Raw genomic sequence first — 57,671 nt, 5'->3', positions numbered from 1 at the left:
TCACGCTGCCTCGTTGCGCTAACCCCACCCGCTACCGGAGTGAGCTATGAACGGAACAGATTATGTGGTCATGGCGCTGTATGCGCTGATGATTGTGGCGATCACGCTTTGGGCCATGCGCAAAGTGGGCAGCACCAAGGACTTTTTTGCCGCCGGCGGTAAAATGCCCTGGTGGCTTTCCGGCATTTCACATCATATGTCGGGTTATAGCGCGGCGGTGTTCGTGGCTTACGCCGCGGTGGCCTACAGCTATGGCATCACCATTTATTTCTGGTGGGCGCTGCCCATTTCCATTGCGGTGTTTATCGGCTCGTTTATTTTCGCCCCGCGCTGGGCGCGGCTGCGCATCCATATGCATATCGAATCGCCGATGGAATATCTCGCCACGCGCTACAATGTGCCGACGCAACAGCTGCTGGCCTGGAGCGGCGTGCTGCTGAAAACCTTTGATGTCGGCGCCAAGTGGGCGGCCATCGCCATTATCATTAATGTCTTCACCGGGCTCGCGCCGGTATACGGCATCGCGATATCCGGCGCATTATGCCTGTTTTATACCGTGATGGGCGGGTTATGGGCCGATGCCTGCAACGACTTCGGCCAGTTTATCGTGCAGTTTATCGCGGCCATCGTGATGGTGGTGGCGGTGGCGGCCCATCTGGGCGGCGCGCACGAACTGCTCACCGTCTGGAACCAATTGCCGCCGGCCCATACCGATATTATCCGCGAGCCCTACACGCTCGGCTTTATGCTGGCCTATTTTGTCATCTATACCCTCAGCTACAACGGCGGCACCTGGAACCTGGCGCAGCGGTTTATCGCCTCGCCGCGCGGGCGGGACGCGCACAAGGCCGCCCTGCTGTCCTCGGTGTTGTACCTGGTATGGCCGCTGGTGCTGTTTTATCCCATGTGGGCGGCGCCGGTACTGTTCCCCCATATCGCCGATCCGACGCAATCCTACTCCATCATGGCGATGCAGCTCTTACCCAACGGCCTGATAGGTCTGGTGCTGGTGGCGATGTTTACCCATACCCTGTCGATGACCTCATCGGACTCCAACGCCATTACCGCCGTGGTCACGCGCGATATCCTGCCGGTTTTGTTTCCGCGCCGGTTCGGCAACGGCCAATCTTCCCTGGTGGTGGCGCGGGTAACCGTGGTGCTGTTTATCCTGACCACCCTGCTTATCGCGGTTAACGCCAGCCGGTTCGGCGGCGTGCTGACCCTGCTTATCGTCTGGTTCGGCGGCCTGGTCGGCCCCATCTCGATCCCCATGCTGCTCGGCCTGCTGCCCTGGTTCAGAAAATGCGGCCCGACGGCGGCCATCGCCTCATGGGCGGCCGGGGTGGCGGCATTTTTCGCGGTAAAATTCGTCGTGCCGGGCATGAGCACCACGCAAATCGTCGCCATCCCGGTCTTCACCTCGTTGATTGTCTATACGCTGGCGGGGATGTTGCGGCGTAGTCCGGTCAGCCCGCAGGTGGACATTCTGCTGGCCGCGTTAAACCAGGATCAGGGCACGGCGCAGGCTGCCGAACCCATCCACAACCTGCGTAAACCCGAATCCGGCCAAAACTAAGGAGCTTGGTATGTCATTGCCGCTACTGAACCGTCGGTGCGAGAATTTATCCGTCCAGGTGTTTGCCGATCGCCGGCAAATGGGACGCCACGCCGGCGAGGCCGCCGCCGCCTGCCTGCGTAACCGCCTGAACGCCCAGGATAACGTCAGGATTATTTTTGCCGCCGCCCCTTCGCAAAATGAGTTCCTGGCCACCCTGGCGGCGGCCGGGGATATAGACTGGTCGCGGGTGACGGCGTTTCATATGGATGAATATATCGGCCTGCCCGCCGATTCACCGCAGCGCTTTAGCCACTATCTTAAGCGGCATCTGTTCGATATCGTCCGCCCCGGGCAAGTCCATCTGATCCCGACGGGCGACGCAGGCCGCGTGTGCCGCGAATATGCCGCGCTGATTAGCCGCGCGCCGGTGGATATGGTTTGCCTGGGGGTGGGAGAAAACGGCCATCTGGCGTTTAACGATCCGCCGGTGGCGGATTTTCACGATCCCGCCGTCATGAAAGTGGTGGCGCTGGACCCGGTCTGCCGCCAGCAGCAGGTCAACGACGGCTGCTTCGGCGAGATAAACGCGGTTCCCACCCACGCGCTGACCCTGACCATTCCCACCCTGATGGCGGCATCGCGCCTGTTTTGCATGGTGCCGGGCAGCAGCAAACGCGCGGCGGTGCGCGCCATGCTGGCGTTGCCGGTAACCACCGCCTGCCCCGCCACCGTTCTGCGTACCCACCCCGCCTGTTCTCTGTTTACCGACGTAGACGCGTATGGAGAGCTAACGCATGGATAAGGTTTGTATCCGCGGCAGGGATTACCGGGAGTTAACCAGCATCGAGATCCACGCCGCCGGCGGGCTGATCCGTGAAATACGGCCGCTGCCGCAGGATGATAGCCTGCCCATCCTGGCGCCCGGTTTGGTGGATTTGCAGGTCAACGGTTATGCGGGGGTTGATTTTAACCGTTGCCCGATTGATGAACAGGCGGTACTGGAGGTCACCCGGGAATTATGGCGACAGGGCGTCACCACCTTCCTGCCCACGGTCATCACCAACGGCGATGAGCAGATCGCCGGGATGGCGGCGGCGATTGCCAATGCCCGCCGGCGCTTTGCCCCGGTCGGGCAAAGCGTGGCCGGAATCCATCTGGAGGGGCCGTTTCTTTCTCCCGAGGACGGACCACGCGGCGCGCATGACAAACGTTTTGTCAAAGCACCGGACTGGACGCTGTTTCAACGCTTCCAGCGCGCGGCGCAGGGCGATATACGCCTGCTGACCCTGTCGCCCGAATGGCCGCAGGCCCCGGCATTTATCCGCCGCTGCGCGCAAGCCGGGGTGGTGGTCGCCTTAGGTCATACCGCCGCCGACGCGTTACAGATAGACGCGGCGGTCGAGGCTGGCGCCACGCTGTCCACCCATTTGGGCAACGGGGCGCATTTGCTGCTGCCGCGCCACCCCAACTATATCTGGGAGCAACTGGCGCAGGACCGGCTGTGGTGCGCCATGATTGGCGACGGCGAACATTTGCCGGCGTCGGTCATGAAGGTTTTTATGCGCGTCAAAGGTGAACGCGGCATCCTGGTGAGCGACGCCACCAGCCTGGCCGGCATGCCGCCCGGACGCTACCGGCTGCATATCGGCGGCGAGGTGATCCTGAGCGACACGGGGCGCCTGGCGATGGCCGATAACCCGCGGTTGCTGGCGGGATCGGCGCGCTCATTACTGTACGGGGTGAATAATCTGCTCCGCCTGGGCCTGGCCACGCGCCGCGAGGCGTGGGAGATGGCGTCGGTACGTCCCTCGGCGCTGCTTAACCTGCCGACGCGGCATGGTCTGGCGGTTGGCGCCCCGCTGGACGCAGTGGCGCTTGACGAAGACCGGCGCGGCGGATTGTCCGTGCTGGCCGTTTATCAGCGGGGAGAATGCGTCTGGCGGGATGAATAGGTTTTTCCGGGCATCAATGGTTATGCCATAATGCCCGCTGATATTCAGCCGGAGGTTAGGGTAAGCCAGCCTATGAAAGAGCCAGGAAAAGGACCCGCGCTGCTGCGCCAGTACAATGAAAAGCATGTCCTGTCTTTCTTGCGGCAACAGCGCGTCAGTTCGCGCCTGGATATTGCCCGCGCGCTGTCGTTAAGCAAAAATACCATTTCGCTGATCGTGGATGATTTTATCGCCCGGGGCTACGTTGCCGAACTGGGCGTGGCCCAATCCAACACCATCGGCCGCCCCAAAATCCATATTGCGCTGCTGCCGGATAAAATGAAGGCGGCGGGCATTATGGTCGAGCGCCAGCAATTGCACTGGGCGGTCTATGACTATTTTTCCGAGGTCATCGAGCAGCAAACGCTGGCTATCGATACCGTCGCCCCCGGCCCGGTATTGGCGGAAATCACGCGCGTCGTCCAATGGATGCACCGGCGTTATCCCGAACTTATCGGCATCGGCGTGGGCTTTCCCGGTATTATCGATCCGCTTGCCGGCGTGATGCACGTATCGTCGCATCTGGGCTGGCAACAGGTCGACCTCCTGGCGACCCTGGGCGAAACCGTGCCGATACCGGTCGGCGTGATGAATATCGTCAAGGCGGCGGCGCTGGTATCGCGCCAGCAAGGCACCCGGCAGCCGGGAGCCGAACCCGGTTTTTACCTGCGGATCGCCGAGGGCATCGGCGGCGCGCTGCTGACCGAACAGGGCGTTTATTATGGCGGCAGCTGGACCGCGGGCGAAGTCGGGCACCTGAACGTCGCCGCCGACGGGCCGCTTTGCACCTGCGGACAACGCGGCTGCCTGGAATCGTTAATCGCACTCAGGGCCATCAATGCGCAGCTGGATCAGCTGCAGCCGGGGCTGCAGTGGGCCAATCGCGCGGCGGCGCCGCAGATAGTGGAACAGGTTATCGGCCGGGCGGGCGAATTGCTCGGCAAGGCGCTCAGCCAGATCATCCATCTGGTCAACCCGCGCACCCTGCTTATCGACTGCGCCTATAATGCCTCGTCGCTGTTTACCGAACAGGTATTGGCCACGGCGCGCCGTACCACCCTCTCTTTTGCCTACGGCCATACGCAAATCCGCTTTCTCTCCCATAGCTATGACCCGGCCCAGGGACTGGCGCTGGCCATGATCCAACGCTTCGAGCGCATTAATTTGTAGCGGCGGTACGCGCCGCCGCAAAGCAACACCGGATTAACCGCCGGTGCGGCAAGGCAACGGGTTTAATGTTCATTGTTAATTGGTATAGCTTCAGTTATTTAAGATGCGGCAGTCAATATAATGGGGATGTATCAATTTTGTGATAGACCGGTACTTTAATAATCCCCAAAAATAATTAGCATATACTATTTATCAAATAAATAGCTGATGCGTTTTTACCGCTACGAAAAGGTAGAATTTTCGATGAGAGGAATATCCTCGTCCCTTGGTTTTATTTCCGGTGTCGTTAAACATCGGGATATCGAAGAATATAATAAAACCATCGCCGGACGGTCATTACTTGCCAAGGGGCCATTATTTGAAAATACGATGCCGTGGAAAATACACAATCCACGAAGAGAGCTGCCAGCCCTTATCCCTATCCGTAAAAACGGCAGGCCGGCCACAGCCAGAGCGGAAAACGATTCTCAAGTCAATCGCCCCCCCGTCAAAAGGCATAGGATTGAAGGCAATACCTTCTCTGGCGGACTGGTGGCGATTAACAATCGCCAACCGCCAGATTCAGGCGCTCCGCCTCGCTATTGTCCTGCCGATAGCGCTCTGCCCGCAGGGCGTACCCTCCCTATAAATCCGCTGCAAACAAAAAACCAGGAGGATATCTGGCAGGTTAAGCAGGGATTAAGGACGATGAAAGAAAAATTAGCCAAGGAGATTTTACGCAATAACCAATCACGCAGACTGATTCAGCTAGCAGATGAGGCGCAGGCACACAGACAAGAACATCACCTGCACGCCAGTGAGATTACGTCAGCACATTCCGCCACGCCACATCAATGCCAGATATGCGCGCTTTTGGCTACCTACCATCAATTACTGACCGTAATGGAAACCGCAAAGGCGCAATCGGGCGTGCTTAACCTAGATCAGGACGGCCAACGCCAAAATAGCGACACCGTTCTTTTAACACTCGCATCCGTACTGCATCACCTCATCAGAGAAGACAGCGATAAACTGCTCGACGTTATCCGTTCCCTTGCCGGGGTTCGCATTGCGGGCCTACCTGACTCGCAGGAAACGGCAAACAAAACTGCAACCCGCCCCAGTCCGGATGTTGCAGCGCATCTCTATGAGGTCCTCACCATTAGCCCGTCATATCTGGAAAAAACATGGCAGATAAAAGACCATATCATTAAGCTGCTCGAAGAATTAAATAAGACGCTGGCGCAAAATACCGGTCTTCGCCGGCTAATGGGGAAGTCCCCGTTGACCGCCCACGCTGATGGCCACGTGCATACATTCACTCTCCAGGATGCCGATATGCAACATCCCGACAAATGCAATATTTGCGTGTTCTGGACGCATTACAATAATTTTTTCCAAGGATTGAAGCGCAATCCACAGCCTTGCACTTCCGCGAAAGAATATCATGCCCGCTATCGCGATTTAAACTCTGGGGTTTTTAAATTAACCCATACCCTGTTATCAATGCTGAAAAAGGATAATGATACCCTGCTCGACAGTCTGGCGCATCATGCGATAACCGCCGACAACCCAGGTGACCCGCCCATGAAAAACATTTCATGGGCGGACATTACAGCAGCCTTAACTATCGACCCGAAAGTGGTGATGGCCGGAAGCGACATGCCGCGCATTAACCCTGCTTTAGGCAAAATGCTGAATATAGAATCACAGATAAACCGTATAAAATCCGAATTCGCCGATATGCTGTCGCTCGATTTCCGGCTGCGCCAGCAGTTGGCGCAACATTCAGGTCCTGGAACACCCGCCATGCATTTTCATGCCAACGCATCAGAGACAATAGACTACAACACCGCTCATCAATGCTATTTTTGCCGGCTTTGCACGCTTTACAACCGTGAACTGTACCCTCCATCCCGGCCGGACACGCGGTTACATGCGCATAGCAGCGGAAATCCCCCCACCGGTCTCGACAATCATTGGCGGATTTTCAGCTTAACGCACTTACTGCTGACGCATCTGAAAAACGATACCCAGACCCTGCAAGACAGCCTGCCTTATTATCGAGATATAAAGGCTTAACGTCCTTATGCCCTGCGCCAGCAAACACGCGCGCTTTTGACGTCACCTCAGCGCACCAGTCCCAGGCGTTCGGCGAAATCATCGGCCGGCATCGGTTTGCCGAACAGAAAACCCTGCGCTTCCAGGCAGCCTTTTTTCTTCAGGCGTTCGCATTGTTCAAGCGTTTCCACGCCCTCGGCGATCACCTCCAGCTTAAAGCTGCTGCCCAGGTACAGGATAGCGCGGACGATGGCGGCGTCGGGGGGAGAATCCACCATGGCGCGCACAAAGGTTTGGTCCACCTTCAGGCGGGTCACCGGGTAATGTTTCAGCATGCTCAGAGAAGCATAGCCGGTGCCGTAGTCGTCAAAAGCGATGCCGACGCCGTACGCGCGCAGTTCCCTTAGCGGCTTCAGCATATGTTCATCGTGGCGCAGGATGATATTTTCCGTAATTTCCAATTCCAGCGCCTGCGGGGGTAAGCCGGTTTCCTGCAGGATGGCGCGTACCTGTTGCGCCAGCGTGCCGGTCCTGAACTGGGCGCTGAACAGATTCACGCCCATGCGAAACTCGGTTACGCCCCGATCGCGCCAGGTCGCCGCCTGGCGACAGGCGGTCCTGATCACCCATTCCCCGACGCGCTCGGCCCAGGGACCGGACTCCAGCGCCGGAATAAATACCGCCGGACCCAGCAACCCCTTCTCCGGATGGCGCCAGCGCAGCAGGGCTTCCGCGCCGACGATGGCGTTATCGGCCAGCCTCACCTGCGGCTGGTAAAACAGTTCGAATTCATCCCGATCGTATGCCCTGCCCAGTTCCCCCTGGTAAGAGCGCTTGGCCTGTGATAATTCACGCAGTTCCCGGGTAAAAAAACGGCGGCAGTGGCGGCCGTCGGCCTTGGCCTGGTAAAGCGCCAAATCGGCGCTGGTCAGCAGTTCCTGGATGGTCAGACCGTGGACGGGATACAGCACAATGCCGACGCTGGCGCCGATATTGACCGGCTGGCCGTCGATGGTGACAATCTTGTTGATTTCATCAATGATATGATCGGCGATTTCCGCCGCCCTCTTGGCATCGGACAGTCCGGGAAGCAACAGGGCGAATTCGTCGCCGCCCATACGCGCGACCACGTCGCCCGAGCGCACGCAGTTTTGCAGCTTGAAACCCACGTCCACCAGCACCGCGTCCCCGCCCGCATGGCCCAGGTTATCGTTAACGTCCTTAAAGCCGTCCAGGTCCACCAGCATGATGATGGCGGCGTCCTCGTCCCTAAGGGTTTGCTCAAGACATAAGCCCAGCAGGGTACGGTTGGCCAGCCCGGTAAGGTGATCCATATGCGCCAGTTGGAACAAGCGCTCTTCGTTGCGGCGCCGTTCGGTGATATCGCGCAGGATGGCGCCAAAGGTGATGCGATCGTGGTCCACCCACGAAGACGCGGACAGTTCCACCGGGATCCAGACGCCGTCGGCGGAGCGCACTTTCAGTTCCAGGGTGCTGCCGCGCTGTGTGCCGTCGCCGGCGCCGGCCAGGCGCTGCAGACGGCCGACCAGGCCGTCCGGCACCAGCACGCTGACGTTGCATCCGATAATCTGTTCGCTGCTATACCCCAACAGTTTGCCCGCCGCCGCGTTCCAAAAGGTGATGATGCCTTTATCGTCGGCGCAGACAATGGCGTCGGGGGACGTATGGGCAATATTTTCGAAACGAAACTGGCTGGCGTTGCGCGCGCGTTCCAGACGCCGCATTTCCAGCCGGTCCAGGACCAGCGCGGCCAGGTCGTGCATATTTTGCCTATCGCCCGCGCTCAGCCCCGGCCGGGGCACGCGGTCGATAATACACAGCGTGCCGAGGGCGACCCCATCCTGATTGCGTAACGGAATACCGGCGTAAAAACGGATAAAAGGCTCCCCGGTCACCAGGGGATTATCCCGGAACTGCGGATCCTTATGGGTATCCGGAATCACCATGATATCGTGCCGGCGAATGACGTGCGCGCAAAACGAGATATCGCGCGGCGTTTCGCAGGAGGCGATGCCGATACTGGCGGCAAACAGCTGGCGTTCGGCTTCGATCAGCGAAATGAGCACAATAGGCACTTTAAAAATATTGGCGGTAAGGTGTACTAACCGGTTAAAGCCTATTTCCGATAATGTGGAATGGATGCCATATTCTTCCAGCACGGCAAGACGCTTTTCCTCTTCCCTATCCGACGGCGAATCATTCATGTGTGCCTCTGCGAATCACGTCAAAAATAATAATTAAAAAAATAAATTATTTCATGCATCAGGGTTATATCGGCATGATGAAGGCAACGCTTGAGTCATTGTCGCGTAAGCGTTGTGACGGCACGCTCCGATTCGTCAGATACCACACCATTTCGCGCCTGTTTTTCTTGTTAAGTATAGACAGCGCCGGCGGAATGCGGCGCAAATGACTCAATGCCGCGGTATTAGACGGCTTCACGAAAAACACCCCGAAATGAAGAAAATCATGCCAGCCCGCTAGGAACCGCCAATATGTCATGCTAGGTTTAATTTGCTATCTAATGATAAGAAATTTTGTTGTTTACTCTCAATCATTCACAACGCGGCCGGAGGACCATGGCAAAAAAAGATCCCTACGCCCCGCGCGAATGGCTGCCGCATGAGAAGCCCGCGCTTCCCGGTTCGCCCTCGACCCCGCTGCACCCCGTGCCAAAACGCATTGCGTACGGCATCGTCGGCGTGCTGGTTTCAATTACCGGCGGGCTGGGCAATGCGTTGGTGACGGCCAACCTGAGCAACCTGCAAGGCACTTTTGGCGCTTACTCCAACGAGATTGCCTGGCTGCCGGCGGTTTATCTGATGACCAATGTGTCGATAAACCTGCTCTTGGTGAAATTTCGCCAGCAGTATGGCCTGCGGGTATTTACCGAAGCCTTTTTGGTGCTGTATGTCTTAGTGGCGTTTTTTCACCTGTTTGTGAACGATCTTAATTCCGCCATCATGGTGCGCGCCGCGCACGGCATGGTGGGCGCGGCGCTGAGCTCGCTGTCGATTTACTACCAAATTCAGGCTTTTCCGGCCAGGCACCGCCTGAAGGGCCTGACCATCGGCATCGGGGCGTCGCAGGTGGCGATTCCGCTGGCGCGGCTGTTCTCCTCGGAACTGCTGGCCCTTAATGAATGGCGTGGCCTTTATCTGTTCGAGCTGGGGCTGGCCCTGCTGTCGCTCGGCGGCGTGCTGTTGCTTAAGCTGCCGCCCAGCGATCGCATCAAGGTGTTTGAGAAAAAAGACTTTCTGACGTTTATACTGCTGGCGCCCGGCATGGGGCTTATCTGCGCGGTGCTTTCCCTTGGCCGCATCGACTGGTGGTTATCCGCGCCCTGGATTGGCGTTTCGCTGGCGCTGGCCGTAGCGCTGATTACCGGCGCCATCCTGGTGGAACGCAACCGCCGCAATCCGTTGCTGAATATCCGCTGGCTCAGCAGCGGCAGTATCGTGCGCCTTGGGCTTATCATGTTGCTGATCCGTATCGTGCTGGCCGAGCAAAACACCGGCGCCATCGGCTACCTGCAGCAAATCGGCCTGCTCAACGATCAGATGCGCGGTTTGTCCCTGGCGATCCTGGCGGGTATTGTGGCCGGCATCGTCATCAGCGCCCTGACGATTAATCCCAAAAATCTCAGCCGCCCTATTATTATCGCTCTCGTATTGATGACCTTCGCCTCGCTGATGGACGCGCAGTCCAACAGCCTGACGCGACCGGATAATCTGTATATCAGCCAGTTTTTACTCGGTTTCAGCAGCGCCTTTTTCCTGGCCCCGGCGCTGCTGGCCGGCATCGGCGGCGTGGTGGCCGAGCCGCGCAACCTGGTGAGCTTTTCAGTGCTGTTCGGCATGAGCCAGAACCTGGGCGGGCTGCTGGGATCAGCGCTGCTCGGCACATTCCAGGTCATACGCGAAAAGTTTCATTCCAGCCAGATAGCAGAGCAGCTAAGCCTGCAAAATCCCCTGGTGGCCGAGCGGGTCGGCAGCTATAGCGCCGCCTATGGCGGCGTGCTTAACGACAGCGATTTGTTAAGCGCGCAGGGACTGGCGCAATTACAGGCCGTCGCCACCCGGGAAGCCAATACGCTGGCCTATAACGATGTGTATATGCTGACCGCGGCCATTGCGCTGGCAACGCTGGTCTGGATTTTATGGCGACTGTTCCGGCTGCGGATGCAGGCCCGGCGCCAGGTTAACCATTAATGGAGCAACAATGAGTCAGCAACCCGACGGCCCGGCCACGGCGCCGGAAAAGGAAAAAAGCAGCTATGCCCGTATCCTGACCACCCTGGTGGCGGTGGCGATCGCCATTGTCGGCGTGCTGGTCATCCTCTACGCCTGGCAGTTGCCGCCGTTTACCCGCCAGGTGCAGACCACGGACAATGCGTATGTTCGCGGCCAGGTTACCGTCATCAGCCCGCAGCTCAGCGGCTATATCACCCAGGTCGCGGTACAGGATTTTGCCTGGGTGCGCAAAGGCGATCTCCTGATGACCATTGACGAGCGCATTTACCGGCAACGGGTGCATCAGGCCATGGCGCAGCGGGATATGAAACGGGCCGCGCTGGCCAATAATATTCAGCAACGGCGCAGCAGCGAGGCGGCGATTGCGCGCAACCAGGCGGCGGTGGTCAACGCCCAGGCGCAGGCGGAAAAAGCGCGCCTGGATTTAAAGCGCGTCGAGGACCTGATGTCCGACGGCTCGTTATCCGTGCGCGAGCGCGACGCCTCGCGCGCCAGCTACAGCCAGGCCAGGGCGGATATCGCCCAGGCCACGGCGGCGCTGGAGATGTCCCGGCAGGATTTGCAGACGGTCATCGTCAACCGCGCGTCGCTGGAGGCCGATGTCGCCAGCTCGCAGGCGGCGCTGGAACTGGCGCAGATTGATTTGGCCAATACCCGCATTGTCGCGCCGCGCGATGGGCAATTGGGCCAGATCTCGGTCAGGCAGGGCGCGTATGTCAGCGCCGGCACCCACCTGACGTCGCTGGTGCCCGAGCAGATGTGGGTGATCGCCAATATGAAGGAAACGCAAATGGCCGCCATCCGGCTGGGACAACCGGTCAGTATCCGGGTGGATGCGCTGGACTACGCCAGCCTTAGCGGCGAGGTGGAAAATATTTCGCCCGCCGCCGGGTCGGAATTCAGCGCCATTACGGCGGATAACGCCACCGGCAACTTTGTCAAAATCGCCCAGCGCATCCCGGTGCGGATAAAAATCCACGATGATGGCCCTCTTTACCGGCGGTTGCGTCCAGGCATGTCGGTGGAAGTCAGCATCAATACCCTGAATGCCGAAAACCAGCAAGGCGAGGTACGCTGATGCCGGCGAAGCCCCTCCTGCTGCGTTTATCCGCGCCCGGCCTGCTCCTGCTGCTGTGCGCCTGCCACCCTGGGCGCGAGCCGGCGGCGCAGTCCAGCCTGCTTATCCCGGCGCAGTGGCGCGAAAAGGTGGGCCCGGCGGCGCCGGTGGAGGCGCGCTGGTGGCGGGAATTTAACGATCCGGTATTGAGCCGGCTGGTTGAACAGGCTCTGCGCAATAATACCGATATCCTCACCGCCCGCGCCCGGGTTGACGAATATCGCGCCCGGCTGCGCGCGGCCAACGGCGATCGCCTGCCGTCGCTGGACGCCGGCGTCGACGGCACCCGCGCCCGGGTGCTGTCGTCGGCCACCGGCCTGCCGGTCTATAGCACGGTTTACCAGGGCACGCTGCAGGCGGGTTATGACGTGGATCTCTGGGGACGGCGGTCCGCTACCGCCGCCGCCGCGCGCGCAAGCCTGGAAGCGCAGCAGGCGGCCGCGGCGGCGGCCATGCTGACGGTGGCATCGTCCGTCGCCTCGGGATACCTGACGCTGTACGCGCTGGACCGGCAACTGGCGTTAACCCGCGCCACCCTGGAATCACGGCGCAATTCGCTGAAACTGGCGCGCAGGCAGTTTGAAACCGGCTATTCATCGCGGCTGGAATACGTGCAGGCGCAGGCGGAATACCAGGCCGCCAGCGCCCAGATACCGCAGCTGTCGCATCAGATAACGGAACAGGAAAACGCGCTGAGCATTCTCTTGGGCGCTAATCCCGGCGCCATCCCGCGCGGCGACGATGCCGGCCGGCTGCGCCCCCTGCCCTTGCCCACCCTGCTGCCCTCGGAGCTGATGCGACGGCGTCCCGATATCATCCAGGCCGAACGGCAGCTGATTGCCGCCGACGCGACGCTAAGCTCCGCCCGCGCCGCTTTGCTGCCCTCGCTTAATCTGACCGCCTCCGGCACCCTGCAGGACAATGCCCTGGAAAAGCTTATCGATAATCCTTTCCGGCTGTGGAGCATCGGCGGCAGCGTACTGGCGCCGCTGCTCAACCGCGAGGCCCTGAACGCCCAGGTGGATATCAGCGCCGCCACCCGCAACCAGGCCCTCTACAATTACGAAAAAGTGGTGCGATCGGCGTTCAGCGAAGTGAACAATAGTCTGGACGCCATCACGCGGCTAGAGGAACAGCTGACGGAAACCCGGCGGCAGGAGGACGTGGTAAGCGAGGCGTTGCGCATCGCCCATAATCGCTACCGCAACGGCTACGCGTCTTACCTGGAAGAACTGGATGCCCAGCGTACCCTGTTCGCTACCCAGGTCAGCGTAATACAGTTGCGCAACAACGTGCTGCTGGCGCAAATTGATCTTTACCGTTCCCTTGGGGGCGGCTGGCGGGTGGACGGCGATAACCTGGAGCCGCGCTAGGGCAGAAGTGAATGCGGTTCGCCGCCTGAGGAAAGACTCGCGGCGCGCGCGGCGTTGGCCCATCGCTTTGGGCCAACGCCTAACTGATTAATCAGAAATAATAAATCAGCGCCACCGCCAGCACATCGTCGGTATTGATACCGCTGTTTTTGGTGAAGTCGTTATTTTTCAGTAAATTGACTTTGTAGATAACGTCCGTGGACATGCGTTTATTGAAGAAATAAGCGCCGCCGACGGCCAGGTATTTCAGCGTATCCTGATTACCATAGCCTTCGATATCCTTACTGCGGGTTTGCAAATAACTGACGATCGGCGCCAGGCCGTTGGTGAATTGATATTGCGCCAACAGTTCCACCACCTGGGCCCGGTTGGCAAAACCATACACGCTGTGGCTGCTGCTGCCGAACGGCGTCGCGTTATAGGTTTCGGTATAGGTGGCCGCCAGGTAGATCTGGTGGGCGTCATATTTCAGGGCACCGCGATAGGCGTCGGCTTTATCGCCATGGCCGTAGGCCAGGTTATTTTGTCCCTCGGTTCGATCGGACGTGGCAAACGTAGCGCCGGCGCTGATACCCGCGCCAAAGTCATAAATCAGCGCCGCGCCGTAGCCTTCGCCGTTCTGGCGCAGGGCATCGCGGCCGTTATTGGTTTCGGTGGCGCTGCCGTTCTTGCCCTGGTACTGGGCGGTGAGCTTCAGGCCGTCGATCAGGACGTTATTGCGATAGGTCAGCAGGTTGCTGGTACGTTTAAACATAAAATTGTCAATGCCGTAAGCGTCGCCGCCAAATTCGGGGATCACATCGGTCCAGGCGCCCAGATCGTACAGCACCCCGAAGTTACGCCCGTAATCCACCGACCCGTACTGCTGGGTGCGCAGGCCGGCGAACCCGAGGCGGGTGACGCTGGTGCTGGTGCTGCTTTCCGCCTGGTTGGCGTTGACCTGGTATTCCCACTGGCCGTAACCCGTCAGGGACGAATTAATCTCGGTCTGGCCGCGAAAGCCAAAACGGAAATAGGTTTGATCGCCATCGATGCCCGGATTATCGCTAAACATATGCAGCGTATCGACCTTGCCATACAGATCGAGCTTGTTGCCGTCTTTATTGACAATCTCGGCCGCGTTGCCGTTGCCGGCAATAAAAACCAACGGTAAAACCCACCACAGAACAGAAGATTTCATTTTATTCCAACCCTCAATTAATTAATTTAAAATAAAATTCAAATAGTGAATTGCTGTGTTACGTCCATATTTATCCCTTGGCCGGTGCGGCCAATTATTGTTTATGGCTTTTCTTTTTCAGCGCTTAAACGGCATGCTCCTGCGGTACGGCTTTTTCCGGCGCGCCTTTATGGCGGTTAAGGTAGCCGATGTTGTTATTGCCCCACAGCGATTCGTATTTCATGCCGGTCAGCGTCTCCACGGTGGCCCGTGCCTCCGGCGTGATCTGCTGCGGCAGCGGATGATTGGCCGCGCGCATTTTTTGCGTTTCCAGCTGCAGGATGCGGTGGGTTTTCAGGTTCAGCTTAAAGCGCAGGGAAATAATGAAACCCGCGGTCAGCACCAGCACCGTGCCGATGCACAGGATGGCCAGGATGGCGTGGCTTACCTGCGGCAACTGCACTTTCTGCCCGGAAACGAACCCCGACAGCTGCAGGAACACCCCCACCAGCATTACCGCCCCGGCCTGGGACGCCTTGCGCGTCAGCGTCATGATGCCGGCGAAGATGCCCTCGCGCCGCTGGGCGGTGATCGCCTCGTCCACATCGGCGATATAGGTGTAGATATTCCAGGGCACATAGTTGATGCCGCCCCGGCCAAGGCCGGCCACGGCCGATACCAGCAGCAGCAGCGAGAACGTGTCGCTCAGGCCGGCGTAGTACAGCACGCCGTAGGAGAGCGCGCTCAGGCCGAACAGGGTGACCACCAGCCGGTAGGACGGCGCCGGTCCGAAGCGGATGCACAGCGGGATCATGCCGATCACCGCCACGAACTGCAGGATCGCCATCACCCCCATCAGGTTGGAGGCCACGGTGGCGCTTTGCATCAGCACGAACACCACATAATAGGTAAACACCGCGTTGAACACGTCCTGGGCGATGTAGCCGCCGAGGTACAGGCCCAGATGCTGGCGAAAGATGCGCACGCGCAGCGTGGAGGACAGTTCGATATGCAGGCGCCGCAGGCTTTGTCCCAGGGTCAGCTGCTGTTTTTCACGCTCAAGCTTTAATACCGCCTCCGATTTCAGCGCCGCCGGCCGCTCCCAGGTAAACAGGTAGACCAGGGTCAGCACCAGCGCGCAGATCACCGCGAACACCACGCTGGCGTAGAAAAAGGAAATGGCGTTGTCCTTGCCGAAATGCGACAGCAGGATGCCGGGCAAAAAGGCGGCCAGGATGGCGGACAGCTGCGCCAGGGCGATGCGCGCGCCGGAGAACTTGGATTTTTGTTTAAAATCGTCGGTCATTTCCGGCACCAGGGTTTCGTAGGGCACCAGGATCATGGTGTAGACCACGTCGAACAGCAGATAGGTCAGCAGGTAATAACCGTAGCCCATGCCGCCGACCCACATCAGGCAGTAGCTGAACACGCAGGGAATGCCGAGCAGGATAAAAAACTTACGGCGGCCGAAGCGCTTGCCCAGCCAGGTGCCGCCGAAGTTATCGGTCAGGTAGCCCATCAGCGGGCTGACCACGGCGTCCAGCACCCGGGCGCAGGCAAAGATAAAGGTGGCCTCGATGGGCGAGAGGCCGCAAAACGTGGTGTAGAAATAAAGCAGCCAGGCGGCGGTCAGGGCGGTGGTGCCCGCGCCCAGGAAATCGCCGGAGCCATAAGCCAGGTATTGCGGTAAACCTATGGAACGTATTTTCATTGCTGTGATGTCCAGGATTGTATCTGGTTAGACAAAGGTTGAAGAACACTTGAATCTGCCGGTTATAACGCGGTTCAAGATAGAACCAACCAACAATGAAAACCTTTCTGCGGTTGCCAGAACGTTGCGTCCAGTGGCAGAAAAACGAAGAGAATAACGATCGAGGTCAAAAATATAAAAAAATAGTTTATTTTTAATAAAACATCATTTTAATTAATTAACGGCAATTAAAATAATGTCTTTCGCGCCCCAGGGGCGCCACCCGCGCCCGGCCATCGGCTCCCCGCGCCGCCCATAGCAAAACGCCGCAAGCCGTTGTCGGCTTGCGGCGTGAGTTGCGCAGGTAAAAGAGGGCGCCCCTGGCCAACGGACGCCGCCGAAGACAGCGGGCGCCGGCGCCGGGCGTTATCAGGCGCCGACGGCGGCAGCCGGTTCCAGCGTGGCCTCAGCCTGGCTGGCGGTATCCGTATAGTCCGGCATCTTGTCGTTATACATATCCAGCAGCTTAAGGGTGACGCCGTTGGTCCAGCCAAAACCGTCCTGCAGCGGATACTCGCCGCCCCCGCCTCCGCCGAGGCCGCTGCCTTCCACCACGTATTTCTCCACCAGCTTATGCTGATTGTTGAACAGCCGCTGCACGTTGCCCAGGAAACGGGTGGCAATATCTTCCGCCAGCTCGTCCAGACCATAATTGCGCAACCCCTCCACCGCGACCCATTGCAGCGGCGCCCAGCCGTTCGGCGCGTCCCATTGCTGGCCGGAAACATTGGTGGTGGTAATCAGCCCGCCCTGTTTGAGCAGCTGATCGCGTATCGTCTGGGCGGTGCGGGTGGCGCGCTCCAGCGGCGCTACTTTGTTATACAAGGGGAAAACCATGGCGGCGGTCAGCTGATCGCGCAGCTTATCCTGGCGCCAGTCGAAGTCGGCGTAATACCCGCCCTCCTCGTTCCACAGGTGCAGGTTAATCGCCTGCTTACGGCGCTCCGCCCGCTGGCTGTAATAGCTGGCGGCATCATGGTTGCCGCTCAGCAGGCTGGCCTTGGCGAGCGTCTGCTCCAGATGGAAGAGCAGCGCGTTCAGATCCACCGGCAGGATGGACGTCGTGCGGATAGACGACAGCGCCAGCGGATCATCGAACCAGCGCGAGCTGAAATCCCACCCCGATGCCGCCCCAGCCCGCAGGTCCCGGTATACTTCCCCCGCCGGGCGATCCGTGGCCTCGCTGGCGGTCACGATATCGTCCATATAGGACTCGGTGCGCGGCGTATCCAGATCGTCCCAATAACGATTTAGCAGCGCGCCGTCTTTCATGCGCACCACCCGTTCGGCGGCGGCGCCGTTCTCCAGCGCGTCGCCTCCCTCCATCCAGTACTGGTATTCTTTTTTCAGCTGCGGCAAATAGTTTTGATAGATGCCGTCCCCTTCCCTGCTCGCCAGCAAATCCACCATCAGGGCAAAAAACGGCGGCTGCGAGCGGCTCAGGTAATAACTGCGGTTACCGTTGGGAATGCGCCCATAGGTATCGATTTCATGGGAGAAATTATCGGTCATATCCACCACCAGCTCCCACTTATCGCATTCGGCCAGGCCGAGCATGGTAAAATAACTGTCCCAATAATAGACTTCGCGAAAGCGTCCGCCCGGCACGACGTAGTCCTTCGGCAGCGGCAGCAGCGAATCATAGGGCCTCACGGTGGAGGTATTGCGGGTCAGCACCGGCCACAGGGTGGTGATATGCTCGCGCAGGGTTTGCCCGTTGGGCGGCACATATTTCACCCGGTCGGTGGGGAATATAAAATTTTTCTCGACAAACGTCCGCAATTTGAAGTTCTTGCGCCGCTTTTTCGCCTGATAATCGGATAATATGGCCGCCGGGGTACGGCGCGGCACCGCATCGGCAAAGGTCTTCTGATCGGAAAATAATTTTGCCGTCTGCACATCGATGTACAACTGCCCCAGTAAGGCATCCGGTCCCTGGCGTACGTTGATATTATATTTATTTTTTTTTGCCAGCGCCGTTGAAAAAACCCGGCCTGACGCGGTACCCAGCGACATGCCCATGGTTAGAAATCTTCTCCAGGCCCACCTGAAAGAGCGTGTAAACATAGGTTAACTCTCCATTTTTATACGCCATCCGGCTAAACTGGCCACGGTCAGCCTTAGCATAACCCGTAGCTGATTTATAACTATAGCCACTCACGCCATAAGCTGGGGCCGGGGAGGCAAATTAGCCGGTGAAATTAGCTGGTTAGCCCGTTTCACGGCCATATTCGGAATTATCGTAACGCCCAGGCGTCCACCGCCGCGTAAACCGGCCGCCGCGCGCGCGCGGGAACACCCCCTCCCCGCCAATAACAGGATAATTACATTCGCTCCCGGCATTTAGCATTAATAACAAAGCCAATATATTTCCAGGTAAAAAATATTTCATTATTCCTGATGCTTTTTTTTAACTCATCATTAATGTGAAGTGAAGCATTTATTAATACTTGTCGTCCACGACCACAGGTGAAAATATTAACTTACCCTCCGCTATAACAAAGGTTATTTATTATGGCTAATAGAATGTTCCTTAATCAAACCTCTTATTTCGGTAAAGGCGCCATCACCCATATCATTGACGAAGCGCGCACCCGCGGCTACCACAAAGCCCTGGTGGTTACCGACAAAGATCTCATCCGCTTTGAAGTGGCCACCCGCGTAACCGATCTCCTTAAACATGCCGGACTGCCCTTCCAGATTTATGATGAGGTGGTGGCGAACCCCACCATAGAGATAGTCCATAAAGGCGTTGCCGCTTTTAAGGCCGCCGGGGCGGATTATCTGATAGCCATTGGCGGCGGGTCGCCGCAGGATACCTGCAAGGCCATCGGCATTATCATCAATAATCCCGAATTTGCCGATGTCCGCAGCCTGGAAGGCGTCGCGGCCACCAAAAAACCCTGTGTGCCGATCCTGGCGGTGCCCACCACCGCCGGCACCGCTGCCGAGGTCACCATCAATTATGTTATCACCGATCGGGAAAACCGGCGCAAATTTGTCTGTGTTGATCCGCATGATATTCCGCTGGTGGCGATTATCGACCCCGATATGATGGCCAGCATGCCCGCCAGCCTGAAAGCCGCCACCGGCATTGACGCCCTGACCCATGCCATAGAAGGCTATACCACCCTCGCGGCGTGGGAACTCACCGATATGTTCCATCTCAAGGCCATAGAAATCATTGCGCGGTCCCTGCGTGATTCCGTACAAGGCAACGCGCGTGGCGTAGAGGATATGGCGCTGGGTCAATATGTCGCCGGCATGGGATTTTCCAATGTCGGCCTTGGGCTGGTGCATGGCATGGCACATCCGCTGGGCGCGTTTTATGATACGCCGCATGGGGTGGCGAACGCGGTACTGCTGCCCACCATCATGGCCTATAACGCGGCGCACACCGGGGAAAAATTCCGCCATATCGCCGTGGCGATGGGCGTTGAAGCGGCGAAGACCATGGATATCGCCCAGGCGCGCGCCGCCGCCATCAATGCGGTCAAACAGCTGTGTCATGATGTGGGCATTCCCGCGTCGCTGCGGGATCTGGGCGTGAAAAAAGAAGATATCGCGCAACTGGCCAAAGCGGCCTTCGCGGATGTTTGCACCGGCGGCAATCCCCGCGCCGCCTCGATTGCCGATATTGAACAACTGTATCAAGCGATTTTCTAACCGCGCCTGAAACCGCCTCCCGCCAACACTTATCTCAAAGCAGACGTGTTCAAGGGCGAGCGTGCCAATGGGGTTGAATCGGGCGTGCTTTTCCGCCCGACCGAGGCCCCATGACACGGTATGCCCGCCACGCCGAACTCAACACAAACCTGTTAAGGGAGAGCGTGCCAATGGGGTCGAATCGGGCGTGGTTTCCCCGCCCGACCGAGGCCCCATGGCACGGTATGCCCGCCAACGCCGAACTCAACGCAGACGTGTTCAAGGGAGAGCGTGCCAATGGGGTCGAATCGGGCGTGGTGTTCCCGCCCGACCGAGCGCCCCATGGCGCGGTATGCCCGCCAACGCCGAACTCAATGCAGACGTGTTCAAGGGAGACCGTGCCAATGGGGTCGAATCGGGCGTGGTTTCCCCGCCCGACCGAGGCCCCATGGCACGGTATGCCCGCCAACACTCATCTCAAAGCAGCCGTGTTCAAGGGAGAGCGTGCCAATGGGGTCGAATCGGGCGTGCTTTTCCCGCCCGACCGAGCGCCCCATGGCACGGTATGCCCGCCAACACCGAACTCAATGCAGACGTGTTAAAGGGAGACCGTGCCAATGGGGTTGAATCGGGCGTGCTTTTCCCGCCCGACCGAGGCCCCATGGCGCGGTATGCCCGCCAACACTGAACTCAACGCAGACGTGTGCAAGGGAAAATACGGCAGGCTAGATCCGCTGCGCGTGATCAGAATGGATCCGGTATTCCATATCGCTCACCCGCTGCCAAACGTCGGCCGGGATATACACCGGCATATTCTCGCAGCCCATGGCGCTAAACAGGGCATCCGTCTCGGATCCGGTAAACATATCGCTGACCGGCTCTTCAGGCTGGGTGACAAACAGACGCTTTAAACGATCGACAATCATCTCGATTCTCCTGGCTGTGGACAAGAAGCCTGACCTTCCTGGGCCGGTTAACCCTGAAACGCTACCCTACCGACTGTATATGACACTTGTACTGTTATAACCATAAATCACCACCGCGTGAAAGCACTTTTTCACCTAATCTTATACCCCATAAGGCAATACCGCTCCCCCAGACGCCGCCGCTCGCGCCTCTGCGGATAAACCCGCTCGCCGCGCGCGAATGTAACACATCCCATTTGATGAAGGAGGATATAGGAAAAGTGATCAAAGCATAATAGATAATCGTCAAAAAAAACCATACTCCTATTACATCCACGCCCTTAACAATGTATTATAACGATAATTATTTTATAGTGATTTAATTACCCATCACCCTGATGTGATTCGGTATCCTTCCCCGCCAGAAATAGAGTTACTTCACCTGTAAAATAGAAGCACCATATCAATTATTAAGCAAATTTAATTATTTATATCAATATATATTGCAACAGGATTAATTATGATAAAACACCCCATTCTGCTATTAGCGGCGTTATTTTTATTGACCGGCTGCTCGTACGGAAAATATAGCTTTGATAAAGACACCCGCGCTAAAGCCGATATGCGTTTTATCGGCATCCCGGCGCTGGCCGGAGCGGTCGGCACCAGCTTTCCCATCGGCGACGGCTACAGCCTCACCGCCAGGCATGTGGCCAAAATCATGATGATGGACGTGGTGGCCTACCATGAGGTCTGTGACATCGCCCTGATCCGCGCCGGCAAGGGCCGGGTGGATTTTCGCCCGGCGGTGGCCGGTGAAAATGTACGCATGTACGGTTATTCGGCGCTGAGCACGCTGCCGGTATCATCGCGCGGCATTGCCTCCTACCAGGATCATTACGACGGCTGTCCCGCCTTCGCCTCCACCTCCGGCGTGGTCCAGGGCATGAGCGGCGGGCCGGTATACGGCGATGACGACGCGGTGGTGGGCGTGGTGATAGCCTATAATAAACGCCTGGGCGTATCGGTGTTTATCCCCTGGCAGTCCATCGACACCTGGGTGGAAGAAAAGCGCGCGACACACCGCACGGCATAATCGCCCCGGCGGGTCGCTTTGATTTGCTCGTATCCCCGCGCCGTTGTAGCATTGTCGGCGTTCTCCTTGCCGAGCCATATCATGCCCAAGCCTAAAAACCCCCGCCCCGTCACCGCGCGCTCCACCCACGGCGTAACCCTTTTTGATGTGGCTAAACTCGCCGGCGTGGCGCCAATTACCGTCTCCCGCGTGATGAACCAGCCCAATCAGGTCAAGGACGCCACCCGGCTCAAGGTACTGCGGGTGATCGAAGAAACCGGCTACGTACGCAACCAGATCGCCGGTTCGCTGGCGTCCAATCGCACGCGCCTGGTGGCGGTGGTCGTGCCCATGCTCACCAACCCGATATTCGCCGACACCTTCCAGGCCATCGCCGCCAGGCTGGCGCAGGCAAATTACCAGGTGTTGCTGGGCATTTCCGGCTATCAGGCCGCCCAGGAGCAGGAACTGCTGGAAGTGGTGCTCAGCCGCCGCCCCGACGGCATTATCCTCACCGGCACCATCCATACCGAGGTCAGCCGCAAACGCCTGCGCGCCACCGGCATCCCGGTGGTGGAAACCTGGGACATGACCGACGATCCCATTGATATGCTGGTGGGGTTTTCCCATGAGACCATAGGCCAGCGTGAAGCGCAGCACCTGCTGGCGCAGGGCTACCGCGATTTTGCCCTGATTGAGGTAGACGACCCGCGCGGCATGCGGCGCAGCAACAGTTTTATCCGCCAGCTGGCCCAGCAGGGCATCGCCCCGCTCGACCGCCAGACGTTCCACGGTTTGCCCACTCTGGAACAGGGGCGGCAAGGCCTGGTAAACCTACTGCATCTGCTGCAACGCCCGGCGGCGGCCCAGGCCGCATCCGCCGGGATACGACGGCCGCTTATCCTGGTGTGCACCTCGGATACCCTGGCGCACGGCGTCTTGACCGAGGCCGCCAGCCGGGGGATCGCCATACCCGGCCACATCGCGGTCATGGGGTTCGGCGATATGAATTTTGCCGCCCATACCTTTCCGGCGCTGTCGACGGTTAAAATCGACGGCGCGTATATCGGCCAGCGCGCGGCGGCGGCCTTGCTCGAGCGGTTAAAAGACCCCAACGGCGCACCGCCCGTGGCCATGGATGTCGGTTTTACGCTGGTGGATCGGGATAGCACCGGTCCGCTGATTGACGCGCGATAACGCGGCCCGCGCCGTCAGTCGACGATAAACAGGGTGGCGCCCCGGTCGGTATAGGACCGGTGCGCTTCCGCATTATCCGCCACCTGGTAACTGCTGCCCGGCGTCAGCGTAAAAATACGCCCGTCCGCCAGTTCGGTATGCAACTCGCCGGTGAGGCATAACAGGATATGCCCTTTGACACACCAGTGATCGGCCAGGTAACCGGCGGAATATTCCACCATACGCACGCGGATATCGCCGAAATGACAGGTACGCCAGAGGGCTTCCCCGCGCGCGCCGGCATGGCGCGTGGGGTCCACGCGCGACCAATCCGTGGTGCCGAAGGGAATCTCTTTTATCTGCATGTCGTCAAGCCCCGGGCCTGGATAAGCGTTTTCAGGCGGATTTCGCCCGCGGCCCGCCCCGGATGGGCGGGCTGTCGTTACGCTACCAGTGTTTCGATATAGCCGGCAATGGCTTTATCCCGGCAGTTGGCAAAGAAATATTCCTTGAATTTGGCCCCGGCGACGGCGCCCTTCAGCAAATCCTGATCGAGATCGGCCAGGATGGACAGCAAATCGCGATAGCTCACCGCTTTCACCGCATCCAGGATCTTTTTATTCCGCTGTTCCGGCACCACGCGCTCCTTGGGATACCCCTGGCCGCCGGCGGTTTCAAACAATTTTTCGAAAATATACTGCAGGTTCAGCTCCGCGCCCCAGCCGAATCCCTTGGCAAACGGCAGGGAGATGGCATTGCCGTCGTTAATCTGGGCAAACATATAGCCGTCGGCGGGATCAATGGCCAGGCCGCAGATCACGCCCGGGAAGGAATTGCAGGCCAGCATGGCGCCGGCGCCGGTTCCGCAGCCCGTCACGACATAATCCGCCGCGCCGGAGTTCAGCAATATCGCGGCCAGGATGCCGTTCTGAACGTAGGTCAGCGTCGCCTTATCGTCGGCGGAATACATGCCGTAGTTAAACACCTGGTGACCCAGCGGCTCGACCACCTTGGTCAGGGTGGCGGCGATAAGCTCATTTTTAGCAGCCTGGCTGTTTTCGTTAATCAGTGCGATTTTCATAAAAGCGTTATCCGTAGTCAGTGAAAAGGATGAGGCGAGAATGCCTTGATGTCCTGCGGTCTTCGCTTGGCGGCCAGCCGGGCGACCTGACCGCCTGGCGTTATGATAAAGAAACCGGCATCACTATTCAATAAAATGAAATGCCGTTTTATTTTAGATTATGGCATCCCGGCGCCGGCAAAAACCGCGTTGCCGTCACGCAAAGCGCCGGTCATCGCGCGGCGTCCGGCCCGGCACAAATTAGCTTATGAGGTAATTATAATTTAATTAATGAAAATAATTACAATACCCTCCCATTGGCAACAACCGCGACCGCCGTTTTTGGGTTCTTTATCCCCTTTAATGACAATACTTCCCCAGCGCTCACTGAATTTAAAAAATTATTTTTATATCATCCCTTTTCTATTAAATGCCATGTATCAATGAATTATCCGGGTATTGCCAAGAGAACTATCTTTGTTTATAAGTCATAAGTAACCAGGATGCTCTATTACAAGGAAAATTTATGTTTCGATATATAGATTGTGGACTATCAAATGTCTGGCTAACTAACGGTTATAAGCATAAAGATACTGGAACAAGAACATCTACCGCCATTCAGGATGGGGCGGATTTGCATCGTTTAATCGCCCTGGAGTTAATTAACCGCCGCGGTCCCCTGGTGTCGTCTGAAATGCGTTTCCTGCGTCATGAGATGAATTTATCCCGCCAGTCGCTCGGCCATGAACTGGGCGTGGAAATAGCCTTTATTACCCAGTGGGAACGCAACGATCGCCGCCTGCCCCGCGACGCCGATGTCAATCTGCGCATCCTGTATGCCACCAACCGGTTAACGGATCGCGACACGACGCTCTCGGTACATTTGCTTGCCGATGACGACTACCCGCCTTCGCCGGTGCCGATGGTATTTACCTGGGCGGATAGCGGCTGGCGGCTTAGTCACCCTGCGGCGCGGCCCTGAGGACGCGCGACCTTTCTTGCCGCCGCCGGCGCGGCGCGCAACGACGGGGAGCTACCGCCTCTGCCGGCACGGACCGGGTTTTCCGCGCCTTTAGCGTGGTTGTGATCCAGCGCACGCTTTATCCCCTGTTAACGGGCCGACATCACCTTGCTGCCGCCGCCGCGCGTGATTGTCGTCACATTTACGCACAACACTTTATGAACTCCCTCACATTTTTCCCATTTATCCTGGCGCACGGGCCGGCGGCGACATTATGCCGGTAGGTTTTATCCCGCCAGGCGTTTAGCCTCTTCACGTCGGGGCAATATCAACGCCCCGGATGCGCCAGGGCATACAGCCGGGCCGGATTCATCATCATGCGGAGGTAAAAGGGATGGGCATCGGCGCTCTCGTCAAGCCAGCGATCGGTTTTTTCCGCGCAGCGCTCCGCGGCGGCGACGGCATCATCCAGCTCGGCGCGCAGCGCGCGGCTGCAGCCGTATTGATGGATAAACCAGTGCAGCTCGATCAGTTGCCGGACGTGGCCGAACAGGCGCGAATACCAGTCCGCCCGTTCCCAGGCCGCCGCCAGGTCACGTGTCCAGGCGGCCGGCAAAGCGGCTTCCTGCAAAAGCGCCTGTGCCATATGCCGCAGATGACGGGCCAGGAACTCCGCCTGCTGCCGTTCAAGACGGCTAAGCTCCCGCTGCGCCAGGCCCGCGGCGTTATCGTCAGCCGGAAACAGCGGCTGGAAAGACTGGCTCCAGTTGGCGCCGCGGGCGTCGGAGTGGATCAGCCGCAGCGCGTCATCCATATCCTGCGGGATCTGGCTGTGGCGATGCATTATCCGCCCCAGCAGATAAGGCGCCTTGCACATCCAGTCATAGCTGGTAAAAAACAGCTGCCGCAGTTTCTGGCGCTGGAGGCTGTCCGGCGGGCGCACCCCGCGGGTCTCGAGCCAGTCGTCGAACAACGTGGCCGCGGCGACCGGCGGCGCGCCGCTTATCATGCGCGCCAGGCCATAAAGATTGCTTTCATTGACCGAGTCCAGGAGCGAGCCGTTGTTGACCCATTCCCAGCTGATACGCACGCTGACGGCTTCCAGCCGCTCGCCAACCACCGCTTGCACCCATCCCAGCCGGCCCTGGATTTCATCAATCAGCAGGCAGGGCAGCAGGGTCCAGCCGTAATCAATGCCCCACAAATCAATATCAAGCCATATTTTGCGCTGTTCAAAAGCGCCGATGGCCGGATTATTGGCAAAGCCGGGGCGATAGTCCACCGCCGTGGCCTTCAGCGAAGCGCGCACATCGGGCGGCAGCCGCGCCAGCGTTTGCTGCAACTGCCGGCGGGGCCAGCTGTCATCGGTGTAATCGCGCAGGACCAGTTTTTTATTTTGCCGCCGCAGCTGCAGGTGAAGGGATTGCAGCGGCGCGTGCCACTGCGTTTCATTAAACGCCGGCGTTTGCAGGCTGAGGATCAGTCCGTCAAACAGCGGCAGTTGCGCAAGCGACGCGCTGACCACGTCGGTATAAAAATAATACAGGAATTTTTCCCCCTGGCCGGCGTCGTCCGCCAGGGACAGTTCGGGAAATTTATGCTCGATGCGGCCGTCCTGCGGAAAGGCCTCGCCCTGCAGCCACACCGTCAGCCGCCGCGCCCGGCAATAGGCGCTCACGCGCCGCAGGTAGAGCAACGCGCCTTCCCATTCATGCTGCAAATTGGCTTTATCCGCGCCCTGGTAATGGGCCGGGGGCGGGGCCAGCAGCGCCAGGATATTTTGCTGGTGAATCACCAGGCCGGTGAAGCGGTATTTTTCCATCACCGCCGCCATTTCCAGGAAATGCGGCCAGTGCCAGATAAGCGGGGAGTTAATTTCCAGCAGACGTTGCGGCACGGTATTTTCCCTAATCAAGCGGCGCGAAGACAGCAAGGCCGGTCCAGCGGGTATAAAGCATCCGCTTTAGCCTGTCAACAGGCCGGACTTCCAGCGTTGAATCACCAGAAGACAAGACCTCATGTACTGTAATACCAGGAATACGGGAGAACGATAACATGAAAAAATATGCATTGGTCGGCACCGGCGGCCGGGCTGGGCTTTATCTGCAGGCTATCGCCGGGGAATACCGCACCCGGGGCGCGTTTGTCGCCTTTTGCGATACCAACCGCACGCGAATGGAATACGCCAACCGGTTAATCGGCGCGGCGGGCCACGACGGCGTGCCGATGTATACCGCGCTGGAGTTTGATCGCATGATAACCGAAACCCGGCCGGATACCGTCATCGTCACCTCTATCGACCGCACCCACCATCGTTATATCGTGCGCGCCATGGAATTGGGGTGCGATGTTATCAGCGAAAAACCGATGACCATCGACGAGGAAAAATGCCAGGCGATTATCGACGCCATTAACCGTACCGGCAAGAGCCTGCGCGTGACCTTTAACTACCGCTATGCCCCGCATCACAGCAAAATCCGCGAACTGCTTGCCGCCGGCGCTATCGGCGAGGTGTTTTCGGTGCATTTCGAGTGGCTGCTGAATACCCGGCACGGCGCCGATTATTTCCGCCGCTGGCACCGTGATAAACGCAACAGCGGCGGCTTGCTGGTGCATAAATCCACCCACCATTTCGACCTGGTCAACTTTTGGCTGAACAGCGAGCCGGAAACGGTGTATGCCCAGGGAGACCTGCGTTTTTACGGCAAGGATAACGCCGAAAGCCGGGGGGTGGCGCAATTTTATTCCCGCGCCTTCGGGAGCGAGGCGGCGGCCGAAGATCCCTTCGCCCTGCACATGGATCAAAGCGAACCGCTGCGCGAACTTTACCTCAACGCCGAACATGAGGACGGTTATTATCGCGACAAAAGCGTTTTCGACGACGGCATCAGTATCGAGGATGTCATGGGCGTGATGGTGCGCTATAAAAACAAGGCCATCATGACCTATTCCATGAACGCCTACCTGCCGTGGGAAGGGCTGAACGTGGTGTTCAACGGCAGCCGGGGCCGGCTGGAGATGAAACTGGTGGAAACGTCTTATGTAAACAGCGGCGGCGAAAAAGAGCTGGAAGGCGCTATTGAGAGCTGCTCTATACGGGTATTTCCGTTGTTCGCCGCGCCCTATGACGTCCCGGTGGATTTCCTGGCCGGCGGCCACGGCGGCGGCGATAAGGTTATGCTGGCGGATGTGTTCGGCGCGCCGGCGCCGGACCCGCTGAAACGCGCGGCCAGCTACCGCGACGGCGCCATGTCCATCCTGACCGGCATTGCCGCCAACCGCTCGCTGCGCACTGAACTGCCGGTACATATTCGCGATCTGGCGGTAAAACTGTAGCCCGGCCGGACCCTGCCGTTTATCGGCCGCAACGATAAAGCCTGGATGGCGTTTTTACCGTTGCGGCAATAAAACCGTCATATTCCCTCTCTATACTCCAGCGAAGATAAAGTCCCAAAGAGGATAATACTATGTACGCCCGCCTGTCCTTAGCGCAGGGGCGAACTTCCGGTCGACGGTCAGCGCCGGAAGGTTTGTCCCGCGCCCTATTTTCCCCCAAGCGCCATTGCCGTAGCATCCCCGCCGCCAGCCGCAGCGCGCCGGCCGTTTGCCTGACGTTTCGCCCGGGGGCCCGGCATGCGCAACCTCAGCGCTAACGACGGCACGCCAATCGTCATCAGCGGACTCAGCCATCAGTTTGGCGGCAAGCGCGTATTAGAGGATATCCATCTGCATGTGCCCGCGGGCACGACCCTGGCCCTGCTCGGACCCTCGGGATGCGGTAAAAGCACTCTGCTGAAATTACTGGCCGGCCTGCTGCAGCCCGCGCGCGGCGAGATCCATTTCGGCCCGCGGCTGATGGCGAGCCATAGCGTCTGTATTCTTCCCGAACAACGCGATATCGGCATGGTGTTTCAGGACTATGCCCTGTGGCCGCATATGAGCGTGGCGCAAAATGTCGCTTTCCCGCTGCGCATGCGCCGGGTGGCCCGCGCCGAACGCCGGCTGCGGGTCGACAACGCGCTGGAGCGGGTCGGCCTGGCCGCCTTCGCCGGACGCAAGCCGTCGGAGCTGTCCGGCGGCCAGCAGCAGCGGGTGGCCCTGGCCCGGGCCATCGTGGCCGAGCCCCGGGTCCTGCTGTTCGACGAACCGCTATCGAATCTCGACCGCGAACTGCGCGAAACGTTATGCGGCGAAATGGCCCGCCTGCTCCGGCAGCTCAGCATTACCGCCGTTTACGTCACCCACGATCGCGGTGAAGCGCAACAGCTTGCCCAGCATATCGCGCATATGGCGCAGGGGCGCATCGTCAATTATCACGCCACTTGAACCGGGGAAAACACATGCAGCAGACCACCCACCGTTTATTAAGCCGTATCAGCACAGGAGCTTTATCCATCATGATTGCCGCCGCCACCCTTATGGCCGCCGACGCCCGGGCGCTGACCCTCTATACCGCCGGTCCCGGCTCCCTGGCCAAAAAGCTGGCGGCCGGCTATGAGCGGCAATCGGGGACCAAGGTCGATGTTTTTCAGGCCACCACCGGTAAAGTCATGGCCCGCCTGGAGGCCGAACAGGCCAACCCGCGCGCCGATGTCCTGATTTCCGCTTCATGGGATACCGCGGAAGAACTGCAACAACGGGGATGGCTGCTGGCCTACGGCAGCCCGAACGCCGCCAGCGTGCCGGCGCAGTTTAAAACCGGCTATTATGTGGCGCAGGGCATCTCCGCCCTCGGTATCGTCTGGAACAGCGCCAGCGGTACGCCGGAGCCGCATGACTGGCAGGACCTGGCGCAGCCGGCATTCAGGGATAAGGTGACCACCCCCGATCCGGCGCTGTCCGGCGCCTCGCTGGATTTGCTGATGGGCCTGCAAAATGCCCTGGGCGAGAAAGCCTGGACATTGTTCGGACAGTTAAAGGACAACGGAATGATTATCGCCGGGCCCAATGCCCAGGCGCTGACGCCGGTACTGCAGGGCGCCAGGGCGGCGGTGTTCGGCGCGGTGGACTATGTCGCCTATAACAGCGTGCAGGAAGGCGAGTCGGTGAAAGTGATTTTCCCCTCCAGCGGCACGGTGATCGCCCCGCGTCCGATGATGATCCTGAAAACCAGCACGCAGCCCGATCAGGCCAGGGCTTTTATCGATTATGCGCTCTCCCCGGAGGGGCAACAGCTGGTGGCAGAAGCCTGGCTGATGCCCGCGCGCAGCGATATCAGCGCCAAACGCCCGCTGTTCAGCGATTTGCGGCTGCTGCCGGCGCAGGGCGCCCAGCCCGCCACGCGTGACAAGGTGCTCGACCGGTTCGCCAAACTGTTCGGCCAGCGCTAGGCTTTGCGATGCGCGCTTTTTTCCTGCCGCTGCTGACCCTGGCGGCATTACTGGTGCTGGTGGCGCTGCCGGCGCTGTTTGTGCTGCTGCAGGCCATTTTTCCCCAGCTGGCCGCCGGCTCGCTGGCGCATGCGTTTGGCGCGGTCCCGGCCCTGTGGCGGGACCCGCAGGTGCCCGCGTTGCTCGGCGGCACGCTGCAAACCGGCCTGGGCGTGGCGCTGGCCTGCGCTCTGCTGGGCATTCCCCTGGGCGCGCTGCGCGGGTTGTTTGCCGTGCCGCTGGCGCGGGTCTGGGATGTGCTGATCCTGGTGCCGTTCCTGACGCCGCCCTATATCGCCGGCTTATCCTGGATGCTGGCGTTGCAGCGGCGCGGTTACCTTGAGCAACTGACCGGCCTGCAATTAGATCGGCTCCTGTTCAGCCGCGCCGGCATGGTGCTGGTCATGACGCTGACGATTTTCCCGGTGGTCTATTTTGCGGTGTCGCGCGCCATGGCCGCGGGCGGCCACCGTCTGGCGGACGTGGCGCGGGTACACGGCGCGGGGCCGTGGCGGGCGTTTTGCCTGGTCACCCTGCCGCTGGCGCTGCCGGCCATTTTCGCCGGCCTGCTGCTGGCGTTTACCCTGGCCATCGAGGAATACGGCGTGCCCGCCGCCCTGGGCATGCGCGCCGGTGCGCCGGTGCTGACCGTCGGCATCGAGCGGCGCCTGGCGGACTGGCCCATTGATTTAACCTCGGCATCGCTGCTTTCGTTATTACTGGTGGCGCTGGCGCTGGCGGCGTACGGCATCCAGCGCACCCTGTCCGGCGGCCGTGACGTGGCCATCACCGGCGGAAAACCGGCGGCTATCGCCTCGCGGCCGCTCGGCGTATGGCGCTGGCCGGTGGTGGTGCTGTTCGGCCTGATCGCCGGCCTGGCGGTGGCGGCCCCGGTGGCCGCCATGCTGGCCACCGCGTTTTCCGCCACGGTATCCGGCGGACTGACGCCGGCCAACCTGACGCTGCGCCATTTCGGCAATCTCTTCGCGCAGCACGGCGAGGCGGCCGACGCACTGGCCACCAGCCTGGGCCTGGCGCTCGGCACCGCGCTGTTTACCGGTCTGGTGGGATTGATGGTGGCCTGGCTTATCAACAGCACCCAAGGCCGCGCCACGGCCTGTATCGACGCGCTGTCGCTGCTGCCGGCCGCGCTGCCGGGCGTGGTGGTGGGCGTCGGCCTGATCCTGGCCTGGAACCGGCGTTTCTGGCCGGTAACGCCTTATGATAGTTGGGTTATCCTGCTGCTGGCCTACAGTTGCCTGTTGTTGCCTTACCCGGTGCGCTATACGGGAGCCGCGCTGCGCCAGCTCGGATCCAGCCTGGAGCCGGCGGCCAGGGTGCACGGCGCCAGCGCCGCGCGGGCATTGCGCTATATCGTGCTGCCGCTGGTATTTCCCGCGCTGCTGGCCGCGATGCTGATGGTATTTGCCGTCGCGTCCAGGGAACTGGTGACCTCGTTGTTGCTGGCGCCGCCCGGGGTGCAAACGGTATCGGTATTTATCTGGCGCCAGTTCGAGCAAGGTTCGGTAGGCGACGGCATGGCCATGGCCAGTATCGCCATGCTGTTAAGCATGGTGGTCATGCTGACGGCGCTGGCGCTGTTACAGCGTCCGCGCCGCTAGGCCTGCGTGGGGCAACGTCCCGCCCGCCGCCGCGCGGGAACATGAAGGGGTGAACGCGGGGCTTACTTTTCCTGGCTGCTTTCCAGGCCGAAGCGTTCCGCCAGCTCACGGCGCAGGTTATCGGACTGGCGGCCGAAGATAGCCTGCACCTCCTGGCCGATAACCACGACGCCGAGCGCGCCCAGATGCTGGATCTGGCCGGTATTGACCTTGCCCAGATCCTTGACCTTAACCCGCAGCCGGGTAATACAGGCATCGACATCCACAATGTTTTCCTGCTCGCCCAAGGCGCTAATCAAAGAGGCAATATCCGGATCACGCGGGGCAACGTTATGCTGGTGCGTCAATTTTTCTTTAAAAACACGCATAAACTCTTTGATATTGATCATTCTGGTATCCTTATAAAAGATATCGACAGGCACAAGGCGGACGTGAATCCGTAACCCGCCGCACATACCCGGAAAAACCACTGCTGCACCGGCATATCCTACCGCGATGCCGGGTTGGCGCAAAGCGTGATTCATATCCCATTCCTCTTTTATCGCCACCGGCTTGGAAAAATGTGATCCCCATACGTTTTCCGCCGTCTGGCGCCGGCCGACGGGCCCTGCCGCGCCGCGCGCGTCTCGCCCGCATGCGTTATTTTCAGCCGCCGTTATTTTTTTACGCCTATACTTTTCAGAAGGTTAAACGAGCAGGTAACCTGGCTATCTTCTTTATCTATCGGCTTTCGAGGTAACGGAAATGGATAACGACCACTTACCCGACGACTATCGCAGCAGGCATTATCCGGTCAAGGAAAATATGCGCTTCCAGCTTTTCGCCTGGAGAATGCAGAATCTCGGCTTTGTGCTGCTGTTTATTTTTATTGCCGCGGCCTGCCTGGGACTGTTTTCCCAAGGCGTACTCAGCAATGCATCCGCGCAATCAGCCGGGGGCAATATGATCCTTGAATATGACCGCTTCGCCCGTAACAGCACGGAGACTCATTTTATAATCCGCATAAAAATCAATAAAGAAAACCAGCTTACCGCCGTCCTGCGCGGCGATATCCTCGATAATTACGATATCGAGTTTATCCAACCCACCCCCGATGTTTCGATTATCAACGATAACGCCCTGACATTAACCCAGCCGATCGCCAAAAAAGACGGCTGGCACAGTATTTACGTCACCCTAAAACCAAATAAAATGGGCTACTTCACCAATACCATCGCACTTTCCGATAATGAAAAAATAACGTTTAACCAATTAGTTTATCCTTAGGGAGAACATCATGGATATGGTATTAAGAGCGGCCTTTATTTACCTGATCCTGATCGTGGTCTTTCGCATATCGGGCAGACGCACGTTGCTTGAAATGAACAGTTTCGATTTTATTTTGCTGCTGATTATCAGCGAAGCCTGCCAACAGGCGATCCTGGGCGAGGATTTTTCGGTGATCGGCGCCACGATTTCCATCGTTACCCTGATAAGCCTTGATTTGGTGCTTTCCTGGCTGAAGGATAAATACCATATTGTCTGGCTGGCCGCCGACGGGCCGCCGCTGCTGCTGGTGGATGACGGCAAGGTGCTGGAGCTGCGCCTCAAGCGGACCAAGATTTCCCATGACGATCTGCTGACCAGCGCGCGCAAATCGGACGGCATCCTGGACCTGGACCAGATTCGTTATGCCATTTTGGAGCAAAACGGCAAAATCACCATTATTCCGAAAAAAGAGTCATAAATCCGTGGCCGCCGGCTAATATCCCTCTCCCGCCGCGTTTATCTCACCCCGCCGTGACTCACGGCGGCATAGCCACGTATAAATATTATTTTTATAATTTTATTATATTTAAATAAAATTAACTTTTTATCAATCAGTCATGCTAAATCATTTTCATCATAGCGTATTGACAGCCGGCGAATATATATTGTTATATAACTTCTGGCAACCGTATTCTCGTCCTCATATCGCTGCCTGTTTAATATTTTAAATTATTTCTGATGTTATTTTGTCATTTAATAACATTCGTGATCGCCGGGGGAAACGTTTTATGGATAAAAACGCAATATCGCATGCAATATTAAGAGAGTATAAAAGCAAGCCTATTAAATGGTTTGTTATTTATTCAGCGAAGTTTTCATTATGGGCCTGCTGGTTAGGCTTATGCGTTTACGGCATTGTGTCCGTGGACCGCTGGCCCATCCGGCTGCTCCTGCAATTGCTGCTGGGGATGGGATTTGCCCATGGCGTGGAATTGCAGCATCAGGCGCTGCACCATACCGGTTTCCGCTCCAGAAAAGCCAATCATGGCGCCGGATTTCTGCTGGGATTGCCGATGCTGGTCTCATATTCAGCCTATCGCGACAGTCATCTGTTTCATCACCGGGCGCTCGGCCGGGCGGATGACGAGGAATTTTTTAAACACGATCTACGCTCCCCGCCGCGGCTGTGGGATAGGATTAGCATTTTTTTTATGTTAAATCATTTTTATTCACAATTAATGAAGTTTATCCACGCCGTAAAAAGACGTCCCTTTCCGGTAAAAATCGCGACCAGTAACCCCCACATCCTGCGCAACGAATATCTTCTGATGGGCGGGATTTTTTTTACCGCCGCCGGCGCATCGCTGGCGGCCGGCAGTGATATTTTTATCCAGTGCTGGCTGCTTCCTCTGCTGTTTTTCGCCGCCCCCATCCATAGCTTAATAGAATTACCCGAACATTACGGCTGCGATAAGTCCAGCGTGCGGGTTTGCGACAATACCCGCACCATCCAGGCCCATCCGCTGATCAGCTGGTATACCAACGGCAATAATTATCACGTTGAACACCACCGCTTCCCCTCATTACCCATGGAACAACTGGCGCGGGTGCACCGGCAAATTAAGGGGGACCTGCGTTATTACAGCGATTCCTACCCGGCGTTTTACCGGCATATCATCAGGCAGGCCTGGCCACGCCCGCGTCGCCGATAAGCCGTATACGCGCGGCGATGTCGCCGGCGCCCATAAAGCCCAGTCGTAAATAAATAGGAATTTATATTGCTGCATATTTTGAACCAAATTCCTATAGTTTGGCGTGGGTTCATCTCATCCGCTAATAAAGACGACTTTCCATCGTTAAAAAAACACGTTAATCTAAAAGAAAATTAAGATGGCCGGCCATGACTTATCCCCACGCTGAAAAACGCGGTCACCGCCGTAGTGGCCGGGCTATCTTGAACCGTTATGGCGCGGTGATATAACCCATGCGGGGATTTTTTTCGCGGCCATCCGTTAATTAACCCAATTCATTAATTACAATAACTAATAAATCGTTAGCTTACATATAAAGAAAAAACAGTGAATAGACCTTTTAAGGCCATATCTTCCGCGGACGACTGGCAAAAACAATTATCCGAGGTTATTTCGGATCCTGATGAATTATTATCATTACTGGGGCTAAGCGATAATCCCCGTCTGCGGCAAGGCCGGCCGGCGCGCCGTCTTTTCCCGCTGCGGGTGCCACGCGGTTTTGTCAACCGCATGGAAAAGGGTAATGAACACGACCCCTTGCTGCGGCAGGTTATCACCGCGGCGGACGAATTTATCGTCACGCCGGGCTATGTCGCCGACCCGCTCGGCGAGCATGACTGCGTGATGCCGGGGCTGTTGCATAAATACCGCAACCGGGCGCTGTTGCTGGTGAAAGGCGGCTGCGCCATCAACTGCCGGTATTGCTTTCGCCGCCATTTCCCCTACCCGGAAAACAGCGGTAACAAGGCTAACTGGCGTAACGCCTTAGCCTATATCCGGGCGCATCCGCAGATCGATGAAATTATCTTTTCCGGCGGCGATCCGCTGATGGCCAGGGATCATGAACTGGCCTGGCTGGCCGACGAACTCCAGGCCATTCCCCATATCCGGCGCCTGCGCATCCACAGCAGGCTGGCGGTGGTGATACCGGCGCGCATTACGGAGCAATTATGCCGGATGCTGGCCGCTTCGCGGCTGCAGGCGATTATGGTGACGCATATCAACCATGCCAATGAGATCGACGCCGACGTTGACGGCGCCATGGGCAGGCTGCGCAACGCCGGGGTGACACTGCTTAACCAGAGCGTCCTGCTGCGCGGCGTCAATGACAGCGCCGATATCCTGGCGGCGTTAAGCAACCGGCTGTTTAACGCCGGTATCCTGCCCTACTATCTTTTTGCGCTGGATAAGGTCGCGGGCGCGGCGCATTTTATGGTGGGCGACGACGAAGCCAGGCGCATTGTCAGTACGCTATCCACCAAGGTTTCCGGCTATCTGGTGCCCCGGCTGACGCGCGAAATCAGCGGAATGCCCAGCAAGATACCGCTGTCTCTCACGCCGCCGTCCTGAACAGACGCGCGCATGAAGATGTTATCAATCCGCCCTGCGGCGGCGCGTATTAGCTATTATGATCGAACGTGGCCCGCGCGCGCTCCACTTCGGGCAGGTACTCAACCGTCCATTGGTGCAGCGCCTGGAAAGGCTGTTTTAGCGTATGACCCAGGGGCGTGATTTGATACTCCACTGCGATGGGCGAGGCGGTAATAACGCGCCGCGCCACGATGCCGTTGCGCTCCAGACGCCGCAAACTCTGGGTCAGCGCCTTTTGCGTAATACCATCAAGACGGCGTTTGATAACGTTGAAACGCAACGGCCCGGCGCACAGGGCGGCCAGGATCAGCACCGACCACTTATCCGCAATCTGGTCGAGCAGCATGCGGCTTGGGCAATGCGCCGCGGAAAAAACCGGACAGTGCTCTCCCGGCACGGCGCTGTCGCCGGCATAGCGGATGGCGGTGTCTTCAACTTCCGACATGGTGGTTTCCTTTTGGCTACCTGGTAGCGTCAAAGTGCCTGATTGACTCGCAGTATACATAATATACCATCAAAAGCTTCACGTTAACCGGAGATGATCTGTATGCGCGCACCGCAAGTCGATATCCTGTTCCAGCCTTTGCGAATAAAATCGCTGGTATTGAAAAACCGTATCGTCATGGCCCCCATGACCCGCTCGTTTTCACCTGACGGAGTGCCGGGGGATAACGTAGCCGCCTACTACCGCCGCCGCGCCGAAGCCGATGTGGGGCTGATCCTGTCGGAAGGTACGGCAATCGACCGGCCGGCGGCCAGGAACGATCCGAACGTGCCGTTTTTCCATGGCCAGGACGCGCTGGCCGGCTGGCAACGGGTAATCGATGAAGTCCACGCCGCCGGCGGTAAAATGGGACCGCAGCTGTGGCATGTGGGCGCGGTGGCCAGTTTCCAGACCGAATGGGTGCCCGATGTGCCGGTGGAGAGTCCTTCAGGCCTGGCGGCGCCGGATATGCCCCGCGGCGAGATCATGAGCGACGAGGCCATTGCCGATACCCTTGCCGCCTATGCTCGGGCGGCTGCCGATGCCAAGCGGCTGGGTTTCGATACTTTTGAGATCCACGGCGCCCATGGCTATCTCATCGATCAGTTCTTCTGGTCCGGCACCAACCGGCGTACGGATCGTTTCGGCGGTGCCACCATTAAAGAGCGCGCCCGTTTTGCCGCCGAGGTATTAAAGGAAATGCGCGCGGCGGTCGGGCCTGAATATCCGATTATCCTGCGCGTCAGCCAGTGGAAACAGCAGGATTATGCCGCCAGGCTGGCGACCACCCCGGACGCGATGGCCGATTGGCTGGTACCGCTGGTGGAAGCGGGCGCCGACGTGCTGCACTGCTCGCAACGGCGTTTCTGGCAACCTGAATTCCCGGAGCAGGATGGGGAAAACGGGCTTAACTTCGCCGGCTGGGCGAAAAAATTGACCGGCGCCGCCACCATCAGCGTGGGTTCCGTGGGTTTGTCCGGGGATTTTATCGGCAGCTTTAGCGGGGAAAACGCCAGCCCGGTCGGATTGGATAATCTCATCGGGCGGCTGGAGCGCAATGAGTTTGACCTGATAGCGGTCGGGCGTGCGTTGATAAGCGACCCGCACTGGGCGGCCAAGGTGCGCGCCGGCGATACGGGGAATATGGCGGATTTCACCCCCGCGGCGTTGGGCGAATTATTTTAGCGGGCGGCCCCGCGGTTGCGCGGGGACCGACCAGTTGTTTCCGGTCCCCGCGCGGCAAAGATGCCTGCGCTATGCCTTTATTGTTGTCGTTTATAACACCCGCGCCGCATTAATACCCCGGCATATCGGGTAGAACATTTCTGTATTTTATCCAGGGAATTTAATCTGATAAATGCCGCCCATTTTTACCGCCGCACAAGCCCTATAATATGCGGCTGTTCCCGCCAACCTTTTGATATTAATCGCAACAATAAACTTTTATATAAAATATCGCCATGGCCGCCGCTCATGGTTTGTCTAATTCGCAACGGTATACTAGGCTTATTATTATCAGCCGACTAAGTTAACATCGCTGATTATACCTATAATCCTAACAACGTGATGGTGAGCCCGATGAATATCAAGACTCTTGAAGACCTCTTTATCCATGCCCTTTCAGATGTATACAGCGCTGAAAAGCAAATCACCCGCGCTTTGCCGAAAATGGCCCGGGCCGCTACCGATCCTCAGCTGATTGATGGCTTTAAGCTTCATCTGGAACAAACGCATGGGCAAATCGAGCGTATTGATAAACTGGTGGAAGTCACACCGAATATCAAGATTAAGCGTATGAAATGCATGGCAATGGAAGGATTAGTGGAAGAAGGCCAGGAAATTATAGACGAGGTTGAAAAAGGCCCGGTACGTGATGCCGGTCTTATTGCCGCGGCGCAAAAAGTTGAACATTATGAAATCGCCACCTACGGCACGTTAGCCACCCTGGCGGGGCTGCTGGGGTATACCGAGGCTAAAACCCTGCTGGCCGAAACGCTGCAGGAAGAAAAAGATACCGACATCAAATTATCCAAGCTGGCCAGTGTTAAAGTAAATACGGATGCCGGTAAAAAATAACCCATATCAGCATGTTAACAAGGTAAGTATTTTTATAATACAATTTCACCCTGTATGGTCATAGCATTAATTTGCTCGTTTAACGTTGAGTAAATATCATCAGCGCAAAAAACCCGGTATTCATTGCCGGGTTTTTTGCATTTTAACCAACATAAAGAGCGTATTTAACGGCGCGATGCCTGGAATATTCAGGCTTGGTTGTCCCGATGAGTAGCGAAAAAAATTCTCCGGGACCCGATGCGCCGCGCCGTAAGCGCAGTATGGGTTACGCCGGCAATAATTGCCCGCGCCTAAGGCCGTTATCGTGCCGGATAAGCCATTATTTTTTAGCTTCCGTATGCGGCGCCTGCGAACGCGCCAGGAATTGCCGGGTGGTTTCCGGCAGATGTTCCAGCAGCCAGGCGGCCATCGCTTTCTCCTGTTCCAGGATCTGCGTGAAAATACGTTGCCCTTCGGTATCGCCCACCGCCTGCGCCGCGGCGATAAGCGCGGTATAGGAGGCAATTTCAAAATTTTCGAAGGTATAGCCGCTAATGCCGCCTTTGATCACTTCATCGCTGGCAAACATGCCGCCCATCGCCTGGCCCATGGCCGCCACTTTGCCCGCCATATCCTTAAATGTCGAACTGGATGAATCATAACGTTTAATAACGCTTTCCACCAGACGCTGCTGCTCGATGGTTTCATCAATATGCTGTTTAATGCGGGCCTCCAGCGCCGGGTAGTGCTCAAGACGCCCCGCCATGCGTTTCAGCATGCTTTCGGCCTGTTCTTCCATGGCATGGGCATCACGCAGCCAGTCCAGATAATTGTCATGTAAATCGGCCATTTTTCACCTCTCAATCAATAACGGCATTGCGGAAATAAGAAAATTATCGGTTATCGAATAGCCTTTTCAGTTTAGCTTCCCTTATGAAACGCGCCAGTGACATGGCTATAAATTGAGCGAAGCGCGCAAACCCCGCGCACGTCTTGCCTTCGCTCCGCGGCATGCGCGCGCAAGGTCGCTAAGAAAGGACTCTGCACGGTTTTGGCGATCCCTGCCGCCCTGAAATAATCCTGAACGTGCGTGATCAGCCTGAAAAGGCGCCAGGCGCCCCGCCATGCCGCACGCGCGCCCGTATTTGGTGCAAGGCGCCGCCGCCGGCGCGGGAAAAGCCGGGCAAACGCCGCCGGGCCGCGACGCCGCAACTGGCACGGGGATTGCTTTGAACCATTCTGTCCCGCCGGCCATTGTTAATCCTCATAAATTCAGGAGTGAATTGCATGCAACGACGTAAATTACTGAAAGCCTTCGCCCTCTCCGCCACGGTTATCGGCATGGGGATCAGCTGGGGGGCGCTGGCTGCCGACACGATTAAAGTCGGCGTGATGCATTCCTTATCCGGCACCATGGCTATCTCGGAAACGCCGTTAAAAGACGTGGCGCTGATGACCATTGACGAAATCAATGCCCAGGGTGGAGTGCTGGGTAAAAAGCTGGAGCCGGTCGTGGTTGATCCGGCGTCGAACTGGCCCTTGTTCGCGGAAAAGGCCCGGCAGTTGCTGACCCAGGACAAGGTGGCGGTGGTGTTCGGCTGCTGGACCTCGGTCTCGCGCAAATCGGTGTTGCCGGTATTTGAGGAGCTGAACGGCCTGCTGTTTTACCCGGTGCAATATGAAGGCGAGGAAATGTCGCCCAACGTGTTTTATACCGGCGCGGCCCCCAACCAACAGGCTATCCCGGCGGTGGAATACCTGATGAGCGATGACGGCGGCGGCGCCAAGCGCTTCTTCCTGCTCGGCACCGATTATGTTTATCCGCGTACGACCAATAAAATTCTGCGGGCCTTCCTGCATTCTAAGGGCGTGGCGGATAAAGATATCGAGGAAGTCTATACCCCGTTCGGATATAGCGATTACCAGACCATCGTGGCCAATATCAAGAAATTCTCCGCCGGCGGTAAAACCGCGGTGATTTCCACCATCAACGGCGATTCCAACGTTCCTTTTTATAAAGAGCTGGCCAACCAGGGCATCAAGGCGACCGATGTGCCGGTAATAGCCTTCTCGGTGGGCGAGGAGGAACTGCGCGGCATCGACACCAAACCGCTGGTCGGCAATCTGGCGGCCTGGAACTATTTCCAGTCGGTGGATAATCCCACCAATAAGAAATTCGTCGCGCAATGGAAAGCCTACGCCAAGTCCCACCATCTGCCCAACGCCGACACCGTGGTCACCAACGACCCGATGGAAGCCACCTATGTCGGCATCCATATGTGGGCGCAGGCGGTGGAGAAGGCCAAGTCCACCGATGTGGATAAGGTGCGCGCGGCGATGGCAGGGCAAACCTTCGCCGCCCCGTCCGGCTTTACCCTGACCATGGATCAGACCAATCACCATCTGCATAAACCGGTGATGATTGGCGAGATCGAGTCCGACGGCCAGTTTAACGTGGTATGGCAAACCGAAGGGCCGGTGCGCGCGCAGCCCTGGAGTCCCTTTATCGCCGGCAACGATAAAAAACCCGATTATCCGGTCAAAAGCACCCAGTAAAAGGGCTTACGGATAGGGCGGGCCAGGTGTAAACACGGAAACCGGGGCCGGGCCGCGCTCTACTCTTCGCGCCCGCCCTACCCGCTTCAAACGCCTGGGCCGGCGAAGGCGCCCTCTGTTTTTGACGCAGCACGGGACGAAAAATATGCGCTATCTATCATTATTATTGCGAAGGTTCGGCCTCGGCGTGGCCTTATGCCTATGTCTGCCGGCCTTGGCTCTGGCCGGCCCCGCCGCCGATTTTGCGGCGGCCAGCCGCGCCGATCAGGCGAAATTACTCCAGGCGTGGTCAAGCGCGCCGGATGCCGCCCGTCTGCCGCTGCTGCAGGCATTGCGCCAGGAGACCATGGTGATCGACGCCGCCGGCAAACCCTTTATCCAGCAGGGCGCCACGCTGACGCCGATGGAAGGCGACGCCGCGCCCACCGGCGGCGTCAAGAAAGTCTGGCTGAATAACCGCCTGCGCAACCTTATCGCCACCGCCTTGTCCGTTCACCAGTTGGTCAGCGACGATGCCCGCATACGGCTACAGGCCGCCACTGCGCTCCAGCGCGAAGCGCAGGCCGACCAGTTGCCGCTGCTGCAGGCCCGTTTACCGCTGGAAAAAGACCCGCGGGTGCATGACGCGCTGCAGATTGCCCTGGCCAATCTGCAACTGGCCGATCCCCGGCCCGAGGTGCGGCTGCAGGCGGTCACGCTGCTCGGCGAATCGGGCGATCCCGATGTCCAGGTACGTCTGCAGGCGCTGACGCAGGAGAGCGCCGAACCCGAGGCCCAAGTACGCGCGGCGGCGCTGAAAAGCCTCAAGCAGGTTCAGCGCCGGCTGATGATAGGCGACCTGCTCGGACAGGCTTTTACCGGCTTGTCCCTGGGCTCGATACTGCTGCTGGCGGCGCTGGGCCTGGCCATTACCTACGGCCTGCTGGGGGTGATTAACATGGCGCACGGCGAGATGCTGATGCTGGGCGCCTACGCCACTTATCTGGTGCAGCAGCTTATGGAGCACTACGCGCCGGGACTGCTGCCGCTCTACCCGCTGGCGGCCCTGCCGGCGGCCTTCGCCGTTACCGGGGTTATCGGCATGCTGCTTGAACGCACCGTAATCCGTCATTTATACGGTCGCCCGCTGGAAACGCTGCTGGCGACCTGGGGCATCAGCCTGGTGCTGATCCAGGGGGTGCGCATGCTGTTCGGCGCGCAAAACGTCAGCGTCGCCAACCCCGGCTGGCTCTCCGGCGGCATCCAGCTGCTGCCTAACCTGGTGCTGCCCTACAACCGCCTGGCGGTCATCTTGTTCGTGCTGTGCGTGCTGGCGCTGTGCTGGCTGCTGCTGAATACAACCCGGCTGGGCATGCATATCCGCGCGGTAACCCAGAACCGGGCCATGGCCGCCTGCTGCGGCGTGCCGACCGGCCGGGTGGATATGCTGGCCTTCGGCCTGGGTTCCGGCATTGCCGGCCTGGGCGGCGTGGCGTTGTCCCAGCTTGGCAACGTCGGCCCCGAGCTGGGCCAGGGATATATTATCGATTCGTTCCTGGTGGTGGTGCTGGGCGGGGTCGGCCAGTTGGCGGGCACCGTGGCGGCGGCGTTCGGGCTGGGCATCGTCAACAAAATCCTCGAACCCGAAATCGGCGCCGTGCTGGGCAAGATCCTGATCCTGGCGCTTATCGTGCTGTTTATCCAAAAACGTCCCCAGGGACTGTTCGCCGTCAAAGGCAGGGTCATTGACTGATGAGCCAACCCTTAACCCTCACCGGCCTGCAAAAGGCGCCCCGCACCGCCATGATCCTGGGCGCGCTGGTTTTTATCGCGCTGGTTATCCTGCCGCTGCTGGCCCTGCTGCCCGCGGCGCATCCGCTGAATATCTCCACCTATACCCTGACCCTGGTGGGCAAAATCCTGTGCTACGCCGTGGTGGCCATCGCGCTGGATCTGGTCTGGGGTTATGCCGGGCTGCTGTCCCTCGGGCATGGGCTGTTTTTTGCCCTCGGCGGTTACGCCATGGGCATGTACCTGATGCGCCAGGCCGCGGGAGACGGCCTGCCGGCGTTTATGTCCTTTTTATCGTGGAGCGAGCTGCCCTGGTTCTGGGCCGGCACCCAGCACTTTGCCTGGGCGTTGTGCCTGATTATGCTGGCCCCCGGCCTGCTGGCGTTGGTGTTCGGCTACTTTTCCTTTCGCTCCAAAATCAAAGGGGTCTATTTTTCCATTATGACCCAGGCGCTGACCTATGCCGCGATGCTGCTGTTTTTTCGCAACGAAACCGGCTTCGGCGGCAATAACGGTTTTACCGGTTTTACCACCTTATTGGGATTCCAGGTAACCGCCACCACCACCCGGGTGGGCCTGTTCCTGGTCACCGTGCTGCTACTGGCGGCGAGCCTGCTGCTGGGATTCGCCCTGGCGCGCAGTAAATTCGGCCGGGTGCTGACGGCGGTGCGCGATGCGGAAAACCGGCTGATATTCTGCGGCTACGACCCGAAGGGGTTCAAGCTGTTCGTCTGGACGCTGTCGGCGGTGCTGTGCGGCCTGGCGGGCGCCCTGTACGTGCCGCAGGTGGGTATCATCAACCCGGGTGAAATGTCGCCAACCAACTCCATCGAGGCGGCCATATGGGTGGCGCTGGGCGGCCGCGGCACGCTGGTGGGGCCGCTGCTCGGCGCCGGCATCGTCAACGGCGCCAAGAGCTGGTTTACCATGGCCATGCCGGAGTACTGGCAATTGTTCCTGGGGCTGATGTTTATCCTGGTGACGCTGCTGTTGCCGCAGGGCGTTATCGGCCTGCTGCGCAAAAGGCGGCCCGAATGAACGCGCCGGACGACCTGCTGACGCAGGCCTATCCCGCCGATATCCATCGCCTGCGGCGCGATCCGGTGTTGACGCTGGACAATATCAACGTCAGCTTCGACGGTTTCCGCGCCCTTACCGACCTGTCGCTGCAGATAGGCGTGGGCGAATTGCGCTGCATTATCGGCCCCAACGGCGCGGGAAAAACCACCCTGATGGATGTGATTACCGGTAAAACCCGTCCGCAGAGCGGCAGCGCCATTTACGATCAGCATATCGACCTGGCGCGGCTTAGCCCGGTGCAAATCGCCCAGGCCGGCATCGGCCGTAAATTCCAGAAGCCGACGGTATTCGAGGCGCTGACGGTATTTGAAAACCTGGAGCTGGCGCTGAAAACCGATAAATCGGTTTGGGCCTGCCTGCGCCATAAGCTGAGCGATGAACAGCGCGATCGCATCGACGCCATGCTCGCCACGCTGCGTCTCGCACCGCTGCGCCGGCGCCCGGCGGGCCTGCTGTCCCACGGCCAAAAACAGTTTCTTGAAATCGGCATGCTCTTGGTGCAAGACCCGCACCTGCTGCTGCTTGACGAGCCGGCCGCCGGCATGACCGATGCTGAAACCGCCTATACCGCCGAGCTGTTCCGCTCGCTTGCCGGTAAACATTCGCTCATGGTGGTGGAGCATGATATGGGTTTTGTGGAAACCATCGCCGATCATGTCACCGTGCTGCACCAGGGGCAGGTGCTGGCCGAGGGGTCGCTGCGCGAAGTGCAGGCCAACGAGCAGGTGATTGAAGTCTACCTGGGGCGGTGAGCTGATGAGCGTGATGATGCGCGGGAGGATATCGCGCATCGGCGCCGGTTATCAGGCCAGGGTTACTCATACGCAGGGGAACATAATGCTACAGGTGGAAGAGTTAAATCAGTTTTACGGCGGCAGCCATATCCTGCGCGGCCTGTCGTTCGAGGCGCAAATCGGTCAGGTAACCTGCCTGCTCGGGCGCAACGGCGTCGGCAAGACGACCCTGCTCAAATGCCTGATGGGCCTGCTGCCGGCCAAAACCGGCCGCATTCGCTGGCAGGGAGAGCTTATCAACCAGCGCCGCCCCCACCAGCGTGTGCAGGCCGGTATTGCCTATGTGCCGCAGGGACGGGAAATATTTCCGCGCATGACGGTGGAGGAAAATATCCTGCTCGGCCTGTCGCGTTTTTCCGGCGCGCGCGCCAAAGCGCCGCCGGCCTCGGTCTACGAGCTGTTCCCGGTGCTGGCGCAGATGAAAAACCGGCGCGGCGGCGATTTGTCCGGCGGCCAGCAGCAGCAGTTGGCGATTGCGCGCGCGCTGGCCTGCCAGCCGCAGTTGCTGATCCTCGACGAACCTACCGAAGGCATCCAGCCGTCGGTGATCAAGGAGATCGGCGTGGTGATCAAAACCCTTGCGGCGCGCGGCGATATGGCGATCCTGCTGGTGGAGCAGTTTTATGATTTCGCCGCCGCCCTGGCGGACAGCTACCTGGTGATGTCGCGTGGGCAGATCGTGCAGCGTGGCCTGGGCGCGGATATGGAAACCGACGGGGTGCGCGGTCTGGTGACTATCTGAGGCTAAACCTGCCGATATCCTTTGCCTGGCGGTAAAAATGTTCCACACTGTGGTTTTCCCCGATACCCGGAATGCCCTATGCAGCGATTAACCATTTCCCTCGACGACCGGCTGGCGGCCGAGCTGGACGAACTGATGCGGCTGCGCGGCTACAGCAGCCGCTCGGAGGCGTTCCGCGATATGCTGCGGCGCGACCTGGGCCAGCAGGCGGCCACCGCCAACCCCGGGGCGGCCTTTATCGCGGTGCTCAGTTACGTTTACGATCACCATGAGCGGCAACTGGCCACCCGCCTGACCGAACTGCAGCACGATCATCACGAACTGACCGTATCCACCATGCATGCCCATCTCAGCCACGACGAGTGCGTGGAGACCGCCATCCTGCGCGGGCCGCTGGGGGTATTAACCGATTTTGCCCAATCGGTGATCGCCCAGACCGGGGTGCGCCACGGCAGCATTAACCTGATCCCGCTGGACGCCGCCGCCACGCAAAACGCCGCAATGATCCCGGCCGATGCCGTGACAACCGCCGATCACCGTCATGCAAGCGGCCATGATCATGATAAAGATCACCGGCATCCCCATAAACACGTTTAGGACAGCCTTCCGGTTTAGGGTAGGGAACCGTGGCGGGCGCTTAGCGGCCGGCGGGAAAGTTGACGGTTAATTGTGCTCGATCAATGAACCCGGTATGATTTTTTATGGAAAAGTATGAACGGCGGAGGCATACTGATTTCCACGAAAGTTTTGCCCCCCGGCCGCCCTGTTCGCTATGCGCGCGGCCTGAACACAGGGTTATCCGATGCATATTCCCGATGGTTATCTCAGCCCGTCCACCTGCGCCGTTGCCTTCCTGATCGCCGCCCCTTTCTGGTGGGTGGCGCAAAAACGCGTGCAACGCCTGCTGTATACCCGCCTGGTGCCGTTGCTGGCGGTGGTATCGGCGTTTTGTTTCGTCATCATGATGTTTAACCTGCCGCTGCCGGGCGGCACCACCGGGCACGCGGTGGGCATGGCGGTGGCGGCCATCGTGCTGGGTCCGTGGGCGGCGGTACTGGCCGTCTCGATGGCGTTGTTTATCCAGGCGGTATTCTTCGGCGACGGCGGCATTACCGCGCTCGGCGCCAATTGCCTGAATATGGCCATCGTCGGTCCGCTGGCGGCCTACGGCCTTTACCGCCTGATTGCCGCCGGGTCGGCCATCACCGCCCGGCGGCGGGTGGTGGCGGCCTCGGTGGCCGGCTACTGCGCCATTAATCTCGCCGCGCTGCTGGCGGCGGTGGAGTTCGGCATCCAGCCCCTTCTGTTTACCGACGCCGCCGGAGCGCCGCTGTATGCGCCCTATCCGCTGTCGGTGGCGGTGCCGGCCATGCTGCTGGGTCACCTGACCTTTGCCGGTCTGGCGGAAGCCGTGGTGACCGGCGGTATTGTCGCTTATCTGCAAAAAGCCAACCCCGACCTGCTGCGCGCCACCGCCGGCGGCGCGTGCGTGCCCGCGCGCCTTTCCGGCTGGCGGCCGGTGCGCGCGCTGTGGCTGGGCATGGCGGTGGTGATGATCATCAGCCCGCTCGGCCTGCTGGCCGCCGGCACCGCCTGGGGGGAATGGGGCGCCGCCGACTTCCAGGATGCCGGCGCCAGGGCCGAAATCACCCGCGCCTCGGGCAATATCGCCCCGCCGCAGGGCGCGCCGGCCGGCATGCAGCGCCTGGAGGCGCTCTGGTCAGCGCCGATGCCGGACTATGCCCCGTCATTTATGCAAAACGCCCGCGTCGGATATGTGCTGTCGGCCATTATGGGCAGCGGGCTTATCCTGCTGGCGTTTTATCTGCTGGCGCGCCTGACGCGCGCCGCGGCCTGGCGGCCGTCCTCGGGTCACCGTTAAACGGTGCGCGAACCCTCCTTCAGCCACCGGCGCGCACCGGGAAGCCGGCATTTTATCGCGCGCCTGCTGGCGGGCCTGCTGGCGGCCATGGCGCATGCCGATGACGCCCAGACAATGGCCGACCGGCCGGGCTGGCTGCAACGGCTGGACCCGCGCGTGAAGCTGATGGGCCTTGGCGCGCTGATTATCACCGCCGTCGCCGTGCATTCGCTGCTGGCCCTGGCCGGCCTGCTGCTGGCGGCGACGATCATGGCGCGGCTTTCGGCGCTATCGCTGGCCAGGCTGCTGCGCCAGGTATGGCTCGGCGTTTTGCTGTTTACCGGCGTGCTGGCGCTGCCGGCGCTGTTTATGGTACCCGGCGCGCCGCTCTTCGCCCTGCCCTTCACGTCGCTTACCGTCACCGCGCAAGGGCTGCGCGTGGCCCTGCTGCTGATCGGCCGGGCCGAAACGTCGGCCACCCTGGCGCTGCTGCTGGTATTGACCACCCCCTGGCCCCGCCTGCTCAAGGCCTTGCGATCGCTGCGGGTGCCAAAAGTGGCGGTGATGATCCTCGGCATGACCCATCGCTATATTTTTGTGCTGCTCAGCGGCGCGGTCGCCCTGTTTGAAGCGCGCGCCAGCCGGATGGTCGGCCCCCTGCCCGCCGGCGAGCGCCGCCGGCTGGCGGTCAATGTGGCCGGCAGCCTGCTGGAGCGCTCGTTGTATCTCAGCCAGGAGGTTCATCTGGCCATGCTGTCGCGCGGCTTTCGCGGTGAAATCAGGCTAATGGACGATTTGTGTCTGCAAAAACAGGACTGGCGCGCGGTGCCGGTGTTTATGCTGCTGGCGCTGGCCGGATTTAGCTGCCAGTGGCTGCGGCTACCCTGAATGACGCCCCGGGAACAGGAGCAATACGCATGAACCAGGCCCCATCGTTAACCACGCCGCCGGTCTATGATTTACAGCAGGTCAGCTATGCCTACCAGTCGCTGCCCGCGCTACGGGAGATCACGCTTCAGGTCCGGGCGGGCCAGCGTATCGCCCTGCTCGGCGCCAACGGCTCGGGCAAGTCCACCCTGATGCGCCTGCTGGACGGGCTTTATTTCCCCAACGCGGGCAGCGTGCGCGCGTTCGGCCGGGCGCTCGATGAACCCGCCCTGCGCGGGGACGAGGAGGCTTACGCCTTCAGGCGCCGGGTCGGACTGGTGTTCCAGAATTCCGATGTGCAATTGTTTAACCCGACGGTCTATGACGAGCTGGCCTTCGGCCCGTTGCAACTGGGGTGGGATAAACCGCGCATCGCCGGGCGTATCGACGCCATGCTGGAGCAATTCGGCATCACGCATCTGCGCCACCGTTCGCCCCATCGGTTGTCCGGCGGCGAAAAAAAACGCGTCGCCCTGGCGTCGGTATTGATTATCGAACCCGAGGTGTTATTGCTCGACGAACCCTGCAGCGGCCTGGACCCGGCAAGCCAGGGCAATATGGTGCAATTCCTGCGCGAGAGCCGCGGGCGTACGCTTATCACCGCCACCCACGATCTGGCCATTGTCCCGGACATCGCCGATCGGTGTTTTGTGCTGCGCGAAGGGCGTCTTGCGGCCCAGGGGCCGACCGCGGACATTTTAGCCGACCGGCAACTGCTGCGGGAATGTCATTTGCTCCGTCACCGGCAGGAGGATGATCACCTTCACCGGTTTTAGCCCGCATAATGCCGCATAAAATAACGATCAGACGTTATTTTGCGCTGTCGTGTTAAAAAATAACCTGTTATGCTGTATAAAACAACAGTAATAAGAGTTCAGTCAGTGTATAAGCGTCTGTCCGCCACCCGCAGGGAGTTCGACCCCGCCGAGGCCTATCAGTATCCCGAACATTTGCGTCAGTATATCGACGGCCTGCCCGCCGCGCCCGGCGTGTATGTCTTTCATAGCGACAGCGACGTGATGCCGCTGTATATCGGCAAAAGCGTCAATATCCGCAGCCGGGTCATGTCGCATCTGCGCACCGCCGAAGAAGCGCGCATGCTGCGGCAATCGCGGCGCATCAGCTACCACCTCACCGCCGGGGAAATCGGCGCCCTGCTGCTTGAGGCCCAGATGATCAAGGCGCTCCAGCCGCTGCACAATAAACGGCTGCGGCGCAGTCGCCAGCTGTGCTCGATTCACCTGGCGCGCGGCATGCCCGTCATCGTCTCGGCCAAAGAGATCGATTTTGCCCGCACGCCGGATTTGTACGGCCTGTTTTCCAGCCGCCGCGCCGCCCAGCAAACCCTGCTGGATATCGGCGACAGCGAATTATTATGTTACAGCCTGCTCGGCCTGGAAAAACTCAGCCACGGACGCGCCTGCTTCCGGTTCCATCTCGGGCGCTGCGCGGGCGCCTGCTGCGGTAAAGAAAGCCCGGAGGAACACCAGCTGCGCCTGATGGACGCGCTGCAGCAGATGCGCATCGTGGCATGGCCTTACGCCGGCGCCATCGGCCTGGTGGAACACAGCGGCGATCGGCGGCAAATCCACGTGGTCAACAATTGGTTCTATCTCGGTTCGGTGGCAAGCCTTGGCGAAGCGGCGGGCCTGAGCACCGTGGCGCAGGGGTTCGACCGCGACGGCTATAAAATTCTCAGCGGGCCGATATTAAGCGGCCGCCATGAGATTATCGAACTGGGCTAAGGGATAAACCAGGCCGTGTTCCAACGCCGGTGCAGCGCCTGGCAAGCCCAACCGGCGAACCCGCCGATGGCGGATGCGCCGCACAGATCCCTAAACATGCCGGGCGCCGGTTCCAGCCCGGAGGCATAGAACGTGACCATGCCGAGGAACCAGGCCAGCGTGTTATCGACGATACGGGTCGCGCGCAGGCTTACGATAAGGATGGCCACCCAAAATACCACCAGCGGCAACGCCAGCGGATCCAGAGCCGGCGACAACGCCGGCAGTATTATCTGGGTAACGGCCCCCAGCCCAATTCCCAGCCACAGGCAGATCATGGCGCACAGCCCGGCGCGCCAGGACGTCGGGCGCGTGAACCAGGTGATAAGGCCCGCGAACATCACCCAGACCTCCAGCGCAAGCGTCGCGCTGCCCCAGGCGGCCAGGGACGCGCTCGAGGCGGCGATGACGGTGTAAAGAATAAACTGCCCGGGGGTTTGACGTTGGACAGGTTGCGTGCGGCGGGTGTTCACGGCCGGTCTCCTTACGCGCGATGACTCTTGCTTTCAAGATAGGCGCTGGGGGAGAGGCGGTCGATGTCGTAAAATCTATAGTATCTTTGCCTGCGTCGCCGGGCCGGTATGGCGGCAGGCGAAAGCGGCTATCTCAGGCGGGCGCTTGTCTGCCTGCAACGGCAGACGGCCCTGAAAAGGGCCGTCTGGGATAAAGAGGGCGGGCGGCGCATCGGCAACACAGGATGAGGCCCCCGGGGCATGCGCCACGCTTAATACAGGCTATATTTAGCCGCCTGTGCGTGGATATTGCCTTGTTCTTTCAAAAATTTGTTAAGTTTACGTATAATTTTCATTGCTGATTCCTCACATTGATCCGACATTAATGTGATGCTCATCACACTTTTCGCAGTTTAGCAAAATGAGCCGCCGTGTCAATTTTTTGTGAAGCTTATCACGCTTTTCTTAACGTCTCCGCAACCATCAGCGCCGGCGGCGCGATACGCTCCACCGGCGCCGAGAGAATGATCGACGTTTTGGTGGCGCCGAATTGGCTTACCCGCTCGATAAAGGCTTCCATCGCCGCCATATCCCCGACCGCGCCGCGGACAATCACACAGGCTTCGCCGGTTACCCGGTAGCATTGCAGGATTTCGGGGATCTGCGTCAGCATTTTCAGCGTATTTTGCCAGTGGTTATGGTTAAGGCGCAGCTCGACGATAAAGGTGATCGGCAAGCCGAGTTTTTCCAGGTTGACGTGGGCGTGGTAGCCGGTAATGACTTTTTTGGTCTCGAGCTTCGCCACCCGCTCCGCCACCGCCGGCGGCGAGAGATTAACCCGGCGCGCCAGCTCGGCATAGGTTAGCCTGCCGTTTTCCACCAGCGCCTGCAGTATCAGTTCATCATATTTATCCATAGCTTTCCCCGTTGCGCCCGCTGTTGAATCGAAGGTGTTATACGGCTATTTTCGTTGTTTAACTGGAGGATTACGACAAAAAGAATATATTAACAGCCATAAAAAAAGGTTTACTAATCATCCGAACGTTTAGGCTTAAAAGGCAGCTACATGCAATTACGCGATTCAAACGGACTGAAGCTGGTCCTGGCGCTGTTTACACTCTACATCATATGGGGTTCGACCTATTTTGTTATCCGCGTCGGGGTGGACAGCTGGCCGCCGCTGTTGATGGCCGGCGTACGGTTTTTAACGGCCGGCATTATCCTGTTCGCCGTGCTGCGCCTGAAAGGCGAGTCCCTGCCCTCGCCGCGCCAGGCGCTGAACGCGGGCATGATCGGCATCCTGCTGCTGGCGATTGGCAATGGCCTGGTGACGGTGGCCGAACATAGGCAGGTGCCGTCCGGCATTACCGCGGTGATTGTCGCCACGGTACCGCTGTTCGCCGCCTGTTTCGGCAGTATCTGGGGACTGCGCGCCACGCGCCTGGAGTGGTTCGGCATTGTTCTCGGCCTGGCCGGCATTATTTTACTCAATACCGGCGGTAACCTGACCGGCAACCCGCTCGGCGCCCTGCTGGTGATCGTGGCCTCCGTCAGTTGGGCGTTCGGCTCCATCTGGAGCTCAAGGCTTGATCTGCCCAAGGGCATGATGGTCGGGGCGGTGGAAATGATCGTGGCGGGTGCGGTGCTGCTTGTCGCCAGCCTGCTTACCGGCGAGCGCCTGACGCGGATGCCGGATACCGCGGGGCTGCTGGCCATCGGCTATCTGATCGTGTTTGGCTCGATTATCGCCATCAACGCCTATATGTTCCTGCTCTCCCACGCCCGTCCGGCACTGGCCACCAGCTATGCCTATGTCAATCCGGTGGTGGCGGTGCTGCTCGGCATGGGGTTTGCCGGCGAGCGCCTTAATCCGATCGAGTGGCTGGCATTGGGCATCATTATCCTGGCGGTGGTGATCGTCATGGTCGGCAAAACCTTCAGCGGTTCCGGCAAAGCCGGCGCGGCCGGCGCCGTTAAATCGCCCGCCGGGGCGGCCCGCTCCTCCGATGGATAAAGACGGGCGGTTTTATCCCATGACGATGTCTTACGCCAAAGCCGGCGAAAATAGGGAAAGCATGCCCAAGCGCCATAAAAAAACTCCCGCCGGCTAAAACCCTCTCCAGGTCTTAGCCGCGGGAGCGTGTTACGCCGACGGCATCAGGCGGTTTGGAAGAAACTCACCGCCCGGCGCAGCTCCTGGCCCTGTTCGGTCAGCGAACGGGCGGCGGCGGCGGCCTGCTCCACCAGCGCCGCATTTTGCTGCGTAACCTGGTCCATCTGGGCCACCGCCTGTCCCACTTCCTGGATGCCCATATGCTGTTCGTTACTGGCGGTGGCGATTTCGTGGATGATGGCGGCCACCTTGTCCACCGAGTCGACGATTTCGGTCATCGCCTTGCTGGCGTTATCCGCCCGTTCAGATCCGGCGGTGATTTTGTCCACCGTGCCCTCGATCAACGATTTGATTTCCTTGGCCGCGTCGGCGCTCTTCTGCGCCAGCGTGCGTACTTCGCTTGCCACCACGGCGAAGCCCTTGCCCTGGGTGCCGGCCCGCGCCGCCTCGACGGCGGCGTTAAGCGCCAGCAGGTTGGTCTGGAAAGCAATGCCCTCGATAACGGCAATGATATTGACGATTTTTTTCGAGCTTTGGGAAATATCGCGCATATGCGTCAGCATTTCCGCCACGATTTTACCGCCCTGGGTGGCGGTGCGCGAGGTAGCGACCGCCAGTTCGCTGGCTTCCTTGGCGTTATCGGCGTTGTGGTGTACGGTCTGCGTGAGTTGCTGCATATTGGCCGAGGTCTGGATTAACGACGCCGCCTGCTCTTCGGTGCGCTGCGACAGGTCGGTATTGCCCTGGGCGATTTGACCGGAGGCCACCGAAATGGATTCGCTGCCGCTGATGATGCCGCTGATGGTATCGCGCAACTGTTGGCTCATGGCGTTGAGCGCGGCCAGCAGGCTGCTGCTGTCCTTGGCGCTCAGCTTAATGCCGGTGGTCAGGTTGCCGGCGGCGATTTTACGCATAATCGACGTGGCATAGGCCGGCTCGCCGCCCAGCTGGCGCCACAGATTACGGGAAATCACCGTGGCCAACAGTCCGGAGATCAGCAGGGCGAACAGCGACAGGCCCATCAGGCTGTATTTGGCGATATCATAGCCCCGGGCCGCCTGTCTCGCCGCCTCCTGGCTACCGCCCACTTCCCGGTCGACCATGGTGGCCAGGTCGGCCATCAGCTGGGTGCGGTATTTGCGCGAGGTATCGCCGCTGATGCGGATGGCCCCGGTGACATCATTTTCCGACATGGCCGCGATCATCTTATCGTTCGCCAGGCTGAACTGATTGAAGTTGGCCATGATCTGACTGAATAACGGCGTGGAGCTTAAGGGCGTATTCAGCGCCAGGTAGGCATTCTGGGCGCGGAGGAAGTTCGCCACCGCCTGCATCAGTTCCAGCCGGTGTGACTCCCGATCCTGGTCCGTCGGAGAAGAAATATATTGTACCTGCTGCAAACGCAGTTCGGCTAGCGTACCGCGCATCTCCAGGGTATAGCGCACCCCGGGCAGCCAGTTATTGCGATAGGCGTCGATATGGTCATTATTGGCGCTGAGCTGGTAGAGGGACACGCCGCCCAGGCAAAGCATCAACGCGATAATAATAGCGAAGCCGCTGAATAGCTGCACCATAAAGGGTAAATGGAGTAATTTTTTCATGACCTTAGCCATCTAAAAAGAGAAGTAAGGGTTTATCGGCACGCAGAGGACGATAATGAGACTGCGCAGCGGGTTTAGTTGCGTTTCGTGATCAACCTGTCATTTTTGAACGCAAAGCTATCGTACCAATTCGCCCCGGCCTTTCACCCCAGGGGATATTCGCCGGACAGGACAATGCCGGGTAAGGGTATGCGCCCGCGGCGGCTTCGATTACAATCAGTGAACATCGTTAAACACGCACCAGCGGCCCGCCCTTATGGATGATAAGTTAATCGAGTTACTGAAGACCTATTGCAACGAGCGCAACCAGAGCGGCGGAGCCTTGTACCAGCGGCTGGAAAAAGGTTTCAGGGAACTGGTGGCCGGCGGCCTGATCAAAGGCGGCTATACCATCCCCAGCGAACGCGAGCTGTCGGAATACCTGGCGGTATCCAGGGTGACGGTGCGGCGGGCATTAAGCCAGCTGGCCCAAGACGGGGTGATTATCCAGCGGCGCGGCGCCCGCAGCCAGGTTGCCGGCCGGCTGGAAAAACCCTTATCGTCGTTAACCAGCTTCAGCGAGGACATGTTGTCGCGCGGCCATCAGCCGGGAGCCATCTGGCTGGAGCGCGAGTTGATCCAGTCCTCGCCGTCGGAAACCATTGCGCTGAATCTCTCTCCCGGCGCGCTGGTCTACCGCCTTAAACGGCTGCGCACCGTGGACGGACGGCCGATGGCGGTGGAAATCGCCGTCATCCCCCAGGGTTTCCTGCCGTCGCTCGACGGGCTTGGCGACTCGCTGTACGCGGTGTTGCAACGCAGCGGCCATATGCCGAAACGGGCGTTGCAACGAATGCGCGCGGAACCGTTATCGGCCGAAAATGCGCTGCTGTTGGAGCTGCCGCCGCAAAGCGCGGCGCTGCATGTGGAACGCCACTGTTATCTTGAGGACGGACGCCCGATTGAATATACCCATACCTGGTATCGGGGCGACAGTTATGATTTTGTGGTGGAACTGCAGCGCGACGGCCTGTACTGACGGGCGGCAGACGCCGGGAACAGCCGGCGGGCATTAACCGGCGCCGCGCCGCGCCCAGCCGGCGGCGCCCATAAGCCCCGCGTCCGCGCCCAGCGCGGCGCCTGATACCGCGACCCGTCCCAGCGGCGGCAACGCGTCCTGCGCCTGGCGGATCCTGTCCAGCATGCCCGCCGCCAGCCCGACGCTGCCGCCAATCACCACCTCATCAATATCCAGCAGCATATGCGTATTGGCGATGGCCTCGGCCACCGCCGCCGCCGCGTTGTCGATGATATCGTTTGCCCGCGCGCTCGTGGCAGCCAGCGCAAACAGCGCGCGACTGTCGATGGCCCGCCCGAACAGCGCCCCGGCCTGGCGCGCCAGCGCGGTGCCCGAGGCAACGGATTCCAGGCAACCGTAACGGCCGCATCCGCACGGCCCCCAGCGGCCGGGCATCACATCGGCCGGCGGGCGGCTCACCGTGGCATGGCCGAGATGTCCGGCCAATCCGTGCCCGCCGGTGCGCAGTTCGCCGTCAAGCACCAGGCCGCCGCCGACGCCGGTGGACAACGTCATAAACAGCAGGTTGCGCACCCGTCCCTGCCGGACGCTATACTCGCCCCAGGCGGCGGCCTGGGCATCGTTCATCAACACTACCGGACAGGAATACAGTTGGCGCAGCGCCGCTTCCAGCGGGAATCCGCGCCAAAAGGGGATGGTGTCCAGATTGACAGAATAAACCCGCCCGGCGCGCACGAAACCGGTGGCGGCTACCGCGATCATGCCGGGCGTGACGCCAAACGCGGTCACCTCGCGCAGGGCGGTGATAAACCCGGCCTCGTCAAAACGCATCGGCGTTTGCCGCCGTTCCACGCAGCGCCCCTGCTCCACCCTGGCGGCGGAGATTTTGGTGCCGCCGATATCCAGCGCGATAGTCGCCATAATCAGCTCCGGGTTGCGGCCTGTGCCAGCGCCTCGATAAACCATTGGGTAATATGCTCAACGCGCGTAACGGCCGAGCCGACGGTTACGGCGAACGCGCCCTGCGCCAGGGCGGCGGCGGCATGATCCTGCGTGCGGATGCGCCCTTCCGCCATCACGTTATAACCCCGCGCCGCCAGGGCGGCAATCAGTGCCAAATCGGGGCGCGCCATCGGCTGATCGGCGGTGCCGGCCGTATAGCCGGACAGCGTGGTGCCAATCAGATCGCAGCCCAGATCTGCCGCCGCCACGCCGTCCGCCAGGCAGGCGCAATCCGCCATGATAAGGCGTTGACACGCCCGCGCCGCCCGGTAGAGTTCCGCCACCGGCACGGGCCTGACCCGGTCGGTGGCGTCAAAGGCGATAATCGACGCGCCCGCCCGCGCCAGATCCTCCACATCCGCTATAAAAGGTGTGATACGCACCGGTGAATCGATTAAATCACGTTTTACGATGCCTATCACCGGGATGGTCAACGCGGCGGCCACCCGACGCACATTCTCCACGCCCTCGATCCTTACCGCGGCCGCGCCGGCCGACTGCGCGCTTTGCGCCATGGCGACGATAATCTCCGGCCGGTCCATCGGTCCGCCGGTCACCGGCTGGCAGGATACCACCAGGCGGTGCTTAAGTTCATTCAGGGTCATCTGCGTCGTTTTCCTTAAAAAATAACCTCGGCACCGCCAGCTAACCACAACAATACCAAATATGTAAACTGGTATTTTATTTTATCGAGCAACGCACAAAAAAGGTGCTTAAAGCTATTCAAGTGCACAATAATTGTGCTAATAGTTATGCGTAGCGTGAGATTAACAGCCTGATACTCAGGAATAAAAACGCAACAGTTTCGTTAAGTTAA

Annotated in this window: 49 protein-coding genes and 1 pseudogene; 34 read left to right on the top strand and 16 right to left on the bottom strand. The window is 59.3% G+C overall.

Going from position 1 to position 57,671, the window contains the following annotated elements; all coding sequences use genetic code 11:
* Positions 1–46: 46 nt before the first annotated feature.
* From ABUK12_RS22115 to ABUK12_RS22095, 5 genes are all read left to right on the top strand, one after another.
* Complete coding sequence (locus ABUK12_RS22115; RefSeq protein ID WP_410013835.1) at positions 47–1,576, top strand: sodium:solute symporter family protein; 1,530 nt, start codon at positions 47–49, stop codon at positions 1,574–1,576.
* A 10-nt stretch (positions 1,577–1,586) separates the two neighbouring features.
* On the top strand, positions 1,587–2,360 hold the full coding sequence (locus ABUK12_RS22110) for a glucosamine-6-phosphate deaminase (protein WP_410013834.1): 774 nt from the start codon (positions 1,587–1,589) through the stop codon (positions 2,358–2,360).
* Complete coding sequence (locus ABUK12_RS22105; protein ID WP_410013833.1) at positions 2,353–3,510, top strand: N-acetylglucosamine-6-phosphate deacetylase; 1,158 nt, start codon at positions 2,353–2,355, stop codon at positions 3,508–3,510. Before ABUK12_RS22110 ends, ABUK12_RS22105 begins: the two co-directional genes overlap by 8 nt.
* A gap of 72 nt (positions 3,511–3,582) precedes the next feature.
* Positions 3,583–4,719: an ROK family protein gene (locus tag ABUK12_RS22100; protein WP_410013832.1), complete on the top strand. Its 1,137-nt coding sequence runs from the start codon at positions 3,583–3,585 to the stop codon at positions 4,717–4,719.
* Between the two features lie 207 nt (positions 4,720–4,926).
* Entirely contained in the window at positions 4,927–6,780 is a 1,854-nt protein-coding gene (locus ABUK12_RS22095) for a hypothetical protein (protein ID WP_410013831.1), read from the top strand.
* Between the two features lie 47 nt (positions 6,781–6,827).
* Here ABUK12_RS22095 and ABUK12_RS22090 read toward each other — a convergent pair whose 3' ends face one another.
* A complete protein-coding gene (locus tag ABUK12_RS22090) occupies positions 6,828–8,984 on the bottom strand; it encodes a putative bifunctional diguanylate cyclase/phosphodiesterase (protein ID WP_410013830.1) in 2,157 nt (718 codons plus the stop codon).
* 375 nt (positions 8,985–9,359) lie between these two features.
* Between ABUK12_RS22090 and ABUK12_RS22085 the strand changes: the two genes are divergently transcribed.
* The 3 genes from ABUK12_RS22085 to ABUK12_RS22075 are packed head-to-tail and all read left to right on the top strand — an operon-like array spanning position 9,360 to position 13,523.
* Entirely contained in the window at positions 9,360–10,991 is a 1,632-nt protein-coding gene (locus tag ABUK12_RS22085) for an MFS transporter (protein ID WP_410013829.1), read from the top strand.
* Positions 10,992–11,001: 10 nt separating this feature from the next.
* Positions 11,002–12,111, top strand: a complete 1,110-nt coding sequence (locus ABUK12_RS22080; protein ID WP_410013828.1) for an HlyD family secretion protein — start codon at positions 11,002–11,004, stop codon at positions 12,109–12,111.
* The gene (locus ABUK12_RS22075; RefSeq protein ID WP_410013827.1) at positions 12,111–13,523 is read left to right on the top strand and encodes an efflux transporter outer membrane subunit; all 1,413 of its coding nucleotides are present in this window, start codon (positions 12,111–12,113) and stop codon (positions 13,521–13,523) included. The genes ABUK12_RS22080 and ABUK12_RS22075 overlap by 1 nt, the downstream gene beginning before the upstream one ends.
* A 91-nt stretch (positions 13,524–13,614) precedes the next feature.
* On the opposite strand, the gene ompC is transcribed toward ABUK12_RS22075, so the two are convergent.
* The 3 genes from ompC to treA all read right to left on the bottom strand — a co-directional run bounded on the left by ompC (position 13,615) and on the right by treA (position 18,454).
* The gene (ompC, locus tag ABUK12_RS22070; RefSeq protein ID WP_410013826.1) at positions 13,615–14,703 is read right to left on the bottom strand and encodes a porin OmpC; all 1,089 of its coding nucleotides are present in this window, start codon (positions 14,701–14,703) and stop codon (positions 13,615–13,617) included.
* 124 nt (positions 14,704–14,827) lie between these two features.
* Entirely contained in the window at positions 14,828–16,393 is a 1,566-nt protein-coding gene (locus tag ABUK12_RS22065) for an MFS transporter (RefSeq protein WP_410013825.1), read from the bottom strand.
* A gap of 408 nt (positions 16,394–16,801) precedes the next feature.
* A complete protein-coding gene (gene treA / locus ABUK12_RS22060; protein ID WP_410013824.1) occupies positions 16,802–18,454 on the bottom strand; it encodes an alpha,alpha-trehalase TreA in 1,653 nt (550 codons plus the stop codon).
* Positions 18,455–18,946: 492 nt separating this feature from the next.
* Between treA and fucO the strand changes: the two genes are divergently transcribed.
* On the top strand, positions 18,947–20,098 hold the full coding sequence (gene fucO, locus ABUK12_RS22055) for a lactaldehyde reductase (RefSeq protein WP_410013823.1): 1,152 nt from the start codon (positions 18,947–18,949) through the stop codon (positions 20,096–20,098).
* Between the two features lie 704 nt (positions 20,099–20,802).
* Here fucO and ABUK12_RS22050 read toward each other — a convergent pair.
* A complete protein-coding gene (locus ABUK12_RS22050) occupies positions 20,803–21,003 on the bottom strand; it encodes a hypothetical protein (protein ID WP_410013822.1) in 201 nt (66 codons plus the stop codon).
* A 499-nt stretch (positions 21,004–21,502) separates the two neighbouring features.
* On the opposite strand from ABUK12_RS22050, the gene ABUK12_RS22045 reads away from it, so the two are divergent.
* Positions 21,503–22,078 (top strand): serine protease, encoded by a 576-nt coding sequence (locus tag ABUK12_RS22045; protein WP_410013821.1) that lies wholly within the window; start codon positions 21,503–21,505, stop codon positions 22,076–22,078.
* Between the two features lie 81 nt (positions 22,079–22,159).
* Entirely contained in the window at positions 22,160–23,254 is a 1,095-nt protein-coding gene (locus ABUK12_RS22040; protein ID WP_410013820.1) for a LacI family DNA-binding transcriptional regulator, read from the top strand.
* A gap of 14 nt (positions 23,255–23,268) precedes the next feature.
* Here ABUK12_RS22040 and ABUK12_RS22035 read toward each other — a convergent pair whose 3' ends face one another.
* Together ABUK12_RS22035 and ABUK12_RS22030 are read right to left on the bottom strand one after the other, a co-directional pair.
* Entirely contained in the window at positions 23,269–23,598 is a 330-nt protein-coding gene (locus tag ABUK12_RS22035; RefSeq protein ID WP_410013819.1) for a DHCW motif cupin fold protein, read from the bottom strand.
* Positions 23,599–23,675: 77 nt separating this feature from the next.
* The gene (locus ABUK12_RS22030) at positions 23,676–24,314 is read right to left on the bottom strand and encodes an RpiB/LacA/LacB family sugar-phosphate isomerase (protein ID WP_410013818.1); all 639 of its coding nucleotides are present in this window, start codon (positions 24,312–24,314) and stop codon (positions 23,676–23,678) included.
* 613 nt (positions 24,315–24,927) lie between these two features.
* Between ABUK12_RS22030 and ABUK12_RS22025 the strand changes: the two genes are divergently transcribed.
* Positions 24,928–25,275, top strand: a complete 348-nt coding sequence (locus tag ABUK12_RS22025) for a helix-turn-helix domain-containing protein (protein WP_410013817.1) — start codon at positions 24,928–24,930, stop codon at positions 25,273–25,275.
* A gap of 307 nt (positions 25,276–25,582) precedes the next feature.
* Here the strand turns inward: ABUK12_RS22025 and ABUK12_RS22020 are convergent, their stop codons facing one another.
* Entirely contained in the window at positions 25,583–27,151 is a 1,569-nt protein-coding gene (locus ABUK12_RS22020; protein WP_410013816.1) for a hypothetical protein, read from the bottom strand.
* Between the two features lie 158 nt (positions 27,152–27,309).
* Here ABUK12_RS22020 and ABUK12_RS22015 point away from each other — a divergent pair, with 158 nt between their 5' ends.
* The 4 genes from ABUK12_RS22015 (at position 27,310) to ABUK12_RS22000 (ending at position 32,245) form a co-directional block, all read left to right on the top strand.
* Positions 27,310–28,590, top strand: a complete 1,281-nt coding sequence (locus tag ABUK12_RS22015; protein WP_410013815.1) for a Gfo/Idh/MocA family protein — start codon at positions 27,310–27,312, stop codon at positions 28,588–28,590.
* Positions 28,591–28,887: 297 nt separating this feature from the next.
* Positions 28,888–29,580 carry an ABC transporter ATP-binding protein gene (locus ABUK12_RS22010; protein WP_410013814.1) on the top strand — a complete coding sequence of 231 codons (693 nt, stop codon included), beginning with the start codon at positions 28,888–28,890 and terminating at the stop codon, positions 29,578–29,580.
* Positions 29,581–29,651: 71 nt separating this feature from the next.
* Positions 29,652–30,584, top strand: coding sequence for an ABC transporter substrate-binding protein (locus ABUK12_RS22005; protein WP_410016741.1), 933 nt, complete (start codon positions 29,652–29,654; stop codon positions 30,582–30,584).
* Between the two features lie 8 nt (positions 30,585–30,592).
* Positions 30,593–32,245, top strand: coding sequence for an ABC transporter permease (locus ABUK12_RS22000; protein WP_410013813.1), 1,653 nt, complete (start codon positions 30,593–30,595; stop codon positions 32,243–32,245).
* Positions 32,246–32,307: 62 nt separating this feature from the next.
* Here ABUK12_RS22000 and ABUK12_RS21995 read toward each other — a convergent pair whose 3' ends face one another.
* Positions 32,308–32,634, bottom strand: coding sequence for a glucose PTS transporter subunit EIIB (locus tag ABUK12_RS21995; protein ID WP_410013812.1), 327 nt, complete (start codon positions 32,632–32,634; stop codon positions 32,308–32,310).
* Positions 32,635–32,989: 355 nt separating this feature from the next.
* On the opposite strand from ABUK12_RS21995, the gene ABUK12_RS21990 reads away from it, so the two are divergent.
* From ABUK12_RS21990 to epmB, 4 genes are all read left to right on the top strand, one after another.
* The gene (locus tag ABUK12_RS21990; RefSeq protein ID WP_410013811.1) at positions 32,990–33,511 is read left to right on the top strand and encodes a hypothetical protein; all 522 of its coding nucleotides are present in this window, start codon (positions 32,990–32,992) and stop codon (positions 33,509–33,511) included.
* 10 nt (positions 33,512–33,521) lie between these two features.
* Positions 33,522–33,971 (top strand): DUF421 domain-containing protein, encoded by a 450-nt coding sequence (locus ABUK12_RS21985; protein WP_410013810.1) that lies wholly within the window; start codon positions 33,522–33,524, stop codon positions 33,969–33,971.
* A gap of 445 nt (positions 33,972–34,416) precedes the next feature.
* Positions 34,417–35,205: a fatty acid desaturase family protein gene (locus ABUK12_RS21980; RefSeq protein ID WP_410013809.1), complete on the top strand. Its 789-nt coding sequence runs from the start codon at positions 34,417–34,419 to the stop codon at positions 35,203–35,205.
* Positions 35,206–35,571: 366 nt separating this feature from the next.
* Entirely contained in the window at positions 35,572–36,594 is a 1,023-nt protein-coding gene (gene epmB / locus ABUK12_RS21975; protein WP_410013808.1) for an EF-P beta-lysylation protein EpmB, read from the top strand.
* A gap of 49 nt (positions 36,595–36,643) precedes the next feature.
* Here the strand turns inward: epmB and ABUK12_RS21970 are convergent, their stop codons facing one another.
* A complete protein-coding gene (locus tag ABUK12_RS21970; RefSeq protein ID WP_410013807.1) occupies positions 36,644–37,060 on the bottom strand; it encodes a winged helix-turn-helix transcriptional regulator in 417 nt (138 codons plus the stop codon).
* 102 nt (positions 37,061–37,162) lie between these two features.
* Here ABUK12_RS21970 and ABUK12_RS21965 point away from each other — a divergent pair, with 102 nt between their 5' ends.
* Both ABUK12_RS21965 and ABUK12_RS21960 read left to right on the top strand, forming a co-directional pair.
* Positions 37,163–38,284 (top strand): NADH:flavin oxidoreductase, encoded by a 1,122-nt coding sequence (locus ABUK12_RS21965; protein WP_410013806.1) that lies wholly within the window; start codon positions 37,163–37,165, stop codon positions 38,282–38,284.
* Between the two features lie 393 nt (positions 38,285–38,677).
* Positions 38,678–39,175, top strand: a complete 498-nt coding sequence (locus ABUK12_RS21960; RefSeq protein ID WP_410013805.1) for a ferritin-like domain-containing protein — start codon at positions 38,678–38,680, stop codon at positions 39,173–39,175.
* A gap of 319 nt (positions 39,176–39,494) precedes the next feature.
* Here the strand turns inward: ABUK12_RS21960 and ABUK12_RS21955 are convergent, their stop codons facing one another.
* Positions 39,495–40,004: a ferritin-like domain-containing protein gene (locus ABUK12_RS21955; protein ID WP_410013804.1), complete on the bottom strand. Its 510-nt coding sequence runs from the start codon at positions 40,002–40,004 to the stop codon at positions 39,495–39,497.
* Between the two features lie 437 nt (positions 40,005–40,441).
* On the opposite strand from ABUK12_RS21955, the gene urtA reads away from it, so the two are divergent.
* The 10 genes and pseudogenes from urtA (at position 40,442) to cho (ending at position 50,629) form a co-directional block, all read left to right on the top strand.
* The gene (gene urtA / locus ABUK12_RS21950; RefSeq protein ID WP_410013803.1) at positions 40,442–41,710 is read left to right on the top strand and encodes an urea ABC transporter substrate-binding protein; all 1,269 of its coding nucleotides are present in this window, start codon (positions 40,442–40,444) and stop codon (positions 41,708–41,710) included.
* A 145-nt stretch (positions 41,711–41,855) separates the two neighbouring features.
* Positions 41,856–43,442, top strand: coding sequence for an urea ABC transporter permease subunit UrtB (gene urtB, locus ABUK12_RS21945; RefSeq protein ID WP_410013802.1), 1,587 nt, complete (start codon positions 41,856–41,858; stop codon positions 43,440–43,442).
* On the top strand, positions 43,442–44,518 hold the full coding sequence (urtC, locus tag ABUK12_RS21940) for an urea ABC transporter permease subunit UrtC (RefSeq protein ID WP_410013801.1): 1,077 nt from the start codon (positions 43,442–43,444) through the stop codon (positions 44,516–44,518). The genes urtB and urtC overlap by 1 nt, the downstream gene beginning before the upstream one ends.
* Positions 44,515–45,312 (top strand): urea ABC transporter ATP-binding protein UrtD, encoded by a 798-nt coding sequence (urtD, locus tag ABUK12_RS21935; RefSeq protein WP_410013800.1) that lies wholly within the window; start codon positions 44,515–44,517, stop codon positions 45,310–45,312. The genes urtC and urtD overlap by 4 nt, the downstream gene beginning before the upstream one ends.
* 85 nt (positions 45,313–45,397) lie before the next feature.
* Positions 45,398–46,096 (top strand): urea ABC transporter ATP-binding subunit UrtE, encoded by a 699-nt coding sequence (gene urtE, locus ABUK12_RS21930; protein ID WP_410016740.1) that lies wholly within the window; start codon positions 45,398–45,400, stop codon positions 46,094–46,096.
* Positions 46,097–46,174: 78 nt separating this feature from the next.
* Positions 46,175–46,573, top strand: a pseudogene (gene nikR / locus ABUK12_RS21925) (nickel-responsive transcriptional regulator NikR); the annotation flags it as partial.
* Positions 46,574–46,898: 325 nt separating this feature from the next.
* Complete coding sequence (cbiM, locus tag ABUK12_RS21920) at positions 46,899–47,978, top strand: cobalt transporter CbiM (protein ID WP_410013799.1); 1,080 nt, start codon at positions 46,899–46,901, stop codon at positions 47,976–47,978.
* Positions 47,979–47,981: 3 nt separating this feature from the next.
* Positions 47,982–48,845, top strand: a complete 864-nt coding sequence (gene cbiQ / locus ABUK12_RS21915; protein ID WP_410013798.1) for a cobalt ECF transporter T component CbiQ — start codon at positions 47,982–47,984, stop codon at positions 48,843–48,845.
* A 29-nt stretch (positions 48,846–48,874) separates the two neighbouring features.
* Positions 48,875–49,660, top strand: coding sequence for an energy-coupling factor ABC transporter ATP-binding protein (locus ABUK12_RS21910; protein ID WP_410013797.1), 786 nt, complete (start codon positions 48,875–48,877; stop codon positions 49,658–49,660).
* Between the two features lie 105 nt (positions 49,661–49,765).
* Positions 49,766–50,629, top strand: coding sequence for an excinuclease Cho (gene cho / locus ABUK12_RS21905; protein WP_410013796.1), 864 nt, complete (start codon positions 49,766–49,768; stop codon positions 50,627–50,629).
* Here the strand turns inward: cho and ABUK12_RS21900 are convergent.
* Both ABUK12_RS21900 and ABUK12_RS21895 read right to left on the bottom strand, forming a co-directional pair.
* On the bottom strand, positions 50,626–51,141 hold the full coding sequence (locus ABUK12_RS21900) for a DUF1097 domain-containing protein (protein ID WP_410013795.1): 516 nt from the start codon (positions 51,139–51,141) through the stop codon (positions 50,626–50,628). The two genes, cho and ABUK12_RS21900, sit on opposite strands and share 4 nt — an antisense overlap.
* 433 nt (positions 51,142–51,574) lie before the next feature.
* On the bottom strand, positions 51,575–52,036 hold the full coding sequence (locus ABUK12_RS21895; protein WP_410013794.1) for an Lrp/AsnC family transcriptional regulator: 462 nt from the start codon (positions 52,034–52,036) through the stop codon (positions 51,575–51,577).
* A gap of 150 nt (positions 52,037–52,186) precedes the next feature.
* Between ABUK12_RS21895 and yedA the strand changes: the two genes are divergently transcribed.
* Positions 52,187–53,134, top strand: coding sequence for a drug/metabolite exporter YedA (gene yedA, locus ABUK12_RS21890; RefSeq protein WP_410013793.1), 948 nt, complete (start codon positions 52,187–52,189; stop codon positions 53,132–53,134).
* Between the two features lie 143 nt (positions 53,135–53,277).
* Here yedA and ABUK12_RS21885 read toward each other — a convergent pair whose 3' ends face one another.
* Positions 53,278–54,834: a methyl-accepting chemotaxis protein gene (locus ABUK12_RS21885; protein ID WP_410013792.1), complete on the bottom strand. Its 1,557-nt coding sequence runs from the start codon at positions 54,832–54,834 to the stop codon at positions 53,278–53,280.
* A 256-nt stretch (positions 54,835–55,090) separates the two neighbouring features.
* Here ABUK12_RS21885 and ABUK12_RS21880 point away from each other — a divergent pair, with 256 nt between their 5' ends.
* The gene (locus ABUK12_RS21880; protein ID WP_410013791.1) at positions 55,091–55,852 is read left to right on the top strand and encodes a GntR family transcriptional regulator; all 762 of its coding nucleotides are present in this window, start codon (positions 55,091–55,093) and stop codon (positions 55,850–55,852) included.
* A 33-nt stretch (positions 55,853–55,885) separates the two neighbouring features.
* Here ABUK12_RS21880 and ABUK12_RS21875 read toward each other — a convergent pair whose 3' ends face one another.
* A complete protein-coding gene (locus ABUK12_RS21875; RefSeq protein ID WP_410013790.1) occupies positions 55,886–56,773 on the bottom strand; it encodes an ROK family protein in 888 nt (295 codons plus the stop codon).
* A 2-nt stretch (positions 56,774–56,775) separates the two neighbouring features.
* A complete protein-coding gene (locus tag ABUK12_RS21870) occupies positions 56,776–57,459 on the bottom strand; it encodes an N-acetylmannosamine-6-phosphate 2-epimerase (RefSeq protein WP_410013789.1) in 684 nt (227 codons plus the stop codon).
* Positions 57,460–57,671: the final 212 nt, after the last annotated feature.

Origin of the sequence: Sodalis sp. C49, from assembly GCF_046352915.1 — a bacterium.
GTDB lineage: Bacteria > Pseudomonadota > Gammaproteobacteria > Enterobacterales > Enterobacteriaceae > Acerihabitans.
Note: the sequence above shows the minus strand (reverse complement) of the source record. Positions and strands in the feature narration are given on the sequence as shown.

Excerpts from the sequence above, each read along its gene's own strand:
- ABUK12_RS22115 (WP_410013835.1), top strand. The coding sequence starts at position 47 with ATGAACGGAACAGATTATGTGGTCATGGCGCTGTATGCGCTGATGATT.
- ABUK12_RS22110 (WP_410013834.1), top strand. The coding sequence starts at position 1,587 with ATGTCATTGCCGCTACTGAACCGTCGGTGCGAGAATTTATCCGTCCAG.
- ABUK12_RS22105 (WP_410013833.1), top strand. The coding sequence starts at position 2,353 with ATGGATAAGGTTTGTATCCGCGGCAGGGATTACCGGGAGTTAACCAGC.
- ABUK12_RS22100 (WP_410013832.1), top strand. The coding sequence starts at position 3,583 with ATGAAAGAGCCAGGAAAAGGACCCGCGCTGCTGCGCCAGTACAATGAA.
- ABUK12_RS22095 (WP_410013831.1), top strand. The coding sequence starts at position 4,927 with ATGCGTTTTTACCGCTACGAAAAGGTAGAATTTTCGATGAGAGGAATA.
- ABUK12_RS22090 (WP_410013830.1), bottom strand. The coding sequence starts at position 8,984 with ATGAATGATTCGCCGTCGGATAGGGAAGAGGAAAAGCGTCTTGCCGTG.
- ABUK12_RS22085 (WP_410013829.1), top strand. The coding sequence starts at position 9,360 with ATGGCAAAAAAAGATCCCTACGCCCCGCGCGAATGGCTGCCGCATGAG.
- ABUK12_RS22080 (WP_410013828.1), top strand. The coding sequence starts at position 11,002 with ATGAGTCAGCAACCCGACGGCCCGGCCACGGCGCCGGAAAAGGAAAAA.
- ABUK12_RS22075 (WP_410013827.1), top strand. The coding sequence starts at position 12,111 with ATGCCGGCGAAGCCCCTCCTGCTGCGTTTATCCGCGCCCGGCCTGCTC.
- ompC (WP_410013826.1), bottom strand. The coding sequence starts at position 14,703 with ATGAAATCTTCTGTTCTGTGGTGGGTTTTACCGTTGGTTTTTATTGCC.
- ABUK12_RS22065 (WP_410013825.1), bottom strand. The coding sequence starts at position 16,393 with ATGAAAATACGTTCCATAGGTTTACCGCAATACCTGGCTTATGGCTCC.
- treA (WP_410013824.1), bottom strand. The coding sequence starts at position 18,454 with ATGGGCATGTCGCTGGGTACCGCGTCAGGCCGGGTTTTTTCAACGGCG.
- fucO (WP_410013823.1), top strand. The coding sequence starts at position 18,947 with ATGGCTAATAGAATGTTCCTTAATCAAACCTCTTATTTCGGTAAAGGC.
- ABUK12_RS22050 (WP_410013822.1), bottom strand. The coding sequence starts at position 21,003 with ATGATTGTCGATCGTTTAAAGCGTCTGTTTGTCACCCAGCCTGAAGAG.
- ABUK12_RS22045 (WP_410013821.1), top strand. The coding sequence starts at position 21,503 with ATGATAAAACACCCCATTCTGCTATTAGCGGCGTTATTTTTATTGACC.
- ABUK12_RS22040 (WP_410013820.1), top strand. The coding sequence starts at position 22,160 with ATGCCCAAGCCTAAAAACCCCCGCCCCGTCACCGCGCGCTCCACCCAC.
- ABUK12_RS22035 (WP_410013819.1), bottom strand. The coding sequence starts at position 23,598 with ATGCAGATAAAAGAGATTCCCTTCGGCACCACGGATTGGTCGCGCGTG.
- ABUK12_RS22030 (WP_410013818.1), bottom strand. The coding sequence starts at position 24,314 with ATGAAAATCGCACTGATTAACGAAAACAGCCAGGCTGCTAAAAATGAG.
- ABUK12_RS22015 (WP_410013815.1), top strand. The coding sequence starts at position 27,310 with ATGAAAAAATATGCATTGGTCGGCACCGGCGGCCGGGCTGGGCTTTAT.
- ABUK12_RS22010 (WP_410013814.1), top strand. The coding sequence starts at position 28,888 with ATGCGCAACCTCAGCGCTAACGACGGCACGCCAATCGTCATCAGCGGA.
- ABUK12_RS22005 (WP_410016741.1), top strand. The coding sequence starts at position 29,652 with ATGATTGCCGCCGCCACCCTTATGGCCGCCGACGCCCGGGCGCTGACC.
- ABUK12_RS22000 (WP_410013813.1), top strand. The coding sequence starts at position 30,593 with ATGCGCGCTTTTTTCCTGCCGCTGCTGACCCTGGCGGCATTACTGGTG.
- ABUK12_RS21995 (WP_410013812.1), bottom strand. The coding sequence starts at position 32,634 with ATGATCAATATCAAAGAGTTTATGCGTGTTTTTAAAGAAAAATTGACG.
- ABUK12_RS21990 (WP_410013811.1), top strand. The coding sequence starts at position 32,990 with ATGGATAACGACCACTTACCCGACGACTATCGCAGCAGGCATTATCCG.
- ABUK12_RS21985 (WP_410013810.1), top strand. The coding sequence starts at position 33,522 with ATGGATATGGTATTAAGAGCGGCCTTTATTTACCTGATCCTGATCGTG.
- ABUK12_RS21970 (WP_410013807.1), bottom strand. The coding sequence starts at position 37,060 with ATGTCGGAAGTTGAAGACACCGCCATCCGCTATGCCGGCGACAGCGCC.
- ABUK12_RS21965 (WP_410013806.1), top strand. The coding sequence starts at position 37,163 with ATGCGCGCACCGCAAGTCGATATCCTGTTCCAGCCTTTGCGAATAAAA.
- ABUK12_RS21960 (WP_410013805.1), top strand. The coding sequence starts at position 38,678 with ATGAATATCAAGACTCTTGAAGACCTCTTTATCCATGCCCTTTCAGAT.
- ABUK12_RS21955 (WP_410013804.1), bottom strand. The coding sequence starts at position 40,004 with ATGGCCGATTTACATGACAATTATCTGGACTGGCTGCGTGATGCCCAT.
- urtA (WP_410013803.1), top strand. The coding sequence starts at position 40,442 with ATGCAACGACGTAAATTACTGAAAGCCTTCGCCCTCTCCGCCACGGTT.
- urtB (WP_410013802.1), top strand. The coding sequence starts at position 41,856 with ATGCGCTATCTATCATTATTATTGCGAAGGTTCGGCCTCGGCGTGGCC.
- urtC (WP_410013801.1), top strand. The coding sequence starts at position 43,442 with ATGAGCCAACCCTTAACCCTCACCGGCCTGCAAAAGGCGCCCCGCACC.
- urtD (WP_410013800.1), top strand. The coding sequence starts at position 44,515 with ATGAACGCGCCGGACGACCTGCTGACGCAGGCCTATCCCGCCGATATC.
- urtE (WP_410016740.1), top strand. The coding sequence starts at position 45,398 with ATGCTACAGGTGGAAGAGTTAAATCAGTTTTACGGCGGCAGCCATATC.
- cbiM (WP_410013799.1), top strand. The coding sequence starts at position 46,899 with ATGCATATTCCCGATGGTTATCTCAGCCCGTCCACCTGCGCCGTTGCC.
- ABUK12_RS21910 (WP_410013797.1), top strand. The coding sequence starts at position 48,875 with ATGAACCAGGCCCCATCGTTAACCACGCCGCCGGTCTATGATTTACAG.
- ABUK12_RS21895 (WP_410013794.1), bottom strand. The coding sequence starts at position 52,036 with ATGGATAAATATGATGAACTGATACTGCAGGCGCTGGTGGAAAACGGC.
- yedA (WP_410013793.1), top strand. The coding sequence starts at position 52,187 with ATGCAATTACGCGATTCAAACGGACTGAAGCTGGTCCTGGCGCTGTTT.
- ABUK12_RS21885 (WP_410013792.1), bottom strand. The coding sequence starts at position 54,834 with ATGAAAAAATTACTCCATTTACCCTTTATGGTGCAGCTATTCAGCGGC.
- ABUK12_RS21880 (WP_410013791.1), top strand. The coding sequence starts at position 55,091 with ATGGATGATAAGTTAATCGAGTTACTGAAGACCTATTGCAACGAGCGC.
- ABUK12_RS21875 (WP_410013790.1), bottom strand. The coding sequence starts at position 56,773 with ATGGCGACTATCGCGCTGGATATCGGCGGCACCAAAATCTCCGCCGCC.
- ABUK12_RS21870 (WP_410013789.1), bottom strand. The coding sequence starts at position 57,459 with ATGACCCTGAATGAACTTAAGCACCGCCTGGTGGTATCCTGCCAGCCG.